The sequence below is a fragment of the Caviibacterium pharyngocola genome, from assembly GCF_002795405.1.
GTDB lineage: Bacteria > Pseudomonadota > Gammaproteobacteria > Enterobacterales > Pasteurellaceae > Caviibacterium > Caviibacterium pharyngocola.
Genome location: NZ_PHGZ01000028.1, coordinates 1 through 55965, shown reverse-complemented (window position 1 = coordinate 55965; position 55965 = coordinate 1). Strand labels below are relative to the sequence as shown.

At 42.0% G+C, this 55965-nt stretch carries 66 protein-coding genes, 1 tRNA gene and 3 pseudogenes; 18 read left to right on the top strand and 52 right to left on the bottom strand.

Translation table 11 applies throughout. The features are described from left to right. Positions 1–90: 90 nt before the first annotated feature. Both CVP04_RS10925 and recR read left to right on the top strand, forming a co-directional pair. Entirely contained in the window at positions 91–420 is a 330-nt protein-coding gene (locus CVP04_RS10925) for a YbaB/EbfC family nucleoid-associated protein (RefSeq protein WP_100297548.1), read from the top strand. A gap of 69 nt (positions 421–489) precedes the next feature. Beyond that, complete coding sequence (gene recR / locus CVP04_RS10920) at positions 490–1095, top strand: recombination mediator RecR (RefSeq protein ID WP_100297547.1); 606 nt, start codon at positions 490–492, stop codon at positions 1093–1095. Positions 1096–1360: 265 nt separating this feature from the next. Here the strand turns inward: recR and CVP04_RS10915 are convergent. Continuing rightward, positions 1361–2852 (bottom strand): annotated as a pseudogene (locus CVP04_RS10915) (leucyl aminopeptidase). 216 nt (positions 2853–3068) lie between these two features. On the opposite strand from CVP04_RS10915, the gene lptF reads away from it, so the two are divergent. The 4 genes from lptF to CVP04_RS10895 all read left to right on the top strand — a co-directional run bounded on the left by lptF (position 3069) and on the right by CVP04_RS10895 (position 6730). Next, positions 3069–4184, top strand: coding sequence for an LPS export ABC transporter permease LptF (lptF, locus tag CVP04_RS10910; RefSeq protein ID WP_100297546.1), 1116 nt, complete (start codon positions 3069–3071; stop codon positions 4182–4184). Next, positions 4181–5251 (top strand): LPS export ABC transporter permease LptG, encoded by a 1071-nt coding sequence (gene lptG / locus CVP04_RS10905; protein WP_100297545.1) that lies wholly within the window; start codon positions 4181–4183, stop codon positions 5249–5251. Before lptF ends, lptG begins: the two co-directional genes overlap by 4 nt. A 157-nt stretch (positions 5252–5408) precedes the next feature. Next, positions 5409–5493: transfer RNA gene (locus tag CVP04_RS10900), tRNA-Leu, on the top strand. Positions 5494–5728: 235 nt separating this feature from the next. Then, positions 5729–6730 (top strand): tyrosine-type recombinase/integrase, encoded by a 1002-nt coding sequence (locus tag CVP04_RS10895; RefSeq protein WP_100297544.1) that lies wholly within the window; start codon positions 5729–5731, stop codon positions 6728–6730. A 29-nt stretch (positions 6731–6759) separates the two neighbouring features. On the opposite strand, the gene CVP04_RS10890 is transcribed toward CVP04_RS10895, so the two are convergent. The 8 genes from CVP04_RS10890 to CVP04_RS10850 form a co-directional block, all read right to left on the bottom strand. Further along, positions 6760–7056, bottom strand: a complete 297-nt coding sequence (locus tag CVP04_RS10890) for a hypothetical protein (RefSeq protein WP_100297543.1) — start codon at positions 7054–7056, stop codon at positions 6760–6762. A 270-nt stretch (positions 7057–7326) separates the two neighbouring features. Beyond that, the gene (locus tag CVP04_RS10880; protein ID WP_100297541.1) at positions 7327–9480 is read right to left on the bottom strand and encodes a replication endonuclease; all 2154 of its coding nucleotides are present in this window, start codon (positions 9478–9480) and stop codon (positions 7327–7329) included. A gap of 9 nt (positions 9481–9489) precedes the next feature. Next, positions 9490–9792, bottom strand: coding sequence for a hypothetical protein (locus tag CVP04_RS10875; RefSeq protein WP_100297540.1), 303 nt, complete (start codon positions 9790–9792; stop codon positions 9490–9492). A 2-nt stretch (positions 9793–9794) separates the two neighbouring features. Beyond that, positions 9795–10100, bottom strand: coding sequence for a hypothetical protein (locus tag CVP04_RS10870; protein ID WP_100297539.1), 306 nt, complete (start codon positions 10098–10100; stop codon positions 9795–9797). Further along, complete coding sequence (locus tag CVP04_RS10865) at positions 10084–10392, bottom strand: hypothetical protein (RefSeq protein ID WP_100297538.1); 309 nt, start codon at positions 10390–10392, stop codon at positions 10084–10086. The genes CVP04_RS10870 and CVP04_RS10865 overlap by 17 nt, the downstream gene beginning before the upstream one ends. Positions 10393–10493: 101 nt before the next feature. Then, positions 10494–10862, bottom strand: a complete 369-nt coding sequence (locus CVP04_RS10860; RefSeq protein WP_100297537.1) for a hypothetical protein — start codon at positions 10860–10862, stop codon at positions 10494–10496. Between the two features lie 25 nt (positions 10863–10887). Beyond that, positions 10888–11145, bottom strand: a complete 258-nt coding sequence (locus tag CVP04_RS10855) for a hypothetical protein (RefSeq protein ID WP_100297536.1) — start codon at positions 11143–11145, stop codon at positions 10888–10890. A gap of 91 nt (positions 11146–11236) precedes the next feature. Further along, positions 11237–11485, bottom strand: a complete 249-nt coding sequence (locus tag CVP04_RS10850; protein WP_100297535.1) for a hypothetical protein — start codon at positions 11483–11485, stop codon at positions 11237–11239. Positions 11486–11816: 331 nt separating this feature from the next. On the opposite strand from CVP04_RS10850, the gene CVP04_RS10845 reads away from it, so the two are divergent. After that, positions 11817–12131 (top strand): hypothetical protein, encoded by a 315-nt coding sequence (locus CVP04_RS10845; protein WP_100297534.1) that lies wholly within the window; start codon positions 11817–11819, stop codon positions 12129–12131. A 66-nt stretch (positions 12132–12197) separates the two neighbouring features. Here CVP04_RS10845 and CVP04_RS10840 read toward each other — a convergent pair whose 3' ends face one another. Then, positions 12198–12875 carry a hypothetical protein gene (locus tag CVP04_RS10840; protein WP_100297533.1) on the bottom strand — a complete coding sequence of 226 codons (678 nt, stop codon included), beginning with the start codon at positions 12873–12875 and terminating at the stop codon, positions 12198–12200. Between the two features lie 16 nt (positions 12876–12891). After that, a complete protein-coding gene (locus CVP04_RS10835; RefSeq protein ID WP_100297532.1) occupies positions 12892–13095 on the bottom strand; it encodes a transcriptional regulator in 204 nt (67 codons plus the stop codon). A gap of 143 nt (positions 13096–13238) precedes the next feature. Here CVP04_RS10835 and CVP04_RS10830 point away from each other — a divergent pair, with 143 nt between their 5' ends. From CVP04_RS10830 to CVP04_RS10805, 6 genes and pseudogenes are all read left to right on the top strand, one after another. Further along, on the top strand, positions 13239–13931 hold the full coding sequence (locus CVP04_RS10830) for an XRE family transcriptional regulator (protein WP_100297531.1): 693 nt from the start codon (positions 13239–13241) through the stop codon (positions 13929–13931). Between the two features lie 36 nt (positions 13932–13967). Further along, positions 13968–14204 (top strand): DUF4177 domain-containing protein, encoded by a 237-nt coding sequence (locus CVP04_RS10825; RefSeq protein WP_100297530.1) that lies wholly within the window; start codon positions 13968–13970, stop codon positions 14202–14204. Continuing rightward, on the top strand, positions 14204–14407 hold the full coding sequence (gene yidD / locus CVP04_RS10820; protein WP_100297529.1) for a membrane protein insertion efficiency factor YidD: 204 nt from the start codon (positions 14204–14206) through the stop codon (positions 14405–14407). The genes CVP04_RS10825 and yidD overlap by 1 nt, the downstream gene beginning before the upstream one ends. A 135-nt stretch (positions 14408–14542) precedes the next feature. Beyond that, entirely contained in the window at positions 14543–15490 is a 948-nt protein-coding gene (locus CVP04_RS10815; RefSeq protein ID WP_100297528.1) for a BRCT domain-containing protein, read from the top strand. After that, positions 15483–15686 (top strand): annotated as a pseudogene (locus CVP04_RS10810) (excalibur calcium-binding domain-containing protein); the annotation flags it as partial. The gene CVP04_RS10815 and the pseudogene CVP04_RS10810, both read left to right, overlap by 8 nt. A gap of 13 nt (positions 15687–15699) precedes the next feature. Then, a complete protein-coding gene (locus CVP04_RS10805) occupies positions 15700–16752 on the top strand; it encodes an SH3 domain-containing protein (protein ID WP_100297526.1) in 1053 nt (350 codons plus the stop codon). Between the two features lie 361 nt (positions 16753–17113). Here the strand turns inward: CVP04_RS10805 and CVP04_RS10795 are convergent, their stop codons facing one another. The 14 genes from CVP04_RS10795 to CVP04_RS10730 all read right to left on the bottom strand — a co-directional run bounded on the left by CVP04_RS10795 (position 17114) and on the right by CVP04_RS10730 (position 28363). Then, on the bottom strand, positions 17114–18274 hold the full coding sequence (locus tag CVP04_RS10795; protein ID WP_100297524.1) for a phage late control D family protein: 1161 nt from the start codon (positions 18272–18274) through the stop codon (positions 17114–17116). Continuing rightward, on the bottom strand, positions 18274–18711 hold the full coding sequence (locus tag CVP04_RS10790; RefSeq protein WP_100297523.1) for a phage tail protein: 438 nt from the start codon (positions 18709–18711) through the stop codon (positions 18274–18276). Before CVP04_RS10790 ends, CVP04_RS10795 begins: the two co-directional genes overlap by 1 nt. Before the next feature lie 57 nt (positions 18712–18768). After that, entirely contained in the window at positions 18769–18879 is a 111-nt protein-coding gene (locus CVP04_RS10785) for a GpE family phage tail protein (protein WP_423738306.1), read from the bottom strand. Between the two features lie 32 nt (positions 18880–18911). Then, complete coding sequence (locus tag CVP04_RS10780) at positions 18912–19220, bottom strand: phage tail assembly protein (RefSeq protein ID WP_100297521.1); 309 nt, start codon at positions 19218–19220, stop codon at positions 18912–18914. Between the two features lie 48 nt (positions 19221–19268). Further along, on the bottom strand, positions 19269–19775 hold the full coding sequence (locus CVP04_RS10775) for a phage major tail tube protein (RefSeq protein WP_100297520.1): 507 nt from the start codon (positions 19773–19775) through the stop codon (positions 19269–19271). A 3-nt stretch (positions 19776–19778) separates the two neighbouring features. Further along, the gene (locus tag CVP04_RS10770; RefSeq protein ID WP_100297519.1) at positions 19779–20963 is read right to left on the bottom strand and encodes a phage tail sheath subtilisin-like domain-containing protein; all 1185 of its coding nucleotides are present in this window, start codon (positions 20961–20963) and stop codon (positions 19779–19781) included. 111 nt (positions 20964–21074) lie between these two features. Further along, entirely contained in the window at positions 21075–21344 is a 270-nt protein-coding gene (locus CVP04_RS10765) for a hypothetical protein (protein ID WP_100297518.1), read from the bottom strand. Then, positions 21331–22098 (bottom strand): DUF4376 domain-containing protein, encoded by a 768-nt coding sequence (locus CVP04_RS10760; RefSeq protein ID WP_100297517.1) that lies wholly within the window; start codon positions 22096–22098, stop codon positions 21331–21333. The genes CVP04_RS10765 and CVP04_RS10760 overlap by 14 nt, the downstream gene beginning before the upstream one ends. A 15-nt stretch (positions 22099–22113) precedes the next feature. Beyond that, positions 22114–22956 carry a phage tail protein gene (locus CVP04_RS10755; protein WP_100297516.1) on the bottom strand — a complete coding sequence of 281 codons (843 nt, stop codon included), beginning with the start codon at positions 22954–22956 and terminating at the stop codon, positions 22114–22116. Then, positions 22957–23526 (bottom strand): phage tail protein I, encoded by a 570-nt coding sequence (locus CVP04_RS10750; RefSeq protein ID WP_100297515.1) that lies wholly within the window; start codon positions 23524–23526, stop codon positions 22957–22959. Beyond that, entirely contained in the window at positions 23519–24436 is a 918-nt protein-coding gene (locus CVP04_RS10745; RefSeq protein WP_100297514.1) for a baseplate assembly protein, read from the bottom strand. The genes CVP04_RS10750 and CVP04_RS10745 overlap by 8 nt, the downstream gene beginning before the upstream one ends. Continuing rightward, entirely contained in the window at positions 24433–24768 is a 336-nt protein-coding gene (locus tag CVP04_RS10740) for a GPW/gp25 family protein (RefSeq protein WP_100297513.1), read from the bottom strand. Before CVP04_RS10740 ends, CVP04_RS10745 begins: the two co-directional genes overlap by 4 nt. A 16-nt stretch (positions 24769–24784) precedes the next feature. Then, a complete protein-coding gene (locus CVP04_RS10735) occupies positions 24785–25327 on the bottom strand; it encodes a phage baseplate assembly protein V (RefSeq protein ID WP_100297512.1) in 543 nt (180 codons plus the stop codon). A gap of 117 nt (positions 25328–25444) precedes the next feature. Beyond that, positions 25445–28363 carry a phage tail tape measure protein gene (locus CVP04_RS10730; protein ID WP_100297511.1) on the bottom strand — a complete coding sequence of 973 codons (2919 nt, stop codon included), beginning with the start codon at positions 28361–28363 and terminating at the stop codon, positions 25445–25447. Positions 28364–28445: 82 nt separating this feature from the next. On the opposite strand from CVP04_RS10730, the gene CVP04_RS10725 reads away from it, so the two are divergent. Next, positions 28446–28853: a hypothetical protein gene (locus tag CVP04_RS10725; RefSeq protein WP_100297510.1), complete on the top strand. Its 408-nt coding sequence runs from the start codon at positions 28446–28448 to the stop codon at positions 28851–28853. On the opposite strand, the gene CVP04_RS10720 is transcribed toward CVP04_RS10725, so the two are convergent. From CVP04_RS10720 to CVP04_RS10670, 12 genes and pseudogenes are all read right to left on the bottom strand, one after another. Then, complete coding sequence (locus tag CVP04_RS10720) at positions 28850–29311, bottom strand: phage virion morphogenesis protein (protein WP_100297509.1); 462 nt, start codon at positions 29309–29311, stop codon at positions 28850–28852. The genes CVP04_RS10725 and CVP04_RS10720 overlap by 4 nt on opposite strands. A gap of 2 nt (positions 29312–29313) precedes the next feature. Further along, positions 29314–29799 (bottom strand): phage tail protein, encoded by a 486-nt coding sequence (locus CVP04_RS10715; RefSeq protein ID WP_100297508.1) that lies wholly within the window; start codon positions 29797–29799, stop codon positions 29314–29316. A 3-nt stretch (positions 29800–29802) separates the two neighbouring features. Beyond that, positions 29803–30021 carry a TraR/DksA C4-type zinc finger protein gene (locus CVP04_RS10710; RefSeq protein ID WP_100297507.1) on the bottom strand — a complete coding sequence of 73 codons (219 nt, stop codon included), beginning with the start codon at positions 30019–30021 and terminating at the stop codon, positions 29803–29805. Next, complete coding sequence (gene lysC, locus CVP04_RS12405) at positions 30018–30251, bottom strand: Rz1-like lysis system protein LysC (RefSeq protein WP_243385304.1); 234 nt, start codon at positions 30249–30251, stop codon at positions 30018–30020. Before lysC ends, CVP04_RS10710 begins: the two co-directional genes overlap by 4 nt. After that, on the bottom strand, positions 30142–30588 hold the full coding sequence (locus tag CVP04_RS10705) for a hypothetical protein (protein WP_100297506.1): 447 nt from the start codon (positions 30586–30588) through the stop codon (positions 30142–30144). The genes lysC and CVP04_RS10705 overlap by 110 nt, the downstream gene beginning before the upstream one ends. After that, entirely contained in the window at positions 30589–31149 is a 561-nt protein-coding gene (locus tag CVP04_RS10700; protein WP_100297505.1) for a lysozyme, read from the bottom strand. Beyond that, complete coding sequence (locus CVP04_RS10695; RefSeq protein WP_100297504.1) at positions 31142–31354, bottom strand: phage holin family protein; 213 nt, start codon at positions 31352–31354, stop codon at positions 31142–31144. The genes CVP04_RS10700 and CVP04_RS10695 overlap by 8 nt, the downstream gene beginning before the upstream one ends. Before the next feature lie 8 nt (positions 31355–31362). Beyond that, positions 31363–31578 carry a tail protein X gene (locus tag CVP04_RS10690; RefSeq protein ID WP_100297503.1) on the bottom strand — a complete coding sequence of 72 codons (216 nt, stop codon included), beginning with the start codon at positions 31576–31578 and terminating at the stop codon, positions 31363–31365. Next, complete coding sequence (locus tag CVP04_RS10685) at positions 31578–32090, bottom strand: head completion/stabilization protein (RefSeq protein WP_100297502.1); 513 nt, start codon at positions 32088–32090, stop codon at positions 31578–31580. Before CVP04_RS10685 ends, CVP04_RS10690 begins: the two co-directional genes overlap by 1 nt. A gap of 147 nt (positions 32091–32237) precedes the next feature. Continuing rightward, positions 32238–32882 (bottom strand): annotated as a pseudogene (locus CVP04_RS10680) (phage terminase small subunit); the annotation flags it as partial. Between the two features lie 10 nt (positions 32883–32892). After that, positions 32893–33918: a phage major capsid protein, P2 family gene (locus CVP04_RS10675; RefSeq protein ID WP_100297500.1), complete on the bottom strand. Its 1026-nt coding sequence runs from the start codon at positions 33916–33918 to the stop codon at positions 32893–32895. A gap of 19 nt (positions 33919–33937) precedes the next feature. Further along, the gene (locus CVP04_RS10670) at positions 33938–34783 is read right to left on the bottom strand and encodes a GPO family capsid scaffolding protein (RefSeq protein ID WP_100297499.1); all 846 of its coding nucleotides are present in this window, start codon (positions 34781–34783) and stop codon (positions 33938–33940) included. A 174-nt stretch (positions 34784–34957) separates the two neighbouring features. On the opposite strand from CVP04_RS10670, the gene CVP04_RS10665 reads away from it, so the two are divergent. The 3 genes from CVP04_RS10665 (at position 34958) to CVP04_RS10655 (ending at position 38188) form a co-directional block, all read left to right on the top strand. Next, positions 34958–36706, top strand: coding sequence for a terminase large subunit domain-containing protein (locus tag CVP04_RS10665; RefSeq protein WP_100297498.1), 1749 nt, complete (start codon positions 34958–34960; stop codon positions 36704–36706). A 9-nt stretch (positions 36707–36715) separates the two neighbouring features. Further along, positions 36716–37720, top strand: coding sequence for a phage portal protein (locus tag CVP04_RS10660; protein ID WP_100297497.1), 1005 nt, complete (start codon positions 36716–36718; stop codon positions 37718–37720). 285 nt (positions 37721–38005) lie between these two features. Then, positions 38006–38188 carry a hypothetical protein gene (locus tag CVP04_RS10655; RefSeq protein ID WP_100297496.1) on the top strand — a complete coding sequence of 61 codons (183 nt, stop codon included), beginning with the start codon at positions 38006–38008 and terminating at the stop codon, positions 38186–38188. A gap of 549 nt (positions 38189–38737) precedes the next feature. On the opposite strand, the gene CVP04_RS10650 is transcribed toward CVP04_RS10655, so the two are convergent. From CVP04_RS10650 to CVP04_RS10590, 14 genes are all read right to left on the bottom strand, one after another. Next, a complete protein-coding gene (locus CVP04_RS10650) occupies positions 38738–39022 on the bottom strand; it encodes a type II toxin-antitoxin system RelE/ParE family toxin (protein ID WP_100297495.1) in 285 nt (94 codons plus the stop codon). After that, on the bottom strand, positions 39019–39213 hold the full coding sequence (locus tag CVP04_RS12170; RefSeq protein ID WP_133118489.1) for a hypothetical protein: 195 nt from the start codon (positions 39211–39213) through the stop codon (positions 39019–39021). The genes CVP04_RS10650 and CVP04_RS12170 overlap by 4 nt, the downstream gene beginning before the upstream one ends. A gap of 259 nt (positions 39214–39472) precedes the next feature. Next, positions 39473–40231, bottom strand: a complete 759-nt coding sequence (locus CVP04_RS10645; protein ID WP_100297494.1) for an SDR family oxidoreductase — start codon at positions 40229–40231, stop codon at positions 39473–39475. Positions 40232–40242: 11 nt separating this feature from the next. After that, positions 40243–40968 carry a monofunctional biosynthetic peptidoglycan transglycosylase gene (gene mtgA / locus CVP04_RS10640; RefSeq protein ID WP_100297493.1) on the bottom strand — a complete coding sequence of 242 codons (726 nt, stop codon included), beginning with the start codon at positions 40966–40968 and terminating at the stop codon, positions 40243–40245. Next, complete coding sequence (trpR, locus tag CVP04_RS10635) at positions 40949–41254, bottom strand: trp operon repressor (protein WP_100297492.1); 306 nt, start codon at positions 41252–41254, stop codon at positions 40949–40951. The genes mtgA and trpR overlap by 20 nt, the downstream gene beginning before the upstream one ends. A gap of 92 nt (positions 41255–41346) precedes the next feature. Then, the gene (locus tag CVP04_RS10630) at positions 41347–43446 is read right to left on the bottom strand and encodes a transglycosylase SLT domain-containing protein (protein WP_100297491.1); all 2100 of its coding nucleotides are present in this window, start codon (positions 43444–43446) and stop codon (positions 41347–41349) included. Positions 43447–43569: 123 nt separating this feature from the next. Next, positions 43570–44463, bottom strand: coding sequence for a protein translocase subunit SecF (gene secF / locus CVP04_RS10625; protein WP_423738305.1), 894 nt, complete (start codon positions 44461–44463; stop codon positions 43570–43572). Between the two features lie 90 nt (positions 44464–44553). Continuing rightward, positions 44554–46404, bottom strand: coding sequence for a protein translocase subunit SecD (gene secD, locus CVP04_RS10620; RefSeq protein WP_100297489.1), 1851 nt, complete (start codon positions 46402–46404; stop codon positions 44554–44556). A 30-nt stretch (positions 46405–46434) separates the two neighbouring features. Beyond that, positions 46435–46734 (bottom strand): preprotein translocase subunit YajC, encoded by a 300-nt coding sequence (gene yajC, locus CVP04_RS10615; RefSeq protein WP_100297488.1) that lies wholly within the window; start codon positions 46732–46734, stop codon positions 46435–46437. Positions 46735–46850: 116 nt separating this feature from the next. Next, positions 46851–47378: a hemerythrin domain-containing protein gene (locus tag CVP04_RS10610; RefSeq protein WP_100297487.1), complete on the bottom strand. Its 528-nt coding sequence runs from the start codon at positions 47376–47378 to the stop codon at positions 46851–46853. A gap of 58 nt (positions 47379–47436) precedes the next feature. Then, the gene (tgt, locus tag CVP04_RS10605) at positions 47437–48579 is read right to left on the bottom strand and encodes a tRNA guanosine(34) transglycosylase Tgt (protein WP_100297486.1); all 1143 of its coding nucleotides are present in this window, start codon (positions 48577–48579) and stop codon (positions 47437–47439) included. Between the two features lie 51 nt (positions 48580–48630). Beyond that, on the bottom strand, positions 48631–49704 hold the full coding sequence (gene queA / locus CVP04_RS10600; protein WP_100297485.1) for a tRNA preQ1(34) S-adenosylmethionine ribosyltransferase-isomerase QueA: 1074 nt from the start codon (positions 49702–49704) through the stop codon (positions 48631–48633). 217 nt (positions 49705–49921) lie between these two features. Continuing rightward, positions 49922–51301, bottom strand: coding sequence for a prephenate-dependent tRNA uridine(34) hydroxylase TrhP (gene trhP / locus CVP04_RS10595; RefSeq protein WP_100297484.1), 1380 nt, complete (start codon positions 51299–51301; stop codon positions 49922–49924). A 149-nt stretch (positions 51302–51450) separates the two neighbouring features. After that, positions 51451–53538 carry a hypothetical protein gene (locus CVP04_RS10590; RefSeq protein ID WP_100297483.1) on the bottom strand — a complete coding sequence of 696 codons (2088 nt, stop codon included), beginning with the start codon at positions 53536–53538 and terminating at the stop codon, positions 51451–51453. 184 nt (positions 53539–53722) lie between these two features. Between CVP04_RS10590 and metF the strand changes: the two genes are divergently transcribed. Continuing rightward, complete coding sequence (metF, locus tag CVP04_RS10585; protein ID WP_100297482.1) at positions 53723–54607, top strand: methylenetetrahydrofolate reductase; 885 nt, start codon at positions 53723–53725, stop codon at positions 54605–54607. 111 nt (positions 54608–54718) lie between these two features. Here metF and CVP04_RS10580 read toward each other — a convergent pair whose 3' ends face one another. Continuing rightward, positions 54719–55390 (bottom strand): hypothetical protein, encoded by a 672-nt coding sequence (locus CVP04_RS10580; protein WP_100297481.1) that lies wholly within the window; start codon positions 55388–55390, stop codon positions 54719–54721. Positions 55391–55965 lie beyond the last annotated feature (575 nt).

Below are 55965 nucleotides of genomic sequence, written 5' to 3'. Positions count from 1 at the left end.
TAATCGGGTAAATCAAGTGCGCAATTCTAGCATATTTAAAAATTTTTCGCTAAAATGCTCCGGTTTATTAACTAATATGGAAAAAGAATTATGTTTGGAAAAGGCGGCTTAGGCAACTTAATGAAACAAGCGCAACAAATGCAAGATCGTATGCAAAAAATGCAAGAAGAAATTGCACAGTTGGAAGTCACCGGCGAATCTGGCGCCGGTTTGGTAAAAATTACAATTAACGGCGCACATAATTGCCGCCGTATCGACATCGATCCGTCATTAATGGAAGATGACAAAGAAATGTTGGAAGATCTGATTGCGGCGGCGTTTAACGACGCGGTTCGTCGTGCGGAAGAATTGCAAAAAGAAAAAATGGCGTCCGTCACGGCGGGAATGTCATTACCGCCGGGCTTTAAAATGCCGTTCTAAAATCAATCCGTTTTCGACCGCACTTTTTCACTTAAAGTGCGGTTTATTTTCATATCGTTTCGAAAAATTATGCAAACCAGTCCTTTATTAGAATATTTAATTGAAAATTTGCGTTGTTTACCCGGCGTCGGACCGAAATCCGCGCAACGAATGGCATATCATTTATTACAGCGGGATCGTCGCGGCGGGATGGATCTTGCGCGCGCCTTAACCGATGCAATGTCGAAAATCGGACATTGTTCTCATTGTCGAACCTTTACCGAAGAAGAAACTTGCACGATTTGCAATAATCCGCGCCGTCAAAACAGTGGTTTGCTTTGCGTTGTCGAACAGCCTTCGGACATTCAAGCCATTGAGCAAACCGGACAATTTTCCGGACGCTATTTTGTGTTAATGGGGCATTTATCGCCGCTAGACGGTATCGGGCCGCGTGAAATCGGCTTGGATCTGTTGCAAAAACGCTTGGAATCCGAACATTTCGAAGAAGTGATTTTAGCCACTAATCCGACAGTGGAAGGCGACGCTACGGCAAATTACATCGCCGAATTGTGTTTGCAACAAGGTATTAAAGCCAGCCGAATTGCGCACGGTATTCCTGTCGGCGGCGAGTTGGAAGCAGTGGACGGTACCACATTGACACATTCGTTTTTAGGGCGACGGGAAATGCATTATTAAACGAATAAATTAAGAAAAGAAAAAAGCTAGTGCAAACATCTTTGGGGGAAAGATTGTGGGGGAACGCACTAGCTTTTTTGTTTTTACTACTACTCACAAAACGATTTCATTATATACTTAATTATATAATGATCAAGAAGATAATTTAGCTTAGACAAATTTTTGTTAAAATGACCGCACTTATTAAAGCAGCGAAGGTTATTTTAGGCGTTAAACGTTAAGTCGCAGAAAGAAAAAAGGGAGCGTTGATTCGCTCCCGATTTGTTTATTTTGCCGTTTGATTGATCAAAAATTGCGTCAGCAAACCGACCGGACGCCCAGTCGCGCCTTTATCGGCGCCTTGCAGCCACGCGGTACCCGCGATATCCAAATGCGCCCAAGGGTAATTTGAGGTAAAGTTGGATAAAAATGCACCGGCAGTAATCGCGCCGCCCCAACGTCCGCCGATATTGGCTAAATCGGCGAAATTCGATTTAAGCTGTTCTTGATATTCTTCGCTTAACGGCAAACGCCAAGCTTTATCCGTCGTTTGTTCCGCCGCGCGCAACAAGGATTGCGCCAAAGTTTCGTCCGTTGAAATCAATCCGCTGTTATGTTGACCTAGCGCAACGACGCACGCGCCGGTTAAGGTAGCGATGTCGATGACGTATTCCGGCTCGAAACGTTCGCAATAGGTTAACGCGTCGCATAGCACTAAACGACCTTCCGCGTCGGTATTTAAGACTTCTACGGTCAAGCCCGCCATTGTGGTTAAAATATCGCCCGGACGATAAGCGTTGCCGTCGGGTAAATTTTCACATCCGGCTAAAACGCCGATGACGTTCAGCGGCAATGCCAAATCGGCAATCGCCCGCATTACGCCGAGCACTGCCGCCGCGCCGCACATATCGTATTTCATTTCGTCCATACTATCCGCCGGTTTTAGTGAAATACCGCCGGCATCGAAGGTTAAACCTTTACCGACCAAAACGATAGGCTTGGCTTGCGGATTCAGGTGATTGCGGTAGTTAATGATCGACATTTTCGCTTCGTTATGACTGCCTTGCGAAACGCTGAGATAAGCGTTCATTCCCAGCTCGCGCATTTCCGTTTCACCGATAATTTGGGTCTGAATGAACGAAGAATTTTGTGCCAAGTCCAGCGCTTGCTGCGCTAAATAGGCGGGATTACACACATTCGGCGGGCAATTTGCGGTATCTTTTGCTAAACGAACGCCCGCAGCAACGGCTTCGCCGTGGCGGACAGCTTGTTTTGCAGCGTCCGTTTCGCTGTCGTTAGCGTAAAATACGATTTCTTTCAATGCTAAAGCCGTGCCGCTTTTTTTTGCTTTTAAATTGTTCGAAGCTGTAAAGGCTTTCTTCGCTTGTTTCCACCGCAAAGCGAATCGCCCAATAAGCGTCGCGATTATCGGGATGAATTTCGCTTAAATAATTGACCGCACTTTTTGCTTTGGTGGTTTTAACCGTCTCAATGGTTTTGCGGAGAAGTTTTTTGTATTCGCGTTCGTTTAATTTTTCACGCTTGCCACAGCCGACCACAAATATGCGCTCGGCATTGATGTTCGGTATATTGCGCAAAACGCAAACTTGTCCTGCTTTGCCTTCGATTTCGCCGCTTTTCATCAAACCTGTCAAATAGCCTTGGCTGAGCTCGTCCAATCGAGCCGCTGCGTTTGATAATGTGTTATCTTCAAATACACCGATAATCGGATTGTTATCCGCTGCCGAAAGTGCGGTGCTTTTTACAGTATATTTCATCTTCGCCTCACTAATTTACTGCTTTAAATCCAAAAATACGTTATGATACATCATTCAAAAATAGGTTTAGCCGCCCTGTCAAATGAAGGAAAAAGATAAGCGAAAGCTATCTGTTTTCCGTGACGATTTTATAAGAATAAGCCGAAGGGCTTTGGCTAAATCTCGAATTAAACTACCCGCTTTTCGCGAAAAAGCAAGAAATTTATAGGCGATAATGTGATTTTAACCCGATATTTGACAAAAGAAGTATTTAAGAGCCAAATCTCTATTTTGTTTATTTTATTATTGATTTTTTTCTGCCAGCAATTAGTCCGCGTATTGGGATCGGCGGCGAACGGCAAAGTGCCTGCGGATTTAGTGTTGTCCTTATTAACGCTCGGAATGCCGACAATGGCGCAATTAATGCTGCCGTTATGTTTGTTTATTGCGATTTTGCTCACCTTCGGACGCCTTTATGCGGAAAGTGAAATTACCGTAATGCGCGCCTGCGGCGTCGGTCAGCGCATTTTGGTTCGCGTTGCTTTATTGCTTTCCGTGTTAACTGCCGGATTAGCGGCTTACAACGCCTTATCTTTATCACCTTGGGCAATTCAAAAACAAGCACAAATCGTCGAAGATGCGAAAGCGAATCCGACAATGGGCGCGTTGGCGGCGGGGCAATTCATCAGCACGGCAAATAACGAATTCGTGTTGTTTATTAATGAAATCAAAAATAACAGCATTAATGACGTGTATTTGTTCCAAATGAAGACTAAGAAAAATGAAAAACCATCGGTGATTGTGGCGGAAAGCGGAAAATTGCAAGCTTTGCCGAACGGCGATCAAATTTTGAATTTGCAAAATAGTCAGCGTGTGGAGGGCAGTGCGGTTTTACCGGATTTTCGCATTACGCATTTCGATGAATATCAAGCGTATTTAGGTTATCAACCGACGGATACGGCAACAGGTGAAGTGGAAGCCGCCTCATTCGGCGAATTGCTGCAAGCCAAAACACCGGCGGCAAAAGCAGAATTGCATTGGCGTTTGACTTTAATTTTTGCCGTGCCGTTAATGGCGTTGATTGCTGTTCCGCTCAGCAGCGTGAATCCGCGTCAAGGCAGATTCGCTAAAATTTTACCCGCACTTTTGCTGTATTTAATTTATTTTCTGCTGCAAAGTTCCTTTAAATCCGCCGGTGCAGCGGGCAAACTAGATGCTTCGCTTTTAATGCCGTTAGTTAACATCGGATTTTTATTATTAGGTATTATTTTGAACGGATGGAACAGCGCGTTTATGTATAAACTTCGTCACTTATTCCGTGCGCCGTCTTTAGCGAAAGGAGCCACAAAATGATGAATACGCTGGATCGTTATATCGGTAAAAGCATTTTAGGCGCGATTTTTGTGACTTTGCTAACCTTGGTCGGTTTGTCGGGCATTATTAAATTCGTCGAGCAGTTCCGCAGCGTCGGCAAAGGAACCTATGATGTGCTTCAAGCGGTGTTGTTTACCGTGCTCACCGTGCCGAAAGATATCGAAACGTTCTTCCCGATGGCGGCGTTGCTCGGCGCATTAATCGCCTTGGGCAATTTGGCAAGTCGCAGCGAATTGGTGGTAATGCAATCCGCCGGTTTTTCTCGCTTAAAAATCGGCTTAGCCGTGATGAAAACCGCCTTGCCGTTGGTATTAATTACAATGATTATTGGCGAGTGGGGGATTCCGCAAACCGAACAATTCGCCCGCGATATGCGCTCGAAAGCTATTTCCGGCGGATCATTGTTATCCGTACAAAACGGCGTGTGGGCGAAAGACGGTAACGATTTTATCTATGTCAGACAAATCACCGACGACATTAAATTAAAAGATATTTATATTTACAGCTTTGATGACAACCGTAAATTGCAGCAAGTCAGCCACGCCAATCAAGCGGTGTTTGAGCAAGGTAAATGGATTTTAAACAAAATTAACCGTTCGCAAATTTCGTCGGAGCAAATTCAAACTACGAACAAGGTGAAAGACGAATGGAAAACCGGATTAACGCCGGATAAATTGGGCATTGTGTCGCTTAAACCGACATCGCTTTCCATTTCGGGCTTATCCGACTATATCGCGTTTATGAAGGAAACCGGACAAGATTCCAAACGTTTTGAGTTGACGTATTGGCGAAAACTGTTCCAACCGATTTCCGTCGGCGTAATGATGCTATTGGCGCTATCGTTTATTTTCGGCCCGTTACGCAGCGTAACCGCCGGTGCCAGAATCGTCACAGGGATTTGCTTCGGCTTTCTGTTTTATGTGGTTAACGAAATCTTCGGCCCGCTCAGTTTGGTATATAACATCCCGCCGATTGCCGGCGCATTAATGCCGAGCGTGCTGTTTATTATCATTACTTGGTGGTTACTTAGCCGAAAACGCAATTAAAATTCACCGCACTTTGAGAGAAAAAACTTCAAGTGCGGTTAGTTTTTTAAACGTTTTGTCGAAAATTAAAACAAACAAATTAAAAATGATAATTTCCGCTTGCAAGCCGCAAGGATAACCGTATAATACACCGCATTGAGAACATCTATTAATGCTTGCCTGAGTGGCGAAATTGGTAGACGCAGTTGATTCAAAATCAACCGCCTTCGGGTGTGCCGGTTCGAGTCCGGCCTTAGGCACCAATAATAGATGAACTTAAAAAATCAAACCGCTCGACCGAGCGGTTTTTTGTTATCTGAAATCTAGTAAAATCAATAGCTTAGCGTTAATTGCGTTAGCTCTTGCCTTGAAAATAATCATAAAACACTGTATATTAAACCAGTTATTTACAGCTCAAAAATGATCTGAAAAGATCACCTAACGGAGTTTTTTGCACAAAATTGCACAATAATTTGCACAATTATTGAGGTGAGTATTATGGCGACATTGACTAGACAAATAAGCGGTTGGCGGGTTCAGATTCGCAAGAAAGGCGTTTACAAATCAGGTACATTTCGCACAAAAGCTGAAGCACAAGCTTGGGCGAATAAAATTGAAAGCGAAATTAATGCCGGGCTTTATTCGGATATTCCTAATATCACTTTTGCTGATTTAATAGATAAATACATTAAAGAAATTACGCTCCATAAAAGAGGCAAACGGGAAGAAACATTACGGCTCACTCGCCTGGCTGCAATGGATATTGGAAGAATCAAACTTGCCGATTTAACCGAAGATGATTTTAGACAATGGCGTGATGAACGATTGGCAAAAGTCAAGCCGGCAAGTGTATTGAGAGAATGGAATACTATTTCAAATTTGATGAATGTTGCCGTTGAAGAATGGAAATATCTTAAAGTCAATCACCTAAAAGCCGTTAAAAAGCCGAAAACACCGGAGGAGCGCACAAGACGTTATACCGATGATGAAATTGAACGCCTGACTTATGTTTCCGGCTATGACTTTAATCATCTGCCGCTTACTGTGCAAAGTCGAGTTGGTGCGGCAATGTTGTTTGCAATCGAAACAGCAATGCGCGCCGGCGAAATCTGCAACGCAACGTGGCGGGACTACAATCCCGAAAAAAGAATATTGAATATTCCGATAACCAAAAACGGCTATGCCCGAACCGTGCCGTTATCTTTTGCCGCGCTAAAAATTATTAATCATCTGGCGCTAGTTCGTACCGATAAGGATGACCGAATTTTTCAAATTAATTCGGCGTCGCTTGATACGACATTTCGAAAGCTGAAAGAAAGGGCCGGACTTGCCGACGCAGATTTACATTTTCACGACACCCGCCGCGAAGCGCTTAGCCGCTTATCAAAAAAAGTAGAGGTGATGACATTAGCAAAAATATCCGGACATAGAGACATTAAAATTTTACTGAATACTTATTATGTGCCGGATATGTCGGAAGTAGCGGATTTATTGGGATAACAAAAAAAGCGGTCAACCCGCTTTTTTAATTAAATGCCTTGTCGTCTGCGCATATATCGCACCACTTCGCCGGCGAACCAACGCGGCTTATTGGTCGGTTTGTTCGGGTCCCGTTGTGACGGGATTAATACCGGTTTGGGAAAATAGGGCGCAGCAACCAACGTTTGAATCTGGCGAACATCAAATTTAGAATATTCGGCAATATCTTTCATTGACCAAAGCTCCACGCTTTTTTCATCGATTCCGGTATATTTATTTATACGTTCTAGCAATGCACGCACCGCTTGCAGCTCCTGTAATACGTTTTCGCTTACTATTCCTGTCACTTTTTGCCTCCTCTTATCAATATATTATTCCTGAAAATTTTCCACTGAAATAACCCGACTTTTATTAACATAACGGATTTTCTCGCCTATCATACTATTATAACGACTACCAAAAACCTTAATTTTTAACCGACCATTCGGCATATTTTTTATAATATTACAGTACATCAGGTAATAAATACGGCTGTTACCTAACTGATGCTTACACTTAAGATAATATTTGCCTTCCCATTGTTCCGGGGCATTTCCTTTATAGATTCTATATATCATTTAATGTTCCTCCGAGTTGGTTATCTTATTTCCTTCAAGAATCTCCACTTCCCAACCATTCCAACGAATCGAATAGCCGGCAACAATATCAACCGAATGTCCTCGAAGTAACCGACAAAGTCGATAATCCGTAATCCAACGCGACGGAATATGCCGTAGTTCTAACGAAAATTTTAATTTTTCCAGTTCTTCGGCGTTATTTCTCAAAAATTCGCTAATATTGTTTATTTTTTGTTCCGTACAGTTATTGACAGAACTCCAAGGCGACCTATGGTCGCTATTTTTTGACGCCTCGCTCCGCTCGCCGTTATCTTGGGATAAAAGCGATTTCTTAACTAATTGATACACTTTTGTACGCGTTAAGATTGTGCGCAACTCGGCGGCTTTTTGATTAAAAAAACCAATAATTTTTCGGCTTACCTCCCCGTATTGATTAGGTTTGCGGTCTTCATAAGACGCGCGCGCCAATAACTGATCACGAGCAATAACCGGGCCGCCTTGCAATAAGGTATATTCCGCCCAATCGCCTTTGTCCGCCGCCTCAACTAATTTTGTTAAGTCCTCGTCGCCCTCAACTACGCCGCCGCGTTTACGACGTAATTCGCGCCAAACCGTCACTGGCGAACCGCCGATTTGTTGGAATTGGCGAATACGCCATTTAGCCGCCCACGCAGAAACATTTTTAGACATATCTTTCAAACTTTCGCCCGTTTCCTCGTCTTTATCATCGTTACACGCATAGCCGTCGATATTTTTGGCGATATATTTTGCAATATAACCTGTTGCGGAACCCTTATCCCAATCGATAGCTTTTGCCGTAAAACGGTGTTCTTCCGCGCCTTTTTCGTCCCCGTCTTCTTCCAATGCGTAACGACGAAAAGTTTCGCGCACGGTTTGCACCGCATCTTGCGGCATAAATAGCAATAAATGCCAGTGCGGCGTGCCGTCGTGGTGCGGCTCGACAACTCGGAAACCAAACGGGCGAATACCTTTGCGCGCAAGGGACGCACGGATTTTTGCAAACACATTACACAAATAGGCTTGCGTGTCTTTCGGGTTAGAAAAATTCCAATTTTTAACGAATCCGCCGCTATTGTGTACAGCGTGATAGCTACTCGGCGCGGTTAACGTATAAAATTCACCGGCATACTCCAAATGTTTTGCCACTTCTTCAAACCCTCGCATACGCACCATTAATTCACACCGACGGATTGCCGGATTCGAGACTGTTTTATAAAACATATCTTCCAGTTCAATCATTTCGCCGTCTTCATCAATTAATGCCATTTGCTTAATAAATTCACGGTTTTTGCGCTTTTGTAAACGCCATTCGGCAATCGCCTCACGGCTGGCATAAGGTGAGGCTTTACGCTGCACTTGACCGACCGCAATCATTAAATGTTCGCGAATGCGCGAACGAATTGTAGATAACTGACCGAACCACCATTTTTCGCAACGCATTTTTTCAATAGCAATATTAACGCGTTCTTCATTCAATAAGCCTTTTTTAAACGCCTCATAAAATGGCGGTGTAACCCCTTTCATATCCGTGTAATATGCCATTTTCTGATAAAGTGCGGTGAAAATACGGTCGATTTCTACCTCGGATTGCAACGGCTCGGTGCGATTTTTAATATATTTATCTTCAAATTGATAAATCATCTCTTGTAATTCATCGGCAAACGCCTTAGAAAAATTTTCCACGTCGCAGAGGGAAAATTCATCTAAACCGACTGCTTTATGCAATACTTTTGCGCCTTTAATCACCCCGAAGGTATAAACCGAGCCAGCCGGTTTATTGACATTAACGGTGATCGGATAACGTTTCATCACACCTTCGACGCGTGATAAAACGCCCTTATCCATTGTTTCGCGCAACCAAGTGTTCGCCGCGAAACGTCCTTCTTTGCGAAATGTTCGTATATAACGTTTAACGAAATATTTGCTTAAATAATCAGGCAACCCGCTGATATAGCCGTTTGCAAACGGAAAGGCTTCTTCATTAAAATTAAACAATTCGAACTGATTCGGCGTTAAACCGGTCGGGCTCGGCTTATTCACGACTTGCGGCGATAACTGGCGCACCGGTTCGCGCGCCAATTTTTCCGCAATCGCCTGATCGCGTTCAATTTCCCAATTCATTACGGCAGACATAACGACATCCTAAAAATTCGGTTGTTCCAAATGGGCTAAATAGTCACTGTGTAAACCGAACCATTCCTTCGTTTTATCACAAGTGCCAGTGATCACATCTTTTACTTCGGTTAATGCCAATGCCTCATATTCTTCTAGCGCAAAATAATTAACTTCATCCAAAACACCTTGTAATGTTTTGTGAATACGCCCGATTTTGCGCAGTTTCGGCTTGCGTAGTCCATCGTTTTGATGTGTCACTTCAACCAACTGAAAACCGATATCTAATTTCAAAATCTGTAATTCTGAACCACAATCTAAACAAATCACCATTATTATTCCCCTCGACATTCACTTAATTCAATTTGATAAGTTCCCATACTTTCATCAAAAATATTGCCTTGTTCATCAACCGGATTGACATATAACTGAATCATTTCGGGTTCATTTCTTGCAGGCAACATTAAAAAACAACACAAACACCAACGGCGACCAAAATCGTCCTGACACATCACCTTGCGGGCTTGGGTATATTTAAAATCGTCCCGCTTTTGTTTTTTAATTTCTGCTAAAAATAGTGCTTTAAGATAAGGGTCGTACATTACACCGCTACATACCATATGCTTAACAATATCGGTCATTATTTTCCCCTTTAAGCATTATCAACGGTACTTCAGCGGATCCGACAAAAAAGTTAACCACTTTTCCGTCAACGACGGGATAAACCGATAAAAATACTCTGTCGGTTGAACCTTTTTTGAAAACATAAACGCACCATTGTCTATCTATGCAATCCTCACAAAAGACCGTTATTACTTCGCCGTTGGCTAATTCATCGGCATTGATTTGAGTTACCTTGTCTAAAATTAGATGCTGACAATAGTCATCACACATCACACCGCTTTCACGTAAATTGTTATTACACTTAAACATCGTTATTCTCCCCAACGGTCAATGATGATTAAAATCCAAGTTATTAGCCCCAAAACAGCGCTAAAAACCACCGTACTTAATATAAATAAATCTAATTGCATTTACGCTATCCTTTTAAAATCATTCGTTACCATCGGCGCATCAAAAAACGGCACCATACCCTTTGCCACAAAAATAAATAGTGCAATTTGCGTGCGTACCTCAAGGCTATATTCCAACAAATTATTTTTCGGCTCAAAGCCAAGCAGTTTTGCCAACGCAATATTTCTTTGCGGATATTTTTTTACAAAATTGCGATATTGCCGCACGGCATTATTCGCCGTTTCTTGATTGAGTTCAGACCAAAACGTGCGTAGCATTTTTGCACCGGTTAGCCCCTGATACTTGCCTTGTTGCATTTCGGCAAGGAGTTCAGCGGCTAAATCGGCTTGTTGAGCTCGCATTCGTTGTAATTCGTTTTGACTGTTCATCACGCCGTTACCTTCGGTTTAATCGTTAACGCCCTAAAAATTGCCAAAAAACCGTTAAAAAACGACGAATCACACCCTGTTTTTTAAACGGCGGTTGTTTTGCCAACACAATAGGTTCTAATTCCGACAAGCGTTTAGCCAGCACTTCGCGGTCAAACATTTCGATTTCGTTGAGTTTGGCTTGGTGCGCATTAATTCGCTGTTGGTGTTTAAGTAAGCGTTCTAAATGGCTTACGCGTTTTTCCAAACGGAATACGTTCACTTTATTTTTTTGTTTAATCATTGTTCAAATCCTTAAATTTTGGTTGCAAAAATCCCGCCTATTGATTTTTCACAATCGGCAAGGGTTAAATTTATTGATGAAATGGCTTGAATTAAGCCTCAAAAATCTCTAACTGATTCGGATCAATATGCTTAAACGGCTTATTGGCTTTTAATGCCTCCGGTTGTTCCGTAAAAACCGGTGTTCGCAGATTAACAATTTCCGAAAGCACCTTCTGCTTTGATAAACAGGTCAAACAGACACATTCAGATTCAACGGTTTGTTGCGTTACTGCTTTTGATGTACGAATATTTAAATTACTCGAACCGCAGTTTAAACATTTGATATTGATACTTGCCATTTATCCCCCTAGTTTCCAAAAACTGCTTTAATTTTTCGGCAGATAAGATGCCATAATTTATTATTAGCACCCTCAACTGGAACGCAAACATTCTTAATTTCGGATAAAATTTTTTGCTTTGACAAACAGGTCAAACAAACACATTCAGATTCAACGGTTTGCATTGTTATTCTTTTTGATGTCCGAATATTTAAATTTGACGAACCGCAGTTTAAACATTTGATATTGATAGTTGCCATTTACTCCCCCAAACCTCGTAATTCATTGCGCATTTTGCATAATGCGTTAATATAGTCTTCACCCTTTTTAATCACTTCAGGAAAACCTAACAATGAATTTAAATGAATATGATACAGACGCTCGTGCTGACGAGTTAACTCTTGAAGAACGTCTTGAATTACTGGAAGAACAGAACTTTGACCTTTCTCAACTGCTGATTCGTCAAGATTATCAACTGGCTGCAACGCAAGCGATTTTAAAAACGCTTTTGACATTGCTTTCTGAGCGCGCCATTCTGCCAAGCAGCGACGTGCAGCGGCAAGTGATTTATCAACTTTCACAACTGGCGCAGCAGAGTGATAATCCGACCCTTTCGGAAGAATTTGGACAGATAGCCGAACAATTCTTTCCGGATTCGGCGCATTAACTTTAATTAACCCCGCTTGTTCGGGGTTTAATTTTCTTTTACATTTGCATTGACACATACACACACCTAATTAACCCAATCTTCAATCTGTTTTTTGAAACTTTTCTTCATTTCTTGATATTGCGCAAATTTCATATCACCTTTAACCAGTAAACTGGTTTGCATTAACAAAGAATGAATGAGATTACAATTTAATTTCACCAACAAAGGACGATAAACTGATGAATACAGAAATTGAACCGTTTGACAGTCTCTACCACTATCCACTGACAAAAAGTCAAGCACCGCTAGAAAGTCTGCTTGAAGTTGCGCAAAAGAGACATTCAAACGATCCATACTTTGCACTGCTTCAAAGCATTGTTTTGGGTCTTGTTGATAATTGCGATCCACAACTCGATACAAAGCAAGCCACTGTTCAGCTTTATCAATTCTTGTTAAATCTAAACCCTTATTGGGGGCGTGAAGTGGAGAATTTTCTGCGCAAACATTTTGCTTACTGTCTTGAAAATCGCCGTTTCCAAGAAGTTGTTGAACTCGATTTGCTGTATCAGCAAGCAACCAAAAATTCTCCATACCGCAGCGAACTTCCGCTTGTTGATTTATGTCAACTGCCCACGGCATATAAGCACGCTCACCGCGAAGGTCTGCAACATCTTGGGCTTGATAAGCTTTAAAGCTTGCCCAATCGCCCACATCGGTTACTTCTTTTAGCCTTGCTTCATCAAGGCTTTTTTCGTTACACATACACACCACCATTTATTTAATCTGTTTCTTCCAGCTCGTTAAGCAATTCTTCGGCGGTAACCTGTCCGTTCGTTGCTTTCACTATTTTATTGATATATTTAGCGGAAATTCCGCCCCCGTTTAACCATTTGTTGACGCTTTGTTGGCTAACATTACAAGCGATTGCTAAAGCGGTTTGAGAACCGCAGATTTCAATAACCTTTTCAAGTGCAGTTTTCAAAAAATCACCCCTTAAACAAGTTTGACTGTACCCTTATCTATAAAATAACAAAAAAAACTGTTAAATACAACACTTTTTGTTGTTTTAATTTATTAAACTTTAGTTGTAAAATGTTAATAAATACAATTTTGCAAGGAGTTTTTATGGAAACTTTAGCTGAAAGATTACGTTCTGTGATGAGCGATAAAGGTGTAACACAACAAAAATTGGCAGATGCCATAGGAATTACACAACAATCTGTAAATAAAATTGTAACCGGCGAAACAAGACAACCTAAAAATATTCTTGAAATAGCAAAATTTTTAGATGTTAGTCCCGAATGGCTAAAATCCGGCACAGGTGAAGAACCCAAAGAAAACAACAAAGGACTAAACCTATATCAATCCGAACCCGATGACGATCACACCCACCGCATAGATTTATATGATTACCACTTAGCCGCAGGGCACGGATTGATTAACGCCGACTATCCCGACACGATTTCCAGTATTTGGTTCACCCAAGAAGGTATGGGAAAAATCGTAGGACGTACCCACACAGACGGTATTTGTATTTTCAAGGTGCCGACCGACAGTATGGAGCCGACTATATCCGCAAAAGATTTGGTATTTATTGATACGAATATTAGAAGTTATATCGGTGAAGGTATTTATGCTTTTAGGCTTAACGGAGAAGATTATATTAAACGCCTACAACGAACCCCTAGCGGTATTATGTATGCCTTAAGTGATAATCAAAAATACCGTGACATTGAGATTACAGAAGAACTATTCGACACAGCAGAAATAATCGGTAAATTTATTCGTGTCGTGCCAATTAATCCGAGAGATTTGTAATAACTAAACTTTCAACTATCAACAAAGGAAAACAAAATGAAATACGAATACAAAATGGTTCAAGCAGCACCGCATATTATTGCTCAAAAGAAAAATATTCAAACTGCTGCAGCAGATTATTTACAAGATCTCGTTAATGAATATGCTCAGCAAGGTTGGGAATTTTTCCGCATTGATGATTTTTCAACTGAAGAAGCTCAAGGATGTTTTTCCGGCGGTAAAACAACGGCAAGAACACATAAAGTAATTACATTTAGACGTGAAGTAGCTTAATGGTTTGGCTTAGCATTCAATTTATATTGCTTTATCAACGGCTTGCACCGAATAAAATTCGTGATGCTTGCCGTTTTGAGCCCAGCTGTTCTAATTATGCCATTTTAGCCTTAAAAAAATATGGATTTTTAAAAGGCTGGAAAATGACGTTAAATCGTTTAAATAGGTGCAAATTTCCCAATAGCGGGGAAGATTATCCATAAATTATGGTTCTGACAGATAACATGGAACCAACTATTGCGGCGAGACACTGCAGAAATAATCGGCAAATTTATTCGTGTGGTGCCGATTAATCCGAGAGATTTGTAGAATTATTTTAATTCCATAGGTTAGATTTTATGGCGACAATGGGCTTTTGGGCAATATTTATAATTTATACTTATTCTATTCCTGTTTGGCTTAAGCTTAAAAAACAATATTCATATTGGACTAGCGTTCCATATGGATTATTTGCTGGATTGTCGTTAGGCGGAATTATGGGGATAGAAATAGATAAAGGTAATATTCTTATTCCTGCTATTTTAGGTGTTATCTCCTTGGTTTTCTTTGGGGTTGTTGATGACTTAAAGAAAAACAAATCATCAACAACATCAACCAGTACGCCTACTGTCAAAAATAAACAGTTCACGTCTACGTCTCCAGCTCCCAAACCTAGCTTACAAGATGAGATTAATACGTTAAAAAGTTGGGGTAAAAATTCATCTGCTACGATAGTGAAGAATACCCAAGCTATAAATAAAACTAACAACGAAATAAAAATTGAACGTCAAACATCCAACCCAATAATTTTCTTTACTTATGAAAATGCACAAGGCGATGTATCAGATCGTGAAGTTCGTATTAATTTCGTTGATACCGCTTATATTCAAGGTTTTTGCTATTCTGCTCGTGATACTCGGACATTTCGTTTAGATCGTATTATTGGCAAAATTGAACAAGACGGTGAATATTATTCAGTTAAGAAATGGCTTGAAACACAAGGAATAAAAAAACATTCAAAGAAATCCACAAACTCTAAATCCAAACCCAAATCTAAAAATTCAGCCGGTTTAGAAATACATTTCACAGGTTTTACCAAAAAACTTAAAGGAGAACTTGAAGCACTTGCTGATAACGCAAATTTTATCGTTCGCCGAACTGTTACAAAAAACTTAAATTTTTTAGTAACCGGTGATAATGCCGGACCGTCCAAAATAGATAAAGCGATTAATGCCGGAGCTATTTTGCTTAATGAAGATGAATTTAGAGAAATGTTAGATACAGGGGAGATACCTTATAATGAATAAAATCATTTTATTTATCACCGCACTTTCCCTTGCTTTGCCTGTTTCGGCAAAGCAAAAATACAGTTGCGACGACCCAATTCCTTATTGTAAAAATATGGAATCTTGTGAACAGGCGAAATTTTATCTTAACCAATGCGGCGAATCTCGATTAGACCGAGACGGCGACGGCGTGCCTTGTGAGAATATTTGTAAAAAGTGACCTTTAAATTATGAATACATTAACAGGATTGAATGACTTCGCTATAGAAAATGCATTATCTACAAAAATAAGAAAATGGACTGAATTCACAAAACCAGTTAATTTAGATACTTTAAACTATTCCCTAAAGTTAGCTGAAATAAATAGATCCCTAGGTTTAGGAATAAGTAATACAAACACTATTAATAGTCTTTTGCAGCTAGAAATAGATAGAAAAAGATATTTAGATGATCTTAGAAAGGCTATAGAAATCGGTCATTCTATCAATTCTTTTTCCAAACTAGGTGATATTATAGACAAATCGATAAATATCATTTCTCAATCTGAATTAAATAAGTATAAATTTTTCAATAAATTTCAGAGTTCTGTCAATGATTTAAGTTTATTTAATATTAACAAATCAATCTTACTAGGCAATATTACAGGAAAATCACTCGGATCTGTTTTACAAGCTGAATTAAATAAACATAATGAATTGCTTAATTCTTTAAACGAATTTATTACTCTAAAAGAATCAGTAAAAATTCAAGATAGTTTAAGTATTCAAATAGAAGATGAATTGGATATTCAACCGGGGAAAGAACAACAAATTAGCATTGATATTCTAACCGGCAAAGAAACTGATAATAATTTACTAGATAAACAACAATATAATCTTATTGAAAAGATTGATACATTATTATCAATTATCTGCAATGTTTTAGGTATTATTACATTTATTACTGGAGCACTAAACATTAATATTCCTGAATATATCTTACGAAATCCAATAACAATTCTCGATGCAACAGAACATCTAATGCAGATATGTTCAGATTTACCGGATATGCAACAACATAGGGCATTTAGTGTGCGTATTGTTGATACACAAGAACTTAAATTACGCAAATACGATAATAAAAATGCTGAAATACTGGCAACATTAGAAAACGGGAAAATTATTTGCGTATTAAAAGAACCTAAAGATAACGCTCGCTGGCTCCTAGTTAGTGCAAAACTGGAAAATGGTGAAACAGTCAAAGGTTATGTTTATCGGAAATATACTAAGCAAATTTCGCTTTAGTATAATAGACATTGACAATAAGAATAATTAGAGTAATTTTGTAAGTTTAATTTATGATGCCTTAAGTTTTTTAACGATAAGGCATATTATGAAAACAGTCACAATCAATCAATTATTGAGCAGTATTGAACATTATTATTTAATGCAAAAGATATATTGCAATCTTAAATTCCTAAGTATATTCATTCCGCAGTTGATTTCTATTTTTATATCGAATGTTAATCTAACATATATCAAGATTATGCTGATTGTATTAGCGTTTATGGGATTCTTTATTTTTGCCTATCTTGAAAGGAAAGAAAGAAGAAAATTAGAAAAATTATTGTCAGTTCGTTCAAAAAGCCCTTAAAGGGCTTTATTTTTATCCTTCACTATTTATATCCAACTCCAATTCCAGCGCCGTAGTAAAGCCGCCGTCCGAAATATTATGCGTAACGCGGCTGACAATCCAGCCTGCGCCGTCAATCATTGGTTTAAATCCGCTTAATACAACCGGCGTTTCTGGAATGAGTTCCGGTTCGCCGTTTGCCAGTGTTAGCGAGAATGTGGCGACACCGCGTTTGATTTTATTAAACGCAGATTTTGCGCCGTTAATGGCGGAAGATTCCGTGCTATAGGTGTGGCGTAATGTCTTAATTTGCGCGCTATCGGTTTCAATCGGTTTTGGTTGTTCTAATACGCGATAGGCTTTTTTACTTAAGCGCCGTCCTTTCACCGTGCCGTTTTTTAAGGTGCGTCCTTTTGTCATTCTTTGTTTTCGTATAATTTTAGTATTGGCGTCAAACAACACTTCACCGCGCTTGCCTGTGTTTGTGTCGTGCCAATATGCGCGCACGGCTTTGTAATTATCGCTTTCAGCAATGGAAAATTGATAATTGTCACCGGATTGGCGAGTGATTTGAAACGGCGGAATAGGTTTGCCGGAGCCTGTTTCTCCCGTGCCTGTCGGGATAAAAAGTAAAGTTTCGTTTTTCACCGTTGCAATGGCGTCATAGCGTTCGGACAATCGCGTGAGTAAATTAATATCGCTTTCGTTGGTTTGGTCAATGTGGTCGATCACTTGATTACGATATATCGCGCCGACAAGTGCGTTTAGCTTGTTTTCTTTGGCAATTTGTTCGACAAGTGCGCTCAATTTAATATGATGAAACGAGCGTTCTTTTTGCTCGCTTAACGAGCCTTTTAAATCCGCACTTCGCGCACGAATATTTACTTTATCCGGTGCGCCGCTAAATTGGACTTCGTCAACCAGATAGCGCCCTTTATCAATCAATGGCGCACCTTGCCAGCCGATCGCCACCGTAATAACGGCATTGCGAGGCGGTAAGGCAAGTTTGCCGTCGTGATCACTTAGTTCAAGGTCTATCATATCCGCTTCGAATCCGCGATTATCCGCCAGTGACAGATTAATAAATCGTTCGTTGACCAGTGTCGTGATGTCTTTTTGTCGATTGTCTTTGGTGATGACGGTAATTTTGAATTGCGGCGTGCGGTGATTGGTAGCGATAAAGGATTCAAACATTACATCATCCCCATTATTTCTTCCGCGACAGCGATTAAAGACGGGTCGTCGGTGCGTTTTAACTGGAGCGTGAAATCAATTAATCGTGGTGCGCCGTCGCCGAATAATTCCGTGCGTTCTTCGTGGATGTTTTCAATCACATAGAATCCCATTAATAAAAAATTACCGTCGATTAATGGAAATGCGCCGCCGCTATCGCCCATTAAGCGGAGTGCGGCAATACTTAAGGTCCCGCCGGTGATTTCCGGTGCTAATCGACAAGATAATGTGATACTGTCGCTTTCTTTGCCGGTAAATTGAGTTTTCGGCATACCGCCGACAATGCTGTTGGTCGGATGCCGCCAAGCGGTATCGCGCGATAAGCTTTGAAAGGGGATAGTGCGTTGAGTAAACACAAACATTCCGAGCGCGGCGAGGGCGAAATTTTGTATAGTCATCATAACCACCTAAAAAAAGTGCGGTCGTTTTTTATCTATTTTCGACCGCAGTTTACTTTATTGTTCGTGATTTTCCGAGCGCTCGCGGGCCTTTTCGCGCCACGCGATTAACTCGGCAAAACTCATTTGATGAAACGCTTCCGGTTGCCAATGAAACACCGTAGCAATATCGGCAATCGCGTCATCAACGTCATTAATAATTAAGACGGGTTCGTTTCGGTCTCGGTCGTTTCCGAGCTCGGTGCTAAAAAACCGATAGCGGCGCCAACGAGTTCAACAAAATCGCTAATTTCCATTGTGTCGAAGTCGTTTTTATGTAACATCGGTTGAGTAATACGCGGCAATAAAACGGTTAATGCGGTGACATCGGATTGCATTACATCCAGCATTTTAAGCCCTTTTAATGCCGGCACTGTGGGTTTGATGACGCTAATTTCAAAATACTCTTTATCACCGCGTTTAATCGGGTGGGTTAATTTGATTGTTGTCGCATTGTTTTTTTCTGTCATTGTGTAGTCCTTAATTTAATCTAAAAGCCCCTTACGGGGCGAAAATGGTTAGAAACCGGCGGCGGCACGGTGTTGTTCTAAACGGTCAATGCCATTTACGACGAAAATCGAATTAATCATATCAATTTCAATGACATCCACGCCGTTTTCAATGATTTTGTAGTAAGTGAGCGGGACGGTATAACTTTGTTCCGTATCGTCGCCGACTTTAGCCGAACCGCTGTCAATTTCGCCGAAACGTCCGCGCATTACTAATTCAATACTAGTGACTTCACCGGTGTCGTCTTTTTCATAAGCGCCGGCGAAACGTAACGGTAGGGCATCAATAGTCGAACCGAATTGTTTCAACAGTTCGGTCATATAGCCGCCCATTTTTAGGGTGGCCTCAAGTGTTTCTAAACCAAGATTGACTTTTACCGCGCCAATCATTCCGCCTGCGCGATATTCTTCCAATTTCATTGCCAATTTCGGCTGTTCGATTTCATTTACTTGACCGCGATACGAATCACCGTCAGCCAATAAATTCATTAATTTTAGTTTGCGTGGTAATCCCATTTTTTATGCTCCTACTTTGGCAATGTCATCGGCGAGTTGTACTAAATATTCATCCGATACATATTGATTGAATTCAAGCTGTTCGAGTAACGGCGCCGCACAATAGTCATAACCGATTAACAGTTTTGCGTCTTTCAGGGTTGCCATTGTGTTAAATTCCGCTTTGACAAAGGCTTTGCCGCCGACTAATTTGCCTTCTGCCGTCCATTGCCGCCATTTTGCGTTGATTGCTTCCACAATTTCCTTGACCAACAACACGCTGATATTTTTATCAATCGCCCAGTCAAAAGATTGTGCAATCGTATCTTTCAACACTTGCGCGGTACGGGTTTGGTTTTCATACAAAAAGGCTTTGTCGGTGGAACAGGTGCGCACACCCCAAAATTTATAGCCGTTGTAATTGATGCAACAGGTAATGCCTTGTTCGTTCAGATAATTTACATCGGTAGCACTTTCGTTAATGTCAAACGATAGCGGGATAGTCACGCCGGTTACGCCGGTAATTTCTTTGTTTGAAATTGCGGTATGCCAGCCTTGCGTCTTATCCATATAAGCCCGCATTGCCGCAGCTCGTGTAACCGCATAATCGACTTCGGTTTGTTTCGTATTCGGATTAAACGATAGAAAATCACCGAAAATCAGCATTAATTCACGTTGCGAAAATTGACGGCGGTAAGTAACGGCTTGTTCTTTGGTTTGGCAGCCATAACAAGATGCGTACACAAAGCCGTTAAGTTTTTGCGCGACGGTTAATAATTCGGTGGTGACGTCTTGGCTATCGTATTTCGGAATCGCGAAAATACGCGGTTTTACCGCCGTAATAGCCGAAGCGATAAGGTGCGCTTTTAAGCCGGTGTATTGTCCTTGTTCGTTTACACCGCCGATAATATTGGCTTTCATCGTGTCATCATCGTCGCTTTCTTCCACGCGTACGACGATCACTTTTGTGTTCACAATATCTAAAATACCGTCTAATGCGCGGGACAGTGTGCCGGATTTGCCGGCTTTGGCGATAACGCTTGCAGTAATACCGGTTAATAAGGTCGGTTTATTTAACGGGAAAGTATCGGAATCGGCGTCTGGTGCAGTTGCCACCAAACCAATAACGGATGTAGAGGATACCGTTAAGGTACGGAGTGTTTCGGTGATTTCATTGACCCGGACGCCGTGAAGATATTCGTCTGACATAGTTTATCCTTATGTTAAATGGGATTAAATTTCGGATATTGTGCAACGGTTGAAAAGTGCGGTCTATTTTGGGGAGATGTAAAAAAGGCGATTACAAAATCGCCTAGATATTTATTTAATTTCCTGAAACTCCGTCGGATATTGCTTGCGATTCAGCTCGCTTTCATACGCTTCTTTGCAATGATTTTTGTCAAGAAATAGGCTATTGACAAAGCGATACCAGAACCGCCAACGTTTTTTCGGTTTTTCTGCAAGCACCGCCCCACGGTAGCAACGGCTTGAAAAGGTTTCATCCGCCGCGCCGCAGGTTAAGGCATTGGCTAATTGATCTAAGGCAATTAAAACGTGGTAAAGCCATAAAATAATTTTACTTTTGTTCATTTACATAATCCTCATAAGTCCGTGTCCAACCGTCCGAATAATCATAATTCGCCGGATCATCCGAGTGCGCTAATGCCATTTTATGCCGTAGCGCATTTTGTACATTAGCGGTTTTATCTTGCATAATTTGGGTAATCACAGCGGTTAATTTTGCTTTGTCAAAATCCGATATAACGCTGTTATCCGCGCAAATCCACGCAGTTTGATAATCGCCGATAAGGTCTAAACTTGCTTTAAAGCCTAGTAAGTTTTGATATGCCATATCGTCGTTGTCAAACCATTTTCCCAATGCCTCTACATATACACCGCTACGATTTTTAAGGTCTCGTAACGCATTGATTTTTGACCGCACTTCTTCCCGTTGCTGAATTAAAAGTGCGGTGCGTTTTTCTTCTGAAACAACCCAGTTTTTCTTGCGTTTATCCCACTCGCACAAATCGCAAGTGGGCTTAATGGTTGTGGTATTAGCAGGATAATCGCCCGGCTCGGTAATGGTTATTTCCGATTTGTCTAAGATAGAGTAAACCGTTTCGCCCCTGTGGTCGGACAATAACGCCCAACCGTTATCTTTGCGCACTGCAACAAAACCGTCTTGTACAGGCGGTTGCTCTAAGTAAGCCTGTGCACTTAAGCCTGTGCCAACGCTGATATATTGCTGTTCGCTGTGGCTGTAGATGTCGTTTTGGTCGGTAATATAAACGGTTAAATAACCGCTTTCTAGGGCAAACCCTTGTTCGTCAAATTGGATTGTCATTGTTTTACTCCTTAATTAACCGGCAAGGCAGATGTATTGAAATGAGATATTGCGTGGGCGCACAAAGGTGTAATCTGCACCAACTGTTGGTGCCGTCACAATATTTGCTGATGTAACAGTGCGACGGTGGTAGGTATTATTTGTAACTTTGTAACTTGTATCAGTATTGTTATAAGCAATACCTAGCGTATTTTCACTATTGTTCGAATGCAGATAAGGTATTAACGCAGTCCCTGCTTGTGTCGTCAAAATCCCCCGTTCACTATCAATCCCACGCCCATTGTCCCAGCCACGGATAAATTCCCCACGCAAATCCGGCAAAACGCCAGACGGGTATTTTTTTGCAAGCTCCGGATAAGTGGTTTTGTTAAAGGTTTGTCCGTTAAACGCCAAACAGCCAGCCGGCACGGCGGTTGTCGGGTAGGGAAACGGAATGCCGATTAGCAGATTGCGCAAAGTGCTGAAGTCGGTTTGGTTGGTTTTTTTCGCAATTTCTGCCAATAGCACGGCTTTTAGGTTGTTGTCGCTCCCTAATGCCGTAGCAATCTCAGCCAAAGTATCTAACGTTTCCGGCGCGGAGCCGACTAATGCAGCAATCGCTGTGCGTACATAAGCTGTGGTTGCAAGGGTGGTGTCATTCACTGTTTGTGCCGCTGTGGGCGCTTTGGGCGAGCCGGTGAAGGTTGGGCTGGCTGTTGGTGCACGTTTTTCGACTTCTTGTTTTAACCATTTGGTGCGATTTGCCAAATCTTTAGCTTGTTGATTTGCAATCCCATTTTCACCGCCGACAACCGGATCGGTTGTTTCGATTTGATATATGCCTTCAGTCCAATCGGCTGATTCTTTTAATGTTGCCATTTATGCTACTCCGTGACTAAATTCGCCGTTATAGCGAATTTTGTTGTTATATAAATTACTGGCTTGTTGGAACATAAAACCGACTAAATGTGCGCGTATCGGCGCATTTTCGGCTAAAATTCGTTTAATTTGAGCTGCTTGCTCGATAGAAATCGGGCGGTTCAATTTGATTTTATATTGCGCCCAATGCATTACAGCGTTGTCGTAAATATGTTGCGCGTCATAGCGCGTTGTACCGTTATAATAGGTTAATCCTTGATTTTCGATTATGACGATGTCACCGTAACCGCTTGCCGCCATTACACGCCGGATTGCCGCCCTTGTGCCTTTGTAGCGATGTATATAAATCGCGTTTAAAATTGCATTGCGTTGCGCCTCCTCGCTCCATTCGTTTGACCATTCATCGACGGATACCGACCACGCCAACCAAGGCAACAAGGATTTCGGGCAATCTTTAGCAGACCATAATAAGTTTATCGGCACCGGAATGTTCGATATGGCTGAAAACGTCTGTGAGAGGGCTTTTTCTAATTTTGTTGATCCGTGCGGTAATAATGTGATTTTATTCATCTCGCCCGCCTAAAGTCACTTGAATGTCCGTACAAAATGCCGCTTGGTAATGTGCAATATCAATATTTTTTGACGGTGAATTTAAAACGACGTTTTGCACACCTTCTTGATGCAATGCGGCATAAATGCCGGATAACGTAATGTCAAAACCAAGTGCGTGTTGTTTTTCAACGTATTTTTTTACCGCACTTTGCACATTTGCAAAAACGACGGATTCAAGCACTGACGGATATAGTGTGATAACCGCATTAATTTGATATTCAACAATGTGTGCTGATTGTACTTTTACTGTGTCGGTCAGCGGGCGAACTTTTTCTGCGTTTAAAGCATTTTTTACCGTATCAATTAAATCTGCCTCGGCAATGCCGCGGTCGTCGTTAGAAAGCAACGTCACTTGCACAACACCGGGTTCCGGACTGGCTATATCAACATCCTTGATTTTGGCGGATGCCGTTAATGCGTGATATTCGTAGCTTCCGCGGCTGCCGGCGGTCGTGATGCTTTCCAATGACATTTGTATTCGGGTGCGGAAACGGTCGTCGCTTTCATATTCTGCCGAAATCGGCGGGTTCTGGGTTAAATCTTCCGCAACCAATAACAGACGTTCCACGCCCAATAGGGCGCCCAAATGGTCTAAATCGGATCCGGAGGCAAAGGCAAGCATTACCGCTTTGGCTTTTTCATTGATGTGGGTGCGTAGCAATAATTCTAAATAGGTATTTTCTTCTAGTAATTTGACGACCGGTTCGCTTTCAAATTGCAGACGATTTTGCCAAAATGCTTTTTCTTTTTCCGTTTCAAATCGGTCGATAAATGCCGTTTTACGATTATTCAGTAAGGTTTCGAAGTCCAGTTCATCAATGATTTTAGGCAAGGTTAAGTTATTTAAATCAATAATTTGATAGCTCATTTTCCACCTAACAATAAATTGTCATAATTCATATTTTGCTTTGTGTCAGTACGGGTTATTTTCATATTGACTATCACTTTTCCGTCTTGATAAATCGGTTTAAACTGGTTTATCCGTATTCTGGGTTCCCATTTATTTAACGCGATTACCGCACAAGCGGCGATTTGTAGCATTAATGTGCGTGTTATCGGATTATCCAATAGTTTAGGGATATTCGATCCGTAATCACGGCGTTGGATGCGTGTGCCGATTTGGGTTAACAAAATATCGGCAATAGATTGTTTAATATGTGCATCTTCATCAGTGATGATTGCACCGTTTAACCTATCCATTTTGCTTTATTCCTTTCTATGATGGTTTCGGGCTGCCGCCGTGAACGTGATTCATTTGAGAAATGCCGCCGGCAGTCTGATCACCGTTAGATTTTATTGAGCCGCTGACGGTTACATTTCCGCCGACTTCTAGATTTTGCGTGCATTTAACTAGCGGCGTTTCAAGCACCACACGGGTAGAGGCTTGTATATGTGCGGTTGCAATATTGGTAATTTTTAATGCGTGTGTTTTTTGGTTATAAGCAATTCGCGCGCCGTCGGCAAACTCGACAACGTGTTCGTCGGGTGATTGGCTTGGGTTGTTAAAATCAAGCGTAAATAGCCCGAATAATACGACTGCCGTTGTCAGTTCGCCACTTGCCGCCAGAATAACGCATTGTTCGCCGATTGTCGGCGGTGACCACGAACGGGTTGTGCCGGCTCGCCATTCTAGCCACGGTAGCCAATCCGTCCGAATGCCGCCCGATAAGACTTTTGTTCGTCGTTTGGCGTGGTCCACTTCGGCAATCGTGCCGAAACGGACAATATTTTCAATGCGGCGATTTAAATCTGCGTTCATAGTTATTTTAAATAGGGATAAATAACCTTATTGTGAAAAGTTTAGTTTGAATTGGGTAGTGGTTGGGGGTGTTGATTTGCGGATAACAAAAAAGCAAGGCGAACCTTGCTTTTATCGTTAATCTCGATCTCTCAAACTTGAACGACTGCGTACTTGTTTTTGTTGCTCGATACGAGCCAAGACTTTTTCCACTTCTCTTGCAATATCGACCGCACTTTGTCCGTTTGTCGCATTGATATTAATCGTCACATTCATCGGCTGTGCCGGTGCGCTTTGGCTTTGGTGAACGGTGGCATTTAGCGGCGGTCGATTGTCAATGATGAATGGTTGCGCCGTAGCAATACTGACACCTAGCCCTGTGGCTAATAGGGCATTTTTGCCGTAATTTAACGCATTAAGCAATGGTACACCGAGGCGTGCGGTTGCCGCTTTGGTCATAATATATTCGCCGCCGTGAAAAATGCCTTTCGGCTCGTATTTACCGCCGTTGCCGGCGTAACCGCCCGACCATTTGTTAACGTGCGGGATGTTAATTAACGATTCGGTTATGCTGTTTTGCGGTACGGCATTAAATAGGGGAGTATCATTGTGCAATACCGGTGCGGCGTTGACGATATTGATACCCAAGCCCGCCGCGAGCAAGGCGTTTTTCCCGTAGTTTAACGCATTAAGCAATGGTACACCAAGACGTGCGGTTGCCGCTTTGGTCATAATATATTCGCCGCCGTGATAAATGCCTTTTGGCTCGTATTTACCGCCGTTGCCGGCGTAACCGCCCGACCATCTGTTAACTTGTGGAATGTCATATAGATTAAGCTCCCCGCCTGTAGGATCTGCACCGGCTAATGCTGCAGTTTTCTGTATTTGTTGGCTATGGGCTTCCGGCATAAGATTTTTCCCTATATCACTTAAGGAAGGCATATTGTCAATAACCCATTGAATACTATCCATTAACCATTGCAATGGCTTAGTAACTAAATCAATTCCAGCGGCAAGCCATTCACCAAATTGTCTTCCGGCTTTTGATGCAGCAAGTAATTCAGTATTGGTATTTTTGACAGGTGAGAGTAAATCAGTAAACCATTTCACAGCTTTTTCAATCCAGCCAACTACAATGCTAAATAAATCGCCTAGCGGTTTAAATTTTTCAATAACTGGTGCAAGACCGTCTTTTAAGCCTTGCCAAAATCCGCCAAAAAATCGTTTTACTTTTTCCCAATTTTTATAAACCAAGTAAGCCGTAGCACCGATAGCAGTTAAAATCAAGCCGATAGGCGTTGTAATAAATAATCTGGAAATTAAAATAAAGCCTCTAAATGCGCCGGTGACTAAACCGAGGGCTCCCTTCAAATAGGTTAGCGGATTGAGCAATTTGACAATCCCTAAGCCTAAAAATTTAAAGAAACTGACAACGCTTGTACCGACAGTTTTCCAACTTAACAATCCTTTGGCGATTGAAATAAGGGCATTACCACCTTTTAAAGTTTGTACTCTTTTAGCAAATAAACTGACACCGTCTGCAAGTTTTGGAAAAATAACGCCGATTTTTGCTAATCCCAGTGCTAAACGTCCAACAGGATAAAGTAAATAGCTGAATGTAATACTTAATAAGCCCATTGAAACCAAACCGGCACCAATCCCCGCAACCCATTTAGTAATACTTGCGGTTAATTTCGGATTTTGTTTAATCCAATCATTGATCTTTCTCGTCAGTTCTGTAGCTTGTTGAATCAGTCCTCGCATTGAATCTGAGGTTTCATCAAAAATAGAAATACTGACTGCCTCGGCGGCACTTTCTAAATTTTTTAAATCCCCTAAAACATTATCTGCCATAGTAGAGGCGACTTTTTCTGCCGTTCCTGTGGCATTTCTTAAATTTTTAACAAATTCCTCAATCCCACCTACACCCATTTGATTAACCAGTTCGGTCATCGCCGTTGCTGCCTCAACACCGAATATTTTTTTAAAATACTCAAGTCTTGTTCCCGATCCCATTTTTTCTGTTTTCTTGAAAACATCAAGCAAAATATCGGTAACCGCTCGCATATTACCTTTTGCATCTTTTGCTTTTACACCTAATTCTGCCATAGCTTTTTTAGCCATTTTTGGCGGTCCTGCAAGTCTTGTCATAGCAGCACGTAAGGATGTACCGGCTTGTGATCCTTTAATACCAACATTTCCCAATAGTCCCACCATTGCAGCCATAGTTTCAAATTCCTGTCCGGTTGATGAGGCGATAGGTCCGAGATATTTCATTGTTTCACCCAATAACTCAAGATTAGTATTCGATGAAGTGAAAGTTAGCGTTAGAACATCAGCAACACGGTTCATTTGTTCAGCCGGAATTTTAAAGCCAGATGAAATATCCGAGGCAATATCAGAAACTCGTCCCATTTCCATTCCTGCCGCTTTTGTCATATTCAAGATAGCCGGCATAGAATCTTCGATTTGTTTCGGGTTAAACCCCGCCATTGCCAAATAACCTTGTCCACTTGCTACTTCTTTTGTGGTAAATGACGTGGTCGCCCCTAAATGAATTGCCTGATCTCGTAAGCGTTTTAGGCTTTCGGCGTCTTTAACTTTATCTAATCGAGTTAAGGCTTGTACTCTTGAGAATTCTTGTTCAAAGGTTAAAGCATTACGCATAGCAAAAGACCCCGTCCCCAATACTGCGCCGCCGTGCATCATAGCGCGCTGTCCGAAACTTGATGCAAATTGGCTACCGTTTTTTAAGGATTGTACTTGGGCGTTATAACGCTGCTTTGCTTTTGCTTGTTGATTTAATTTTTTTAGGGCGTTTTCTTGCTTTTTAATGGCTTGGTTGGTCTGTTCGATTTTGGCTCGTAAGCGTTCTTGAGCTTGAGGCAAACCTGTGTTTTTCACTTTTTCTTGCGCTTGATTAAGCTGCTTTAATAGGGTTTTATTGGCTCGCAATGCTGTTGACATTTTTTGTGCCTGATTAGCCGCACTACGAAAAGGTGCGGTTAATTTATCGATCGCACTCATTATGACTTGGATTTTTAAATTTTGGCTCATTTTTTCGCTCGCTTATTCAATAATGATTGACTTTTAAAATCAAAAGGGCGTAAATTTAGTTAAACAACTAAGGGGGTGACAAATGGAAATTATCTTTGCTGTTTGCTTATTTTTTGCCTTACCTATCATTTTGGCTGTTGCAGTCGCCGTTACTGTTTTTTCTTATCTTTCGGCACTTGTTGCGCCGGTTTTGTCCGTTTTATTCTCTTTCTTTATCGCTTGTTTGGTGTTTGCGCTGATCGGTTTGCCTTTGCGTCCCGTTGCAAAAAAATATCCCATTGCCACAAAACATATGGTAAAAACCTTTGAGGTGATTTTTATTTATCCGCCGATTATTGTCGTGCTAGGGGCATTGTGTGCGTTACCTTTTGCGTTAATTTTTGCTATTGCGGAAAGCCCTTTTATCTGGTCAGGAACATTAATTGCATTTGTGTTATTTTGCGTTTATCAAGCCTACAAAGAAAAATACGAGAAAACCGACCGCACTTAATTAAACGGCTCCGCTAGCGCCTTAATCACAAAATCTTCAATCATTTCTCTATCTTCATCCGTAAAGCCCAACAATTCCCGTTGGGCATATTTGACTTTGAATTGATGATGTCGCATAACTCTCGCCCTTAAACCTTGTTGATGCACATTGGCGATATAGCCGGTATTTCCGCTAAAACCGAGTTCGATTTTGTCTTGGCCGTTGCGAAGTTTCATATATCTCGGCGCGGTGATTTTTTTAAACATTGCCATTTGTTTAATCCGCCCTTTTTTCGATTTCTTTTTGCGCTTTCTCGGTTCATAGGCGGAGCCGTCCGGATTTTGTTGCGCTTTAATGCGTTTACGCTGATTTCGGGCCAGTTGGCGCCCGATTTGTTGACTCAGTAAACGACGGCGTGCCGGCGAAATATTTTTAAGCAAGGCGGAAAAAGCAGCTTTAACCTTTAGCGTTTCATCCATAATTAATTCGCCTTATTGTCCGTTTTCCATTCTCTCACCAATTCATTTCCGACAAACAACTGCCAATGGGTCACATCGGGATATTCATTTAATGTCGGTTCGTTTAGGTGTTTGATAATGTTTTTGCCGTTTTCTTCTTTGACTAATACGCGTTCGGTCAATTTGAGATAAATAGATAAATCGATGCTGTCGTGGTTGTTCGGATCCTCAATAAATTTAAAGCCGTCTTTGCGGCGTTCGGGGTTTTCCACTAGTTCGGGCTGATTTTTCCGAATGAAATCCATTAAGGGCGCAAAAATCATATCGGGCGAACCGCTAAAGTCGGTTACTACGATGTTTAAGGTGTATTGGATTTCATAAGATGCGCTATGCGCACCCGTGCCGACAATTAAGCCGTCATCGATATAGATTTCGAGCTTGTCGGGATTGTTTTTTAAATCCGGTAAGGTATTTTGTAGCAGACTGCGGATTAACTCGGCTTTTAGCATAACTTATCCTTTTTTATAATTACGTTGGCGCTGTTCAATAATGGTTTGGCAATTTACGCAACGATTACAGCCCATTTGTTGCCGGAGCGGCGGTAATTCGTCTTCACAATCTATGCAAAAACGGACCGCGCTTTTATCAATCATTTTCAGGCGGTGTTTTTGAATGGATTGTTGGCGCACCAATTCTTCGAATTCGCTTGCGCGGTCAAGTTGATCACTCACTCTTTTTTCTCCTGTAAAGTGCGGTTGTAATTGTCGATGCAGTCGGTTAATGCCCGTTCTTTCAGGGCGCAACGTTCAAGGGCGTTTAAACTGCTATCCAATGCCGTGACCAAATCGCCGTTAGTTTTGATGTTTAGCGTCGGTATTTGGCACAGTTGATCTGTTGGGCAAAGGAGCGGTAGGGGAGTTATCATTCGCACTTTTTCGCTTGTTGAGCAACCGGCTAACATTACTAGGCACAGGCTGATTGCTCCAACTGGTAACAGTTTGTAATTCATTAATGATTTCATTGGTTCGGTTCTCCGCTTGTTGCAGTTGATTTAAAACGTTTTCGTGTAAGGCTTTGACTTGCGCTTGGTATTGGTTGATTTGCAGTCTTGCGTTGTCTAATTGGTTGGCAAGCTGTCGGTTATTTTCTTTTTCTTGGGCAATAGCTTGTTCTGCAGTAATGAGTTTTTGCTCTTTGACTTTGTTAGCAAAGCAAAGATAGCCGTTTATGCTGACTAGCATAATGACCGTACCAATCATCACTTTGCCAAACGCACCAATAAAAAATCGTTCTAACATTTACCACCTCCATAAAAATTGTGTCGGCGTTTGTTGCTCTTGCATACATAGGTTACTTTCTTCTTTTCGGCGATTTTCCAAACCTTTTAATTTTTTCCCGCCGGCATATACCCAACGTCCAAACTGATCACACATTTCAGGTTTATAGCCTTGGCGCGCCATTTTAAATAGGGTGCTGTCTTTGAGCTTGCTACAGCCTACGTTAAAGGTAATTGATGTTAGGCTGTCAAATGCGCCTTGGGGCATTTTTGCGCCGTTGGCATAGCGATTGACACAGCGTTCTGCAATGCGTAAGTCATTCGCCCAACGGTCGGCAATTTCTTTGTCGGTATAACGTTTTTTCGGGTTGATTTTTTCACCGCTATATTCCGTTGAGCCGATGCCGACGGTTAACACATCGGACGGACAACGATATGGATCGCGTCGGCAACCTTCGGCATTACCGATAATTTCCAAGCCTTTTGTACTTATGCGTAAATCGGTGTAGTCGGTTTGTACAATGGCAATAATTGCACCTACTGCACAGACTGCGCCTGTGGTGATTTTGGTTAATTTACTCATTGTCTAATCCTTGTAAATTTAATTTTGCTTTAAGTGCGGTTTCTTTTAATTTCATTTCTTTGTGTTTGTAATACCAGTTGATCAGTACGGTGAATAAACCGAATAAAATACCCAATACCGATGCCCAATCCGATAGATTCAATCCACTAAAAAAGGCAATGATCGACCCTAAATAAGCGTTGGTGCTTTCACTGTTTCTAAACATCTTTAATCTTAATCCCATAGATTTAATGTTGATTTATCGGTGGTCGGTTGAATGTCATCTAGGCTAGGTAAAATCACGGCTGTTCCCAGTTCCAATATGGGCTGACCGGCTAATCGCGGATTAAGTTCTAAGACCTGTTCGACAAGACCTAAAGTGCTTCCGAAATAGCGATACACAATGGTATCAAGATTATCGTTTTGTTGGGCGTAAACTGTTCTTGACATTAGATTAATTCCACGTTGATTCGCCCTTTGCCCAAAATATCCCGAATGGCAAAAAATGCATCTCGGCGTAAATCGTCCACGCTATTTTCAAATTCTTGCGCTTTTTCTGCGCCGTTTTTTGTGCTGTCGTAAGAGCGGTAACGCTCTTGTAAATTGGCACAAGCAAGGCAATAAACCGCCCGTTTATAACGCTGGATTGTGATACTTTCGCCGTTGATTTGTTCGTCTTCCAGCTCTTCTAATGTAAATGCATTGCCGGACCGGATACGATCTTTATAGGGTTTTAAATTATGGTTAACCGTCGCCATTGCCTCAATGACCGCCATTTTTAGCCGTTCATTGGTGATTGTGCCGTCTAGACGCATCGCATTGCGAACATTAAGCAATGAAATCGCCGGGAAAAAACCATCATTTCCTATAATTTCATCATTTAATGCTTGGTCATTCGCTTGGCGTTTCAAATCATCCATTACATAATTTTTAACTTTGTTAATAGCGATTGTGCCTGTCATTTTTTATCCCTAATAAAAAAGCCTCTAATAAAAAAGCCTCTAATAAAAAAGCAGGGTGGGGAAAATAAGTAGGCAAAAAGCCGTTACTTTCCGCCCTGCTTGGCGTGCTGCGCTTTGCTCTGTTGTTAGATTGTCTTCCGCTTTCGGCTCGTCTTTTTCTAACTGTTTACGCAGTTTTTTGACATCACCTTGCACCCCGATATTTAAATTCAGTTCTAACGCTCGTTCTAAATAGGCTAAACCTTGTTCCGGATCGCTCGTCATTTTGAGCAAGCCCAATTCCCGATAAAGTCTTGCGCGGCTTTCATCCGGCATATCCTGTTCATCCGTCAACTGCGCCACTTTTTCCAAGTAAGCCACTTCAAAAGGGCGGTTGAGTTTTTGCGCAATTTTGGCTTTATCGGCAAATTCTTCTGCCACGGCGGAACATAAAGTGCGGTCAAAATTTTCCGGCAAAACTAAGCCTTGATGAATGGCATATTCGGCGATTTCTAAGGCGAGATGATACTGCTCACTGTCAATCGCCCAAATCAGCCACGTCATTAAAACATTGTCTTGTTTGCCGTTGCCCTGACTTAACGCACTTTCAATCCAAGGCAGATAATCCGGCAGAATTTTCTTTTTAAATTCTGCCTTTTGCTCCATAGACTGAATATTTTTTAGGTCTTTTTTGTGGCGACCTAATAAATACAGCATTTTTTCGTATTCGTTAAAGCCGTCTAAGGCTTCGGTTTCCGCTGCGTGCGCCTCAGCTGCGGAAACTTCAAGAAAATGGCGTTTTGTCGGTCGCATAAATTACCGCCTATGCGCTTTCAACCATTTCAATATTTTTCAATAAGGCAACGCTTTCATAGTTTTCTACGACGAAATCATCGTTAGATGATGTATAGTCTTCGTAGCGGTCATATTCTGCGTTGTCTTTTAAGGTGCGGCGCATTGCGCCGGCTTGATAATAGATAGACAAGTTATCAAGACGGGTGATTAAGATTGTTCCTTTCGGCACAAATGGAGCTTGAACAGCTTGTAATCCGCCAACTCGTTTTGAACTGACAATCACATCACCGGCGATTTGTTCGCTTGGTTTTTCTTGGTTGAATAATGGGAAGTATTTATCTGCCAAGAGATCACGGCTCATAATTGCCACTAATTTTGTGTCATCTTGGAATTGCGGTGCGATTAAATCACTCACAGCCGAGAACACAAGGGCGTCAAGATTTTTGTAGGTTTTGCCTTTACCGACTTCAATTTTGCCTGAACCTTGTGTTTCTTCTTTCATTACACGTTTGGCAGCGTTGTCTTCGATTTTTTTCAACCAACCCACAGCGACATCTTGGAGTAATGGATTAGTTACACGGTTGGATGTTGCTGCTCGGCTTGTACCGTTAAAGCCGATCATAATGCGGTCTAATGCCATACGCTCGGCTTTGAGTGTGCCGATGCGTTTCGCAAAATCAGGGAATTTCGCCCACATATCTAACGTGGCATATTTCAAATGAGTGTCGTAGTTGATTTGTTGGCAGTGATAAGGAATAGCGGTTAGGCTATGAATATCTTGGGTTTTACGACCTTGTACATTGGTGTCCGTTGTGCCGGCAATGGTACCTGCAACGCCTAAACCTAGGCTTTCGCCTTGCGCTTCATCCACCGGAATAATGTTGATCATTTTGAGAAAATCGGAACTTTCTTGCACTGCATTTTCTAAGCGTTGTTGCACGGAAGGTTCAACGGTAAATTTACCGCCGTTGGAAATTCGGGCAAAATCCGCACCGTTATCTTGTGAAATGCCTTGTAAATATTGTTTTACTGCAATCTCTGTTGTTTTTTTCATATGTAAATTCCTTGACTAATTAAAAGAAACGACCGTTATCAACACTTTCACCAGTCACCAACGGGCGTTGACGGTATTCGGGTTTAGGCTCGCTTTCCAGTTGATTCAGCTTTGATTGCACCGCTGATACTTGGCTTTCAAGTTCTGCAAACTTGGTTTTCAATTCGGCATTTTCTTGAGAAAGTGCGGTGTTTTCTTCGCCTAAATCTTTGACGTGTTCCGATAAAAGTGCAATGGCGCTGGATTGGTCGGCAAAACGTGCGTCATCTTGCTTATCTTTACGTCCTAACAATGCTGCGACTTTGCTGAAAATGCTTTCTTTCGGTTCGGTTTGTTGTTCTTCAAACTCTAAAACCGTTTCAACGGATGCGGTGAATAAATTTTCTGCTTTTTGTTTGCGTGCGGTGAATGGGTTAGCTTGTGCGCTTGCGGCGAACTGTAACATTTCCGTTCCTAGGCTTGCCGGATTGTCCGTGACTGCTAAGCCCACTAAATAGGCTTTGCCGCTATCGCTGAAATTCGGATCCACTTCGATTGATGTATAAACTTTTTGACGGTTTTTGTTTAATTCAATCAGGGCATCTGTCGGGTCAATTTGTGCTAATAATTGCAATTTGCCGTCTTCGGTTTCTGCGGTTTTTAATGCAATGACATCACCGTAGCATTGTGAGTGCGGTTCGTCTTTGCGATATGCCCAAAATTTAATATGGTCAATATTGATGCGTGCGCCGTAGGTTTTCGGATTGTAGCTTTCCGCCATTTGTTCAATCCAAGCACGGGCGATATTACGACCGTCTGTTGTTGCACCTTCTTGCGCGACGACAAACCATTTTGATTTGTATTTTTTGGCGTTTTCTTTTTCCATTTTACTTATCCTGTTAGCACCTGATATTAAAGCCTTAAAAATTGCTCCCATATTGCGCAAGTTATTTTGTCTTGTCATTTCCTCGCCATTGTGAAAAACGCCATAACAACCGACATCACAATCAACTTTTCTTGCTGTTCCTTATTATGCGGTTAATCGAAATAAGGAATAAAAATGACAGAAATCACTTTAGATAATAAGCGTGAAAGCCGTTTGCTTTACTTTGCCGGTTGGCGCGTGACGGATATTGCCGATAAATTGAATTTACCTGTTTCTACGGTTTCCAGTTGGAAAGATAGGGAAAAATGGGACGATGTAGCCCCTGTCGGACAGGTTGAGGCAACGTTAGAGGCTCGTTTGAGTTTGCTTATTATGAAGGAGCAAAAAACAGGTCAGGATTTTAAGGAAATTGATTTGCTCGGTCGCCAAATGGAAAAAATGGCACGAATTAAAAAATACAGCAATGGCGGCGGTAATGAACGGGATTTAAATCCGAAACTGGATAAACGCTACACCGCAGAACGCAAATACCGTGATAAAAATCCGATTGACCCGGAGCAAGAAGAAAAACTAATTAACGGTTTTTTTGACGGCATTTTCCAATATCAACGTCATTGGTATGACGCCGGTCTGAAACATCGTATTCGGGAAATTCTCAAAAGCCGTCAGATTGGTGCGACTTATTATTTTGCTCGTGAAGCCTTTGTGGATGCACTAAAAACCGGGCGCAATCAAATCTTTTTATCCGCCAGTAAAAAACAAGCGTTGCAGTTCCGTTCTTATATCACCGCTTACGCCAAAGAAAAAGCCGACCTTGAGCTAAAAGGCGAAACTATTCTGTTACCCAATGGAGCGGAGTTGATTTTTCTCGGTACGAACTCGGCAACAGCGCAGTCTTATCACGGCAATTTATATTTTGACGAATATTTTTGGGTGCCGAAATTTGGCGAAATGCGCAAAGTGGCAAGTGCTATGGCATCTCAAAAACAATATCGTCAAACCTATTTTTCCACGCCGACAACTAAAGCGTCTGAAGCCTATCAATTTTGGTCAGGCGAGTTATTTAATAAACGCCGTGCCGCAGCGGACAAAGCGGAATTTGATATTAGTCATAAGAATTTGCAAAACGGCAAACTGTGCGCAGACCGTCACTGGAAACAGATTGTAAATATTTATGATGCGGAAAATGGCGGTTGCGATTTATTCGATATTGAAGAATTGCGTTTTGAAAACTCGACGGAAGAATTTGAACAGCTGTTTATGTGTCAGTTTGCCGATGATAACAGCAGTATTTTTAAATTCGCCGATTTACAAGCCTGTCAAGTGGACTCTTATGAAGAATGGTTGGACTTTAAGCCTTTTTATATTCGCCCTTTCGGTAATCGTGAAGTATGGATTGGTTACGACCCGGCATATACCGGCGACCGTGCCGCCCTTGCCATTGTTGCGCCGCCAAGAGTAGAGGGCGGTGATTTTCGGGTATTACATAATGAGACCTTTCACGGCTTAGATTATGAGAAACAGGCGGAAAAAATCAAACAGTATTGCCAAAACTACAATGTGACCAAAATCACCGTTGACCGCACCGGTATGGGCGACGGGGTTTATCAGTTGGTGAAGAAATTCTTTCCGTCTGCGGTCGGTCTGACTTATGACCTGAATTTAAAAAATGAAATGGTGCTGAAAACTTTAAATTTAGTTCAAAAACGCCGTTTAAAATTTGACGGCAAAGAGATTATCAACAGCTTTATGACCATAAAACGCCAAGCTACCCGAACAGGGCGACAAATGACCTATGTTTCCGACCGTTCGCAAGATGCCAGTCACGGCGATTTGGCGTGGGCAATTATGCACTGTATTTTAAATGAAAACTACGGGGGCGGTAACAATCGTAGCCAATCCAGCGTATTTACTTTTGAATAGGAAAAAATGATGAGTAAAAAACAAAAAACTCCACAAAAAACAACCGCACTTTCTTTCACCTTTGGCGACCCTGTGCCGGTATTGGACGGAGCGGATATTTTAAGTTATTTCGAAAGCGTGTTGATGTATCAGAAATATTATTCGCCACCGGTAGATTTTAACGGCTTGGCACGGGCGTTTCGTAGCACGGCACATCACCAAAGTGCGATCACTGTGAAGAAAAATATTCTACTTTCCACCTGTAAAACCACCGCACTTTTACCACGCACGGAACTTGAAAAACTGGTGAATGACTATCTGATTTTTGGTAACGGTTATCTTGAAAAAACCGTTAACCTTTGGGATAAAACCGTCAAACTTACCGCACCGTTGGCAAAATATATGCGCAAAGGTGTTGAGCAAGGGATTTATTATCAAATCGCTAACGGATTAAATGAACATCAATTTGATAAAGACAGTATTTTTCATTTAATTAGTCCGGATATTAATCAGGAAATCTACGGCTTACCCGATTATTTTTCTTCTCTGCAGTCGGCATTTTTAAATGAAAGTGCGACTTTGTTCCGCAGAAAATATTATCAGAACGGCGCACACGCCGGCGCAATTTTATATTTAACCGACCCGATGCAGAATGATGACGATGTAGAAAAAATCAAAGATCAGTTAAGACAAGCCAAAGGTAAGGGCAATTTTAAAAATCTGTTTATCCACTCGCCAAACGGTAAAAAAGACGGTTTACAGGTTATTCCTTTGTCGGATGTGGTCGCAAAAGATGAATTTATCAATATCAAAAACACCAGCCGTGATGATATTCTCGCTGCGCATCGTGTCCCACCGCAATTAATGGGCATTATTCCGACCAATACAGGCGGTTTTGGTGACGTAGAAAAAGCCGGTAAAGTGTTTTTTATCAATGAAATTAAACCATTGCAACAACGACTGGAAGAGATTAATCACTGGGTCGGTGAAAGGGTTATTGAATTTATGCCTTATGAATTATTGAGTGAAAAATAACTGCACTTATAAAAAATCCCGATAAATAACTATCGGGATTTTTAAAAATTTGCTTGCATTTGGTTGGGTATCCAACTATAATGTAACTGTTTTCAGCAATAGTGCTGAGAACGAGCCGGTGCGGACCTTTAATCTCACCGACTTTTGAAGGGATAATAAGATGTTAAGATACATTATCCTTGTTATCATTCTCTTAGTAATCAGCTCCCCAGCCTACTAATTGATTGATAACTAAGTGGGGCGGGAAACCGCTCCACTCTTCAAAACGAATACTAAGGAAATATTATGGCATTGTCAAGAACTGAAATTGTAAACCGTAGCAACGCAAAGCGTGGTATAAAGCAAAAAGCCTTTAAGTTACACGAAAGCACAATCGAATTAATCGAGCAGTTGGCAAAGCAACACAATATACCGCAAAACCAGTTAATCAAATTAGCAGTTGAAAAATTCGCTGAAAAATCAGTTTAAAACAAGGGCGCTTCCGCCCTTTTTTATCGCCTAAAAAACATCCCCCTGTTTACCTGTCTAATAAATAGATCCCTTTAATTTATTATACAAATTAGCTAATACAACCCAAGCGAAAAAATAAATTTTTGCTGATTTTTTGCACGTTCCCTCCGCCCAAAAATCGCAGCTAAGCCCCCGCCACGCCCGCACATTAAATAGATCGGTTTCAACGCAGAATAGCGATCCTTTAAAAGCCTTTTGGCTACTGGTCTAGTTTAGATCTTTAAATCAGATCCTTATAACGCAATACAACGCACAAAAACGCAATTTTTAGATCCTTTTTAATTGATAAAAATCAATAAAATGTGGAAAAGATTAAATCTATAAATATTGTGCCATTTTGCACACAGCCTAAATTAACTTATTAATTAACAAGAAAAAGTATTGCCGGCCTTAGGCACCAATAATAGATGAACTTAAAAAAACAAACCGCTCAACCGAGCGGTTTTTTGTTATAGCCAGACTTTGTCTAGCTATACTAAAAAAGTAAGGCGAACCTTGCTTTATTATTTAACGGGAAATATTTGTTCCTTTGGGTAAGAATTCAGTGATAATTGCATAACCGCCTACGACAATAAATCTGACAGAATGACCGTTCTTTATTGGTAAAATATGAAATGCACCATCGTTATATGCGCCGGCGGCATAACTCAATTTTTGTGTTAATTCGACAATATCATCAAAAAACTTTTGCGCAATGTCATTACTCATACTGTTTCTTTTGATATAGTCCGCTTTTTTCAGTAATTGTCGGTTGGCTCGGTCTGACCATTTAACAATATAATCGGTTTTCATAGTTCCAATGTCTGTTTTAAGCCGGCTAGCACTTCATCATTATCCAATAATTCAATTTCACCGTTGATAATTTGCATTAAGAAAACTTGTTCATCACTTAAATTATCAGTTAAAACAGGTGTAAGTTGCGGTTGCATAAGTTGCGCTTGTGGTGTGGTATTGTGCATAAATTTCCCCTCTATTTTAGCCATTCTATCACCAACAAATTACAACATCAATTTTGGTAATCCTTTCCTTAATGATGCACATAACGGTTTATTCCAAAATTTTGTGAATATTGCTTGTTTTTTCTATACTTCTATTGAACGAAGGTAAGTTGATTAATTATTTCTTTGGATTTGCGGTACTTGTCTGGTTTTATTTTTTAAACGCTAATAACAAAAAACGTTGCGAATAATCGGATAACCGTATGATTCGCAACGTTTTGCTTAGGATGATCTTAAGTGAAATTTAGCCTTTTACTTCATCACGACTTACAGCAAGCGGCGAGAAGGTTTGGGCGACGGGCATTATTTCTATGCGATTGATATTAACGTGAGGCGGTTGTTGATAAATCCATAGAATAGTATTGGCGATGTCTTCCGGTTGAATGGATTTAACGCCTTGATAAACGCCTGCGGCTTTTGCATCATCGCCTTTAAAACGCACATTGGAGAATTCCGTACCGCCGCATAAGCCCGGTTCGACATTGGTGACGCGGATTTTCGTGCCTGCCAAATCAGCGCGTAAATTCAGGCTGAATTGTTCGACGAAGGCTTTGGTTGCACCGTAAACATTGCCGCCCGGATAAGGGTAAGTACCGGCGATCGAGCCTAAATTAATGATGTGCCCTTGGTCGGCTTCGACCATTTGTGGCAAAATTTGTCGAGTGAGGTAGGTTAAGCCGATAATATTGGTATTGATCATCGTTAGCCAATCATTGAAATTCGCTTTATGGGCGGCTTCCAATCCTAATGCCAAACCGGCGTTATTGACTAAAAGCTCGATTTTTTGCAAATGTGCGGGCAGAGTTGAAAGTGCGGTGTTAATTTTATCCGGATCGGCAACATCCATTTGCAGCGGATAAAATTTTTCGCCTAATTCCTGTTGTAAATCCGTCAGTTTGTCTAACCGACGTGCCGCGCCGATCACTTGATATCCTGCATTGATAAAGGCTTTGCAGATCGCTTTGCCGAAACCGGCGGATGCGCCGGTGACTAAAATCGCCATACTTTTCTCCTTTAGATTTTACTTAAGTAGTTTTTTCCTAATGCGTTCATTTGCCGCATAATCCAACGTTGTTTTCTTTTGACATAATAACTCGGTTTATTGGCTTTGAATATAATCGGGTTAGGCAGTACTGCAGCAAGCAACGCTGCTTCTTGCTGCGTTAAATCTTTTGCAGATTTTTTAAAATAATGTCGGCTTGCCGCCTCTACGCCGAAAATCCCGTTGCCGAATTCGGCGATATTAAGGTAAACCTCCAGAATACGTTTTTTCGACCATAATATTTCAAGCAGCGTTGTCGTCGGCACTTCTAATCCTTTGCGAAGCCAACTTTGCCCGTGCCATAAGTATAGATTTTTTGCCGTTTGCTGTGAAATCGTCGAGCCGCCGCGAATTTTTGCCGAACGCTGATTATGTTTTAATGCGCTTTCAATCGCATTCCAATCAAAACCGCTGTGTTCGGGAAAACGCTGATCTTCTGCAGCGATCACGGCGAGTTGCATTTGCCACGCAATATTATCAAGACTTGTCCATTGATAGTTGATGGCATAAGGTTCGCCCTGCAGCAAATGCACCGTTTTTTGTTGTACCATATAGGCGGAAAAAGGCAATGGCACAAAACGGAAAAACAGGGTAATGCCGCACAGAAATAGAAAAAAATAACACAACCAACGTGCTAAATTGTTGAACAATTTGCGCTGAAGTGCGCGAAAAGGAAATTTACGGAGTTTGCTGCGCATCAAGTTGTTCTTTTATCCATTCCATAAAATCCGGCGGCATTATTTTGATCATATTGGAACCGCGCGTAATCGTCGCCGCACTGGTGTTCAAATTTTGTTGAATTTCTCGTTGCGACAGGGATTTATCCAATAATTGTGCGACGATTTGTAAGCGTAATCCAAGCGTGTCGCGTTCGTCGGCGGTCAACAATAAGGTTAACAGATCTTGTTCTTTTCCTTGTTCGAAGGCGGTGCGTAGCATCGCGATAAACGCCGTCCATTGTTCCATATTGCGGCTTACATACATAATGTTGCTCCTTTCGATAAAATCGGGAACGATAGATTCCCGCTGAATAGCCTAACGCCGAAACGTATCGCTATAATGTACAAACTATTATACTAGTATAATCGATTATATTCCTCTTGGGTAAATTTTTGTAACGCTTGACCTTGTAAAATTTGATAATAATAGGCGTAGGCGAGTACATTTTGTACATAGCTGCGAGTTTCGTAAAAAGGAATCGAGGCGGCAAATTCCGCCATTGTCTGCGATCCGTTCGATTTTGACAGCCAACTATCCACCCGATTCACCCCGGCGTTATAAGCGGCGGCGATTAACAAACGATTATTGCCGTATTTGTCGTAAAGCTCCTGCAAATGTGCCGTGCCGAGCATAATATTCTGAAACGGATCGAACAAATCGTTTTCGCTCTGATAAGGTAATTGAAATTTTTGCGCGGTGAGTTTCGCCGTACTCGGCAATAACTGCATTAAACCGCGCGCATTGGCGGAGGATTTCGCTTGCGTTTTCCACGCACTTTCTTGTCGCGCGATTGCCATTGCAAAAGTGCGGTCGATTTTTTTATCTTTTAGGAACAAATCAAACCAATCGATATAAGCGCTTGGTAAACGCAACCGAATGAAATCCCAAGATTTAGCCTGAATCGTCGCTTCCACTTGTAAATCGTACCAATTCTTTTCTTCCGCATAACGGGCGAGTGCCATTTTTTGCTGCGTATCGGATTGGTCTAATAACGCTTGCCATTCTCGATTAGCATTTGTACTTTCATTGAAATAGCGCAATTCTTCAATGCGCGCCAAAGGTTCCGCATAGATTTCGGCAATCGCTTTTTCCGTCGGATTCGGGATAAATTCCGTCATCTGCGGTTTATATTCAATGCCTAATTCTTGTGCGGCAAGCATCGGATAAAAGCCGCGCGCATTAGTTTGCATTTGTCGAAAAATGCTTTCGGCTTGCGCGTCGTTGCCTTGTCGTTGCAGCATTTTTGCCGACCAATAACGCCATTCGTCTTTCTTTTTAGCCGTTTCGGACAATAAATTCAGCCATTGGGTTAAATCGGTTTTTTCGCGAATCGCGCTACGAATTCGGCGCTCCGTCAGTTTATCGTCTTTGAGTTTAACTAATTCTTGATCTCGCCATTGTTGTAATTTATGGTTTTCGCTATCAAAAAATTGTGCGAGGAACAGGCTTTTCCACGCGTCGGTTTGTTGCGGTGAAAAGCGGAATTTTTCTGCTAACGCGCTAAGCGGCTCGAAAGGATCGTCGAGATTTAATTCCGATTCTTTGTAGGTTTTGATCAACGCCGGCATTAGCGCGGCTAAAATGCGCTTGTCTTGCGGATTGTCCGCCGACAAGGTACGCAAATTCAACGCGCTGTTTTCACTGCGTAATCGTTGCGGCGATTTGGCTAACTGATAAAGTTCATTTAAGTGATTTTTGAGTTCGGCGTCCGGCGCGAATTTTTCCAGCTGAGCAAGTAAGGCGATATTATTTTTTTCTAGCGCCGACAGCGCGCGTTCTTTGAGTAACTCTGCGGTAATATAGCCGTATTGCGGGGCGAAAAGCACCTCGCATTGTTTCGGCGGATTATCGGCGGTAAGCAAAAGGGTTTCCACTTGCGGCGTGAAAAGTGCGGTAGGTTTTTGTTGCGTTTTTGCCGTTTCGATTCGCGCGTGCAACACAATGCATTTTGAGGTCAAATCTTTCGGCAAATCGGTTTGATTCGTTAAAATTTCCGCGAAATCTTGCTGTTTATATTTTTGTAACAACCAATTCTTTTTCAATTCGACGGTGAACGGAAAAGTCGGATAGCGTTGTTGAAATTCATTAATATTTTGCAACGTCAACGCGGTTTTATCTGCGTTAAGCAAGCGGTATTCCACATAAACCGCTAAAGGATAATCGCGAATGCGTTCGGCTAATTCATTGATCAATGCTTTTGTACCGCTACTTTGCGAGAGGGCGTTCAGTTGAGTTATTTTACCGTAAATTTCTCGTGCCGCTTGGCGTTTTTGTTGGGTTTGCAAGGTGTTTTGTAAGGCGGCAAGTTGTTGCTCGGCTTGTTGCAATGCCGATTCGGCGGCGATAAGCGCTTTGTTGTCGGCAGCCGAATTTTTCGCCGGCGTTTTATTATCGGCAGCGAATACACCGAATGAAGATAGGCATAAAATACTGAGCAAAAAACCTGTTTTTTTCATTAAAATCCACCTTATAGCTGAAACAGCCAAACTTTTTCCGAATAAAATAAAACCCGACAAAATCGGGTTTTAAAAATAACCGAAATTTAGACCGCACTTTAAAGGAAAAGTGCGGTGGAAAATTTAAGGGATTTCGTCCAGACCTTCTTTATCCACTTTTTGCACGATCATATGTTCGCGTTTTAAGCCGAAATCATAAGCAAGCGCGATGGCAATGAAAATGGAAGAATAAGTCCCGAAGCCGATCCCGATTAATAATGCAAGGGAAAAGCTATGGATGCTCGGTCCGCCTAAAAAATATAACGCAATCACAACAAATAGAGTGGTGATAGAGGTCATTAATGTTCTTGATAAGGTTTGGGTTAAGGAAACATCAATGACATCAATGGTATCGATTCGGCGAATTTTGCGGAAGTTTTCACGCACGCGGTCGAATACCACGATACTGTCGTTTAAGGAGTAACCGACCACCGACAGAATCGCGGCGACGAAGGTGAGATCCATTTCGATCTGTAAGTAAGAAAACACGCCAAGGGTAACGATCACGTCGTGCGCCAATGCCAACACGCCGCCGGCGCCTAAACGCCATTCAAAGCGCATTCCCACATAGGCGAGCAACATTAATAATGTGGCTAATGTGGCGTAGATCGCCCCTTGGGTTAATTCTTCACCTACATTCGGGCCGACGAACTCGACGCTGCGAATTTGGATGCCGTTATCCAATTTACTCATCATATCTTGGATGCGATTACCGATAGTGGCGTCGCTTGCGGTCGCCGGCAAGCGGATCATTACGTCGCGCACACCGCCGGTGGTTTGCACTAAGGCGCTTTCGATGCCGTTTTCTTTCAATGTGGTACGGATTTTATCCAAATCCGCCGGTTGAGAGAAATGGGTATCAATAATGGTTCCGCCGGTAAAATCCAAGCCCCAGTTAAATCCTTTAGTAAAGATGAAAAAGAAACAAGTTGAAATTACGATAATGGAGAATAAATAACCCCATTTGCGGAATTTCATAAATTCAATCAGTTCAAAAGGTAATTTAACGCCTCGGAACTCGTGAACTTTTTTGTTACTTGATAATAAACTCACAATGTTATCCTCACGCTAAATCGATAATTTTTCAACGCGTTTGCCGCCGTAAATTAAATTCACCAGCATACGCGTACCTGTGATGGCGGTAAACATTGAAATCGCCACACCTAATGAAAGAGTGATCGCAAAGCCTTTCACCGGACCGGTTCCGACGGCATAAAGCACGATTGCCGTGAGAATGGTAGTCAGGTTAGCGTCGAAAATACTGGTGAAAGCGCCGTTATAGCCTTCGTGAATGGCTTGCTGCACCGAACGACCGTTACGGATTTCTTCTTTAATCCGTTCGAATATCAATACGTTGGCGTCCACGGACATCCCGACGGAGAGAATAATCCCCGCGATACCCGGCATTGTTAAGGTTGCGCCCGGTAATAAGGACATTAATCCGACTAATAACACCATATTGGCAAGCAATGCGATATTGGCGAAAATACCGAACAATTTGTAATACACCAACATAAATAATACGACGATACCCAAGCCCCAAAGACCGGCTTCTAAACCTTGAGCAACGTTTTGCGCGCCTAAAGACGGACCGATTGTACGTTCTTCAACAATTTGAATCGGTGCGGTTAAGGCGCCGGAACGTAATAACACGGAAAGATTTTGCGCTTCCGCCGGGCTGTCGATACCGGTAATTTGGAATTGGCTGCCGAAACGTCCTTGAATGGTGGCGACGTTAATTACTTCTTCGTGTTTCGCTAAAATGGTTTTGCCGTTTTCGTCTTTTTCTCCGCTGTCTTTATATTCGACATACAAGGTCGCCATTGGTTTTTTCAGATTCAGTTTGGTGGTTTGCGACATAATTTCGCCGCCTTCCGAATCCAATGTTACGCTTACTTGCGGAGACGAAGTATTTTGATCCACGCCCGATGTGGCGTTGGTAATATGTTCGCCGCCGAGTACCGCGCGTTTATACAATACGACTGGATTGCCGTGGCGATCGAGTTTCACTTCGGAATCGGACGGCACCATTCCGCGCGCCGCCGCATCAAGATTCGCATTCGGGTTAACCAAACGGAATTCTAATGTCGCGGTAGCGCCCAAAATTTCTTTGGCGCGCGCCGTATCTTGCACACCCGGTAATTCCACCACGATACGCTCCGCACCTTGGCGTTGAATCACCGGCTCGGAAACGCCCAATTCTTCAACACGACGACGCAAAATGCTTAAGTTTTGTTCAATGGCTTGATCGCGCGCTTCTGCGAGGGCGCTATCGGATAATCCTAAAGAAAGGGTATTATTCGATATTTCTTTAATATCAAGCGTCGGATGTTGTTTACGCAAGAAACGTTGCGCGTCGGAAAGTTGTTCCTGTTTGGTAAGCGTGACTTGCGTGCTGAAATTATCTGCAGAACGAATAGCAGAGTATTGGTATTTTTCTTTACGCAATTCGGTACGCAAGCTGTCTTGTAACTGTTCTTGACGTTTGGTCAAGGCGGTATTCATATCCACTTCCATTAGGAAGCGCACACCGCCGCGTAAGTCCAAGCCCCATTTCATCGGGCTGCCGCCTATATCGGTCAACCATTTCGGTGTCGCAGGTGCAAGGTTTAACGCAACGGAATAATTATTGCCTAGTTTTTCAGTAATTTTATCTTTGGCTAATAATTGATCATCCGTGTTGTTAAAACGGGCGAGAATCGAGCCGTTTTCCAACACAATGGATTTAAGCGGTAAATTATTTTCGGCAAGCAGGGTTTGAACATCACCGAGTTCTGCGGTTTTGACTTCTTGTCCGCGTGTGCCTGAAATTTGTACGGCGGGATCTTCACCGTAAAGATTTGGAAGAGAGTATAAAAGACCAATGGCGATCACGAGGATCACCATTAGATTCTTCCATAAAGGGTAACGATTTAACATAGATTTCCTGTTCCCTTGCGGAATAAAAAATTAGAGAGATTTTAATGAACCTTTCGGTAATACGGCGACGATAAAATCACGTTTGATGGTAATTTCAGTCGTGTCGTTTAACGCTAAAACCACATAATCGCTTTCCGCGCTGATTTTGCTGATTTTACCGATAATGCCGCCGGAAGTAAGCACTTCGGTGCCTTTCGCTAATTCCGCCATTAATTGTTTATGCGCTTTGTTGCGTTTCGCTTGCGGACGATAAATCATAAAGTAGAAAATCAAACCGAAAATCACGAAAATAAACAACATTGACATTGGACTACCTTGTTGAGCTTCCATTTTTTTATCCTTCTTATTAAGTGAGTTAATTGAAATTTAATGAAAAAAATCCCGCATAAAATAGCATAAAACGCGCTTAATGTGAAAATATCTTTTTATTTCACCGCACTTTTAGCTTACTTTCTTCGCATTGCCATTATCTCGCCGATATCTTGCAATAAATGCACGGGAATATATTGCCGACCGAGTTCGAATAGTGGTTCTTCAAGGGCGATATGACGGTCGTAACCGGCGATAAAACGATCGACTTCCGTTTGATCGATGCGATCGATTTCGCCCGCCGATAAATCTTCCAAAAGCCGGCGTAATTTCGCCCAATTTTGATGTAAGAGAAGATGTTCTTGCTCTAAAAGTCGGATATTTTGCAAGGTTTGTTCCGCCAAGTGCGGTGGAATATGCGCGAGTAATGTCGGGAAAAAATCCTTTTCTTCATCATCGTGATGAAGCGGCGCGGCTTGGTTAAAATAAGTTAAAATCTGCTTTACGTCGTTTTGTACCGCTTGGTTTATGCCGTGTTTTTCCAAATAACTCGGTAAAAGGGAAAGCTGGCGGCAAAAGCGTTTGACTTTACCGTGGCAGGCGTAAAGCATTTCGATCGGCTGTTCCCAGCTGGCGAATTGTTGCGGTTCGGAGATATTGAGCATAATGTTCTTCATCGCTTAATGTGAGATTTTAGGGCAAATGTCAATTTGCCCCGTGATATTATTTTTCCGACTGTAACGGCGGAACCGGTTTACCGATTTTGGCATAAAATTCCACCACGAAATCATCAAAACGATCTTCTTCGATGGCTTGGCGAATTTGTGCCATTAGACGTTGATAATAGCGCAGATTATGGATAGTGTTTAGTCTTGCACCCAAAATTTCACCGCACTTATCCAAATGATAAAGATAAGATTTGGTGTAATGTTTACAAGTATAGCAATCGCATTCCGGATCGAGCGGACTAGTATCGTCGCGATATTTCGCATTACGAATTTTCACAATGCCGTCGCTGACGAATAAATGCCCGTTGCGCGCGTTACGCGTCGGCATTACGCAATCGAACATATCAATGCCGCGACGCACGCCTTCCACCAAATCCTCCGGTTTGCCCACGCCCATTAAATAGCGCGGTTTATCCGCCGGTAGTTGCGGGCAAACATATTCTAAAATGCGGTGCATATCTTCTTTCGGCTCGCCCACGGCAAGTCCGCCGACCGCATAACCGTCGAAACCGATATTCACCAATCCTTCTAAGGAAACTTGGCGTAATTCCTCGAACACACCGCCTTGCACTATGCCGAACAGGGCGTTTTTATTGCCCAATTCATCAAAGCGATCACGGCTGCGCTGTGCCCAACGTAGGGACATTTCCATTGATTTTTTGGTGTAATCGAAGGTGGACGGATAAGGCGCGCATTCGTCGAAAATCATCACAATGTCAGAGCCTAAATCGTACTGAATTTCCATTGATTTTTCCGGCGATAAAAAGATTCGTTCGCCGTTAATCGGATTTTGGAACTTCACGCCCTCTTCGGTAATTTTGCGCAATTTGCCCAAGCTAAAGACTTGGAACCCACCGCTATCGGTTAGAATCGGGCGATGCCATTGCATAAAATCGTGCAAATCGCCGTGTTTGCGCATTACTTCCTGACCGGGACGTAACCACAAGTGAAAGGTATTGCCCAATAAAATTTCCGCACCTGTCGCGCGCACTTCTTCCGGCGTCATTCCTTTCACCGTACCGTAAGTTCCCACCGGCATAAACGCCGGCGTTTCAACGGTAAATTCTCCTTGCGGGCGATGAAAAGTCATCGTGCCTCGACGTGCAACGCCGTCGGTTTTATGTAATTTAAATTGCATTGTATTTTCCTTTGTTAGAGAAACAGTCTAACTCAACGGACTTTCGTCCTACTATTCGGCTTTTTCAATAAACATTGCGTCGCCGTAACTAAAAAAACGATAGCGATTTTCTACCGCACTTTTATATGCCTTCATTGTATGTTCAAAACCCGCAAAAGCGGAAACCAGCATAATCAGCGTACTTTCCGGCAAATGGAAATTGGTGATTAAACAATCGATCACACGGAATTTTTTGCCCGGATAAATAAAAATCGAGGTATCGGAAAAATAAGGTTCAAGCAGCTGCGTTTTTCCGTTTTCTTCGGCAAAAAGCGCCGCACTTTCCACTGAGCGCACGGAAGTCGTGCCCACGGCTATCACGCGTTTACCAGCGGCTTTAGTGCGTAAAATCGCCTCCACCACTTCTTGCGGTACTTCTACATATTCGGCGTGCATTTTGTGATCTTCGATATTTTCCACCCGAACCGGCTGGAAAGTACCCGCACCGACGTGCAAGGTCACAAAGGCAAACTCGACGCCTTTGGCTTTTAATTTCGCCAACAATTCGTTATCGAAATGCAAGCCGGCGGTTGGTGCCGCCACCGCACCGGGTACTTTATTATACACGGTCTGATAACGTTCTTTGTCCGCGTCTTCATCTGGACGATCAATATAAGGCGGCAATGGGATATGTCCGATTTGTTGTAACACCTCTAAAAGTGCGGTGCTTTTATTGCATAATTCCAACTCGAACAAACTTTCGTGACGGGCGCGCATTATCATTTTTACACCCTTTCCTTCACCGAGTTTATCCTCGCCCAATACCAATTCCGCACCTTCTTTCGGTGATTTGGAAGAACGAATATGCGCCAAACAACAATGTTCGTCCAACACACGTTCTACCAACACTTCGATTTTTCCGCCGCTGGCTTTGTGCCCGAACATTCTGGCGGGAATTACGCGGGTATTGTTAAAAATCAGTAAATCGCCTTCATTGATCAAATCGACGACATCGGCAAAAGTGCGGTGGGAAATTTCACCGTTTTTCCCGTTTAACTGTAATAAACGGCTGGATGTTCTATCGGCTTTGGGGTAGCGAGCAATCAACTCGTCGGGTAAATGAAAATAAAAATCGGAAACACGCATAATGATTTTATCGGTTAAAAAAAGGTAGTGGCGTAGTCTATTGCGATTTTGCCGAGAGTACAAGAAAAAATCCCGTTTTCTTTTCTACTGGTAAAAAAAAAGCCCTTTCAAGGGGGAAAGGGCGAAATATTTGGAGTCATACTTTTTAAGGGTATGAAAGAATTATACTCATAAATTTTTACATTTGCAACATTTATTTAACAAAATAACGCAAAATTTATCCAACTTTCTTTTCGTGCGGATTTCTCGTATCCGCATTGACCAAATTACGCATTAACAAGGCATAATCCAGAGAAATATCTTGCGGGACATCTAAAAAGACGAAATGTCCGTCGCCTAATGCAGCTTCTATCGGTTGGTTTTTGCGGTTTAGCATTTGTTCGATTTTGAAGACGATATTGCCGTTCGGGGTCATTAATTCCACTTCGTCGCCGAGTAAGAATTTATTTTTCACCGCCACTTCCGCCATTCCTTGTTCGTTGCGTTTGCCGGTGAATTCGCCGACGAATTGTTGGCGGTCGGAAATGGAGTAGCCGTAGTCGTAATTTTGATATTCATCGTGTGTGTGGCGACGCAAGAAACCTTCCGTATAGCCTCTGTGGGCGAGGCTTTCGAGTGTTGTCATTAAACTTTCGTCGAACGGTTTGCCGGCGGCGGCGTCATCAATGGCTTTGCGATAAACTTGTGCGGTTCGGGCGCAGTAATAGAAGGATTTGGTTCGTCCTTCGATTTTTAATGAATGCACGCCGATTTGCGAAAGTTTTTCAACGTGTTGTACGGCGCGTAGATCTTTGGAATTCATAATATAGGTGCCGTGCTCGTCTTCAAATGCGGACATTTTTTCGTCCGGACGTTGACCTTCCGCCAATAAAAAGACTTTATCGGTCGTGCCGCCTTCGCCTAAGGTCGGTGCAACGTTTTTCACCGGAATTTCTTCTCCGACATTGATGATATTGCCTACCTCGTCTTCTTTGCCTTCTTCGACGGAATATTCCCAGCGGCAGGCGTTGGTGCAAGTGCCTTGGTTCGGGTCACGTTTATTGATGTAGCCGGAAAGTAAGCAGCGTCCGGAATATGCCATACATAGCGCACCGTGGACGAAAATCTCGATTTCGATATCGGGAACCTGTTGGCGAATTTCGGCGATTTCTTCAATGGAAAGTTCGCGTGATAAAATTACGCGGGTTAAACCCATTTGTTTCCAGAATTTCACCGTCGCCCAGTTCACCGCGTTGGCTTGCACGGAAAGGTGAATATCCATTTGCGGGAAATGCTCGCGCACTAGCATAATTAACCCCGGGTCGGACATAATTAACGCGTCCGGTTGCATATCGATGACCGGTTGTAAATCCTTAATAAAGGTTTTTAACTTGGAATTATGCGGCGCGATGTTGACGACTACATAGAATTTTTTGCCGAGTGCGTGTGCTTCGTCAATGCCGATTTTTAAATTGGCGTGGTTAAATTCGTTATTACGCACGCGTAAGCTATAGCGCGGTTGACCGGCATAAACGGCGTCCGCACCGTAAGCAAAGGCGTAACGCATATTTTTTAAAGAACCGGCGGGTGAAAGCAGTTCGGGTTTAAATGTTGTCATAAGTTTCTCTTTTATCTGATTACAGGTCAGTAGCTTGCCGAAGGCAAACCGTTCAGGCAAGGTATTGTAGGGAGATTTTCGCTGTTGTAAAGTAAAAGTGCGGTGAAAAATAACGAAATTTTTCACCGCACTTGATGTGGATAAAGAATCTATTGCGCCGTTTCATTCGGTTGAGCAGATTCGATCGCAGGCTCGGTAGGCTGATTCGGCTCGTCGCTTTCCTCATCGTTAAATTGCCATTCCGGTATTTCTTCTTCCGGTTCGATTTGAACCGGCGGTTTGCCGTTAATTAGCACGCCGTCAGCGGTGTTTTCCCAATGGAGTTTATAGCTATCATCCGTTTCGACAAAATACGGATTTAATTTGTCTTTCTGTTTCAGTTGATGCGCAAGCGCCTTCCAGAACGGATTTTCATCGATTAATTTCGCTTTGATTTGCTTATCGTCCGTTAAAAGCGTTTTCGGTATGGTTAAGGTGAAATCCGACAGAATACTTTCCATTCTTTCCTCGATTAGCGCTTCTTGGGAGGCACGATTATTTTTTATCGGCGGAACATCCAAATTCAGCTCGGCGCTAATCGGCGTTTTATCGGTATTCGGAATGGAATTGACGTCTGCACTGAGTTTCGCTTGTTTAACGGACAACCCTAATTCACGCAACGGCGTATCAATAAGTTCATTGAGCGTTTTTTCCGACAAATTATGCAGACAATTCAGTGCAAACAGTTGGTTCGAACATAAATAAAGCGGCAATACGCTGTCGAATCGCTCCACAATGAGCGGTAAATCCAGTTTAATATCATTTACTTCGATTGCGTCAGCTTCATTGCGATAACGTTCGATCTGTGTGGTAAAATTCACTGTATATTGATTTTCACCGCTCGGCATTTCCGAATAATCCGCGCCGATACCTTTCAAATCGATACGATTCGGTAACTCTAGCGATTTCAGGGTTAATTTTGCGCGATTTTTTTCGTTGAATGTGCGACTGAATTCGTTCAATGAATCTAAAAACGCTTTATTGTCTTTATTCGCCGTGAAGTTTTCGGGTTGATTCGCATTTTTTAGCAAGCCGAGCGCTTGTTTCAACCAATTCAAGCGAGCGGTGAGATTGCTATCGGTCGCTTGCTGTTCAAAGCGCAAACCGTTCAGCGCGATTTTTTCGTCGTTCGGCAAATTCATCTCCAACGCGCCGAGCCCGAAAGCAAGATTGGTTTCCGCGCGTTGTTTATCGGCATAATTGCCTTTGTAGGTTAAATCGGCATTTTTAAATGAAACAAAATTTTGTCGGTTTTTCGGCGAAGTAAAACCGGCAAGGGTAATTTTTGCCTCGGAGGTCTGATTGCTAAACAGCAAATCGGATAATAAATTAATCAGTTTTGTATAATCGGCGTTTTCTTTATGTAACTCATTGAATAAGTTACCGAATAATACATTATTCGGAATGCCGTTTTGCACGGCGGTAATTTGTAATCCGTCGAGCTGTGTTTTATCTTCGCGATTATTTTTGCCGGAAAGAGCGATTTTTTCGCCCGAAACATAAGCGGACAAATTATAGGTATCGGCGGAAACGGATTTATTGACGGCATATTGCACGTTATTTAATTGAATATTCGTATTTTCACCGTCGAGCAAATAAATATCCGCATTATTTAAAGATAGTTCCAATTCGGCGAGATCATATTGACGATTGCCGATCGGAACCAGTGTCAGATTGGTTTTAATGCCGTTGATTTTGGAATTAGCATCATAATTAAATCCGCTTAAATTGCCTTTTATTTCCATAAATTGTGTTTTGGAAGCGAAATTCAGATCGATTTCCAACACTTGTGATTTATTGGTTAAATCACGAAATTGGCTGGAAATGCCGGATTGTAAATAATCACCGATCACGGAAAATTTGCTGTTGATGATATTTTTATCAATGGTAATGTTTAATTCGCGCACAAAATCGGGCGGCAATGCGGATTCCGCCGTTACGGCGAACGGAAGTGCGGTCAATTTCGTATTGATAATATCGGTTTTATCGGCGTCGGCATTTTCAACGCTGAACACTAACTCGCGATTAAAAAAGTTTTTATGGGTTTGGGTGACGTTTAACGTCCATTGATCGCGTAAATGATAAGGAAAATTCTGTAAAACTTGGTCGATTTTATAATTGGTATAAAATTGAGCGCCCACACCTAAAGCGAGTGCAATGACGGATAACGTCAGGGTTATTTTGGTTTTTTTACTCATCTTTATTCTCAGACCTAAGAAATGTAATATTGACAAAAGTATAGCGAATTCAACAGGCTACTACAAATAAGTTTACTATGAATTTGATTCATTAAAATAATGAAATTTTTGAAATTGACACATAGTCATTTTTTTATTACTTTTAACATACAAAAATATCACCTCGCAACGGAGCGACGCAATTATGAGCTATGCCAAAGAAATTGACACATTAAATCAGCATTTAACGGATATTAATGGAAAAATTAACGTTTCCTTTGAATTTTTCCCGCCGAAAAACGAAAAAATGGAAAATATTTTGTGGGACTCCATTCATCGGTTAAAAGTGCTAAAACCGAAATTCGTTTCCGTGACTTACGGTGCAAATTCCGGCGAACGTGATCGTACGCATAGCGTGGTAAAACGCATTAAACAAGAAACCGGTTTGGAGGCGGCGCCGCATTTGACCGGCATTGACGCAACACCTGACGAATTAAAACGCATTGCGCAAGATTATTGGGATAACGGCATTCGTCGTATTGTGGCGTTGCGCGGCGACGAACCGAAAGGCTATGACAAAAAGCCGTTTTATGCTTCGGATTTGGTGGCATTATTACGTTCCGTCGCGGATTTCGATATTTCCGTCGCCGCTTATCCGGAAGTGCATCCGGAAGCGAAATCGGCGCAGGCGGATCTCATTAATTTAAAACGCAAAATCGACGCGGGCGCAAACCACGTCATTACGCAATTTTTCTTCGATATCGACAGTTATTTGCGTTTTCGTGATCGTTGCGCCTCAATCGGTATCGATGCGGAAATCGTGCCGGGCATTTTACCGGTAACGAATTTTAAACAGCTACAAAAAATGGCGGCAATCACCAATGTGAAAATTCCGAGTTGGCTGGCGAAAATGTACGAAGGATTGGATGACGATCAAACCACGCGTAATTTGGTTGCGGCGAGCGTTGCAATGGATATGGTGCGCGTTTTATCGCGCGAAGGCGTAAAAGATTTCCATTTCTACACCCTCAATCGCAGCGAATTGACTTATGCTATTTGTCATACTTTAGGCGTGCGTCCGACGTTATAGATTTAACGAAAAATCGTTGTTTTTTACCGCACTTTTTCAATAAATCAAGTCGAAACACCGTTGCCGGTAACGAGAAAAATCGTTACCGGCAACGATTTGTTGCGGGATTGATTATGCGTCGATTAAAAGTTGCAAGGATAAAGATTCGTCATAACCCTCAAATTCAAGTCCCGTGCCGATCATAATTTTCGCTTTCGGCGCTTGTTCGCCGATTAATTCACCGATAAGTGAAAATTGTTCTAAGGAAAATGACATTCCCGATACAATCATCACCAGAATGAATTGTGCCGCGCTAAGATCCGTCTTATCTTGCGATAAGAAATGATTTAGCTCCTGTTCTAAATTAGCATAATGAAAATCTTGCGAATAAAATCGAACCGATTTTTTATCTATCGTTTTCTGAAGATCCGACAAATCAATGTTAATTAAACCGGGATTAATCGTTGCCGCGGCAATCATTTGATGAAGTTTGTTCAGTTGGGTTTCTTTCAGATGAATGATCCCGTCAGCAAAATCCGCATCTTGGCGGGATAAGTTTTGCTCGGTCAGATTAATCAAATAGAAAAATTGAAGATTTGCTTTAAGAGATGCAAGTTTCTTTAATTCCGCAATATCGTATAAAACGGCGAAAGTCAGCAGCGGTTTCTTCTCATTCGTTCGAGAAATTTTTTGCTCGAAAGCTGTGTAGGAAAGAGTCTCAAAACTGTAATCTTCAGGTGGATCAAAATTTTCGCTTTCCGCCGATTCGATAATCCAAATTTGTTCAATGTGTTGTGTGGTCATAATCTCTCCTAGTTGTTTGTATGGTAGAATTAAAGCATAACATAAAGTTTATAGAATAAGGCGACAGCTTGTGTCGTAGAAAAATTTTTGGATAAATTAAGAAACAATCACCCTCGTATTTTTGCGCAAGTGCGGTCGTTTTTGTGAGAATTTTTCGCTGAAACAGGATAAAAAAAGACCGCACTTTAATCGTGCGGTCACAGTTTATTGACAAAGTATACTTAAGTAGGATGGGCTTTAGCCCATCATATTGAAATAATCGTATTTTTTGATGGGCTGAAGCCCATCCTACACTAAAGCATAATATAAAGTCTATAGAATAAGGCGACAGTTTGTGTCGTAGAAAAATTTTTGGATAAATTAAGAAACAATCACCCTCGTATTTTTGCGCAAGTGCGGTCGTTTTTGTGAGAATTTTTCGCTGAAACAGGATAAAAAAAGACCGCACTTTAATCGTGCGGTCACAGTTTATTGACAAAGTATAATTAAGTAGGATGGGCTTTAGCCCATCATATTGAAATAATCGTATTTTTTGATGGGCTGAAGCCCATCCTACACATAAAATACGATTTAAA

Coding starts and splice junctions, on each gene's coding strand:
- CVP04_RS10925 (WP_100297548.1), top strand. CDS start 91: ATGTTTGGAAAAGGCGGCTTAGGCAACTTAATGAAACAAGCGCAACAA.
- recR (WP_100297547.1), top strand. CDS start 490: ATGCAAACCAGTCCTTTATTAGAATATTTAATTGAAAATTTGCGTTGT.
- lptG (WP_100297545.1), top strand. CDS start 4,181: ATGATGAATACGCTGGATCGTTATATCGGTAAAAGCATTTTAGGCGCG.
- CVP04_RS10895 (WP_100297544.1), top strand. CDS start 5,729: ATGGCGACATTGACTAGACAAATAAGCGGTTGGCGGGTTCAGATTCGC.
- CVP04_RS10880 (WP_100297541.1), bottom strand. CDS start 9,480: ATGTCTGCCGTAATGAATTGGGAAATTGAACGCGATCAGGCGATTGCG.
- CVP04_RS10875 (WP_100297540.1), bottom strand. CDS start 9,792: ATGGTGATTTGTTTAGATTGTGGTTCAGAATTACAGATTTTGAAATTA.
- CVP04_RS10870 (WP_100297539.1), bottom strand. CDS start 10,100: ATGACCGATATTGTTAAGCATATGGTATGTAGCGGTGTAATGTACGAC.
- CVP04_RS10865 (WP_100297538.1), bottom strand. CDS start 10,392: ATGTTTAAGTGTAATAACAATTTACGTGAAAGCGGTGTGATGTGTGAT.
- CVP04_RS10860 (WP_100297537.1), bottom strand. CDS start 10,862: ATGAACAGTCAAAACGAATTACAACGAATGCGAGCTCAACAAGCCGAT.
- CVP04_RS10855 (WP_100297536.1), bottom strand. CDS start 11,145: ATGATTAAACAAAAAAATAAAGTGAACGTATTCCGTTTGGAAAAACGC.
- CVP04_RS10850 (WP_100297535.1), bottom strand. CDS start 11,485: ATGGCAAGTATCAATATCAAATGTTTAAACTGCGGTTCGAGTAATTTA.
- CVP04_RS10845 (WP_100297534.1), top strand. CDS start 11,817: ATGAATTTAAATGAATATGATACAGACGCTCGTGCTGACGAGTTAACT.
- CVP04_RS10840 (WP_100297533.1), bottom strand. CDS start 12,875: ATGTGTAACGAAAAAAGCCTTGATGAAGCAAGGCTAAAAGAAGTAACC.
- CVP04_RS10830 (WP_100297531.1), top strand. CDS start 13,239: ATGGAAACTTTAGCTGAAAGATTACGTTCTGTGATGAGCGATAAAGGT.
- CVP04_RS10825 (WP_100297530.1), top strand. CDS start 13,968: ATGAAATACGAATACAAAATGGTTCAAGCAGCACCGCATATTATTGCT.
- yidD (WP_100297529.1), top strand. CDS start 14,204: ATGGTTTGGCTTAGCATTCAATTTATATTGCTTTATCAACGGCTTGCA.
- CVP04_RS10815 (WP_100297528.1), top strand. CDS start 14,543: ATGGCGACAATGGGCTTTTGGGCAATATTTATAATTTATACTTATTCT.
- CVP04_RS10805 (WP_100297526.1), top strand. CDS start 15,700: ATGAATACATTAACAGGATTGAATGACTTCGCTATAGAAAATGCATTA.
- CVP04_RS10795 (WP_100297524.1), bottom strand. CDS start 18,274: ATGTTTGAATCCTTTATCGCTACCAATCACCGCACGCCGCAATTCAAA.
- CVP04_RS10790 (WP_100297523.1), bottom strand. CDS start 18,711: ATGACTATACAAAATTTCGCCCTCGCCGCGCTCGGAATGTTTGTGTTT.
- CVP04_RS10780 (WP_100297521.1), bottom strand. CDS start 19,220: ATGACAGAAAAAAACAATGCGACAACAATCAAATTAACCCACCCGATT.
- CVP04_RS10775 (WP_100297520.1), bottom strand. CDS start 19,775: ATGGGATTACCACGCAAACTAAAATTAATGAATTTATTGGCTGACGGT.
- CVP04_RS10770 (WP_100297519.1), bottom strand. CDS start 20,963: ATGTCAGACGAATATCTTCACGGCGTCCGGGTCAATGAAATCACCGAA.
- CVP04_RS10765 (WP_100297518.1), bottom strand. CDS start 21,344: ATGAACAAAAGTAAAATTATTTTATGGCTTTACCACGTTTTAATTGCC.
- CVP04_RS10760 (WP_100297517.1), bottom strand. CDS start 22,098: ATGACAATCCAATTTGACGAACAAGGGTTTGCCCTAGAAAGCGGTTAT.
- CVP04_RS10755 (WP_100297516.1), bottom strand. CDS start 22,956: ATGGCAACATTAAAAGAATCAGCCGATTGGACTGAAGGCATATATCAA.
- CVP04_RS10750 (WP_100297515.1), bottom strand. CDS start 23,526: ATGAATAAAATCACATTATTACCGCACGGATCAACAAAATTAGAAAAA.
- CVP04_RS10745 (WP_100297514.1), bottom strand. CDS start 24,436: ATGAGCTATCAAATTATTGATTTAAATAACTTAACCTTGCCTAAAATC.
- CVP04_RS10740 (WP_100297513.1), bottom strand. CDS start 24,768: ATGGATAGGTTAAACGGTGCAATCATCACTGATGAAGATGCACATATT.
- CVP04_RS10735 (WP_100297512.1), bottom strand. CDS start 25,327: ATGAACGCAGATTTAAATCGCCGCATTGAAAATATTGTCCGTTTCGGC.
- CVP04_RS10730 (WP_100297511.1), bottom strand. CDS start 28,363: ATGAGCCAAAATTTAAAAATCCAAGTCATAATGAGTGCGATCGATAAA.
- CVP04_RS10725 (WP_100297510.1), top strand. CDS start 28,446: ATGGAAATTATCTTTGCTGTTTGCTTATTTTTTGCCTTACCTATCATT.
- CVP04_RS10720 (WP_100297509.1), bottom strand. CDS start 29,311: ATGGATGAAACGCTAAAGGTTAAAGCTGCTTTTTCCGCCTTGCTTAAA.
- CVP04_RS10715 (WP_100297508.1), bottom strand. CDS start 29,799: ATGCTAAAAGCCGAGTTAATCCGCAGTCTGCTACAAAATACCTTACCG.
- lysC (WP_243385304.1), bottom strand. CDS start 30,251: ATGTTAGCCGGTTGCTCAACAAGCGAAAAAGTGCGAATGATAACTCCC.
- CVP04_RS10705 (WP_100297506.1), bottom strand. CDS start 30,588: ATGTTAGAACGATTTTTTATTGGTGCGTTTGGCAAAGTGATGATTGGT.
- CVP04_RS10700 (WP_100297505.1), bottom strand. CDS start 31,149: ATGAGTAAATTAACCAAAATCACCACAGGCGCAGTCTGTGCAGTAGGT.
- CVP04_RS10695 (WP_100297504.1), bottom strand. CDS start 31,354: ATGTTTAGAAACAGTGAAAGCACCAACGCTTATTTAGGGTCGATCATT.
- CVP04_RS10690 (WP_100297503.1), bottom strand. CDS start 31,578: ATGTCAAGAACAGTTTACGCCCAACAAAACGATAATCTTGATACCATT.
- CVP04_RS10685 (WP_100297502.1), bottom strand. CDS start 32,090: ATGACAGGCACAATCGCTATTAACAAAGTTAAAAATTATGTAATGGAT.
- CVP04_RS10675 (WP_100297500.1), bottom strand. CDS start 33,918: ATGAAAAAAACAACAGAGATTGCAGTAAAACAATATTTACAAGGCATT.
- CVP04_RS10670 (WP_100297499.1), bottom strand. CDS start 34,783: ATGGAAAAAGAAAACGCCAAAAAATACAAATCAAAATGGTTTGTCGTC.
- CVP04_RS10665 (WP_100297498.1), top strand. CDS start 34,958: ATGACAGAAATCACTTTAGATAATAAGCGTGAAAGCCGTTTGCTTTAC.
- CVP04_RS10660 (WP_100297497.1), top strand. CDS start 36,716: ATGAGTAAAAAACAAAAAACTCCACAAAAAACAACCGCACTTTCTTTC.
- CVP04_RS10655 (WP_100297496.1), top strand. CDS start 38,006: ATGGCATTGTCAAGAACTGAAATTGTAAACCGTAGCAACGCAAAGCGT.
- CVP04_RS10650 (WP_100297495.1), bottom strand. CDS start 39,022: ATGAAAACCGATTATATTGTTAAATGGTCAGACCGAGCCAACCGACAA.
- CVP04_RS12170 (WP_133118489.1), bottom strand. CDS start 39,213: ATGGCTAAAATAGAGGGGAAATTTATGCACAATACCACACCACAAGCG.
- CVP04_RS10645 (WP_100297494.1), bottom strand. CDS start 40,231: ATGGCGATTTTAGTCACCGGCGCATCCGCCGGTTTCGGCAAAGCGATC.
- mtgA (WP_100297493.1), bottom strand. CDS start 40,968: ATGCGCAGCAAACTCCGTAAATTTCCTTTTCGCGCACTTCAGCGCAAA.
- trpR (WP_100297492.1), bottom strand. CDS start 41,254: ATGTATGTAAGCCGCAATATGGAACAATGGACGGCGTTTATCGCGATG.
- CVP04_RS10630 (WP_100297491.1), bottom strand. CDS start 43,446: ATGAAAAAAACAGGTTTTTTGCTCAGTATTTTATGCCTATCTTCATTC.
- secF (WP_423738305.1), bottom strand. CDS start 44,463: ATGAAATTCCGCAAATGGGGTTATTTATTCTCCATTATCGTAATTTCA.
- secD (WP_100297489.1), bottom strand. CDS start 46,404: ATGTTAAATCGTTACCCTTTATGGAAGAATCTAATGGTGATCCTCGTG.
- yajC (WP_100297488.1), bottom strand. CDS start 46,734: ATGGAAGCTCAACAAGGTAGTCCAATGTCAATGTTGTTTATTTTCGTG.
- CVP04_RS10610 (WP_100297487.1), bottom strand. CDS start 47,378: ATGCTCAATATCTCCGAACCGCAACAATTCGCCAGCTGGGAACAGCCG.
- tgt (WP_100297486.1), bottom strand. CDS start 48,579: ATGCAATTTAAATTACATAAAACCGACGGCGTTGCACGTCGAGGCACG.
- queA (WP_100297485.1), bottom strand. CDS start 49,704: ATGCGTGTTTCCGATTTTTATTTTCATTTACCCGACGAGTTGATTGCT.
- trhP (WP_100297484.1), bottom strand. CDS start 51,301: ATGACAACATTTAAACCCGAACTGCTTTCACCCGCCGGTTCTTTAAAA.
- CVP04_RS10590 (WP_100297483.1), bottom strand. CDS start 53,538: ATGAGTAAAAAAACCAAAATAACCCTGACGTTATCCGTCATTGCACTC.
- metF (WP_100297482.1), top strand. CDS start 53,723: ATGAGCTATGCCAAAGAAATTGACACATTAAATCAGCATTTAACGGAT.
- CVP04_RS10580 (WP_100297481.1), bottom strand. CDS start 55,390: ATGACCACACAACACATTGAACAAATTTGGATTATCGAATCGGCGGAA.